Genomic DNA, 57146 nt, shown 5'->3' with positions numbered 1-57146 from the left:
GCTGGCGCCGACTGGTGAGGGATTACGAACAGCGTATCGACGTGGCAGAGGCCATGATCCACATCGCCATGGGAAGCCTAATGCTACGCCGAAACGCTCATCCGTGAATTTCCAAAAGGGCTCTTAACCATCTCTGGTTGCTTCTATGATTTACTGGCCTTTGCCCGGAGAAGTAGAGCATATGCTAGATATCCCGCGAATTTTATTACTTATTGTGTCGCACCTCAAGGTCGTGATAATGGTAATCGATATCAAAATTATAAAATTACCATAAATGTCAGGACAGATGATGCTGGGTCGTGAAGTCATAATAACGAAATGTCCGTACGATGATAAGCTAAAGGACAAATCGGATACATATCTTGCTTGAGTGAAGATGATTTCGGTAGCATGTCCTCATACGGAATATTTATATTTGATGAAGGGTGTGTCGCCATGTTCAAAAAGGAATAATTTTGCCTTACCGGTAACGTATATGATGTTGAGGAATTCCTCACGCATGATCACTTGAGAGTTTCGAAAGATGGAGAACTCCTGCGACGAGGGCGCGACGTTAAATGATCAGAAATATAAGAGCCCTGCCTGGTGCCCAGCTATTCGGGTCTTGATGCATCAAATGTCCTGAAGGCAGTTACGCTTTATAGACAACTTCGCCATTGGACTTGAGCTTGGCGACAACCTTAATGTTCGAATACAGACCGGAACTGTCACCATCAAAGACAATAGAGGGATACTGGAAACGCCACTCTGACAAAAGGAAGCAAGTGGCGTTTCCAGAAACGCCTTCTGGTCCCTGTGGTTCGTCAACACGCAGACGCGAAAAACGGGGTTGAGCTGCATGAACGGTCGAAGAAAGTGCACCTCGTCAGCGCGATGATTAGTCGCCGTGGCTAGCTGGAAATAAGGGTTTACTCTTCAAGCGATAAGCGGCGATGCCAGGCGTATGACACAGTTGTTCATGTAGCAGATTTATTTCATCGCTTGATGATGCGTTTCCGTTTCACGGGATATAGGCTGCTCAAACAGTGAAACGAGCTATCACTCGATACGAGCCGTTGGTGGGGCCAAGCTTTATGTATGGGCTCGCTTCAGCATTTCAAGCTTGGGTCAATAGGTCTAGAGTCTACGGCTTTTCTGGGTAAATTTCTGCAGAGCCGATTTGTATCGACATATTACTTGAAAATTACTTGATATCTACGTGTTAATTTTAGGTAAATTTTTTCTGCTAATGAAAATCCATCATCGGCGAATAATCTCTCGTCTCTGCTACTCTTGAATGCAGAGTTTGGTGGGTAATCCTGATCAAGAGTGGCATCATATACCGCAGCCCAGTTTTCAATCTCCTCGACAAGCTTATCGGATAGGCCGAGAAATCGAGGATCGATGTTGTCATAGTTGTTTGGCCCACTATGCCATAGCGGCCAGCATTCATACTCCGGCATCAACTTGATAACATCCATTCGAGCAAGCCCTCATGACAGCGTTAACGAGATGACCATGCCTAATTTGATTGCATCGTGCTCTAACATATCCAACAATCATTACCAGCTTCTCCACTCCCAGAACCCGTGTCTCTTCTCCAACACGGAGGAAGGAGGGCTTCCTCGATGCTGAGTGCCATTCAAAAAGAGGAAATGTAGGGCGTTATGTGACAGGCAGGATTGTTCCGGTAACGAAATTGCAGAAAATGAATAATGTAACCATCAGGGAGACACTATGGAGTATTGAAATCCTGATTGAATCGAAAACTGCGCAATGCGAATTTGGAGTGCTGGTAAGTGATAGGCTTTCTGCGTCAATATCCGCAGGGTTTGATATTTTCAAAATATCAAATGAAGCATTCAAAATTTTCAGGATCCGGATTTGTGCCACCAAAGTGATTTGGATCACGTATTGCTGACACTGATCGCGATGATAGAGGGGCCAGAGTTTGAGATGACGGAGGAAGAGTTCCATACGATTTTATTGACCATTCGTGAGATGAACGAGGGGTAACGCGCCGAAGGATGCGCCCTCATAGTCGTGCCGTCGAGAAAGGCACTTCCCGCCGTTGGAATCCTGGTCTTTCACCTGCATGACGGGTTTTCAAAATGCGGGGGCTTTGCCTCTCGGATGGCCGGTTGAGCAGTGCTCCACCAGGGCACGGGTTCCGCTGCAATTGCCAGCTGCGTCGGGCCATTCTTGCAGCAAAGGAAACCGGCAGCGTAGCCCCCCAACGGCGCACGAGGCGGTGTGCCGCCCAGGAAGTCCATCGACGCAATCGACGGTGCCGAACCCATCGCGCGTGAACGGATATCACACTTTGAATCATGCTCATCGCAACGAGCTATGCTATTCCCCGGCAGCATCAAGGACTAACGGGCCTTGTCAGCAACTGTCGGCGCCAGAGTATCGGGCGATGACGGCGATTAGAGACTATCGAGCAGGACGATAAGAAGAAATATGTCGCAATCAAGAACTCCCAATGCTCAGGACCTCTCAAGTTTCGGCAAGCTCCCCCTCGCTGTTGCCCGAAACAAGGGAATCTGGCCGCCAGCGCGTTATCAGCATGTTCTGGTCGCATGCGCGCGCTGGGAGAACGATAGCGTCGTCGAGTGGCTGAGTTATCATCGCTCGATCGGTTTTGATCACGTCTATCTCTATTGCAACGATGATGACCCCTCGGGGCTTTATGAGGCTGTGCTTCCCTTCCTGCAGGGAGAGACGCCTTTCGTGACTTTTCATCATTATCGTTATCAGGGCGAGCAACTGCAGATGTACCGCCATTTTCTCAGGCATTATGCCCAAGAGACAAAATGGCTGATGTTCCTCGATCTGGACGAATTCGTGTGTCTGCCCGGCAGTGATGATATCGCCGGTGTCAGCGCCCGCTTCGGGGCGGACCACGATGCCATTTATCTGAACTGGTGCGGCTACGGCCATTCTGGCCATAGCCAGCGGCCCGCAGATGGTATCCTGCGCAACTACACGAAGCGCGAAGTCGGTGCGTCGCCTCTCACAAAGATCCTCGCAAAGACGGGGGCCGTTTCCTACCGGCTGTCTTATGATAACCCGCTTGTGGGCATCCATCACGATCTGTTTGCTCTGGGCGCACCTCTGCGTGCCTGCAACATGCTCGGTGAATCGATGGAGGGATATTATGATAATTTTCCCGAGAATGCCTGGGCGTTTCTGAATGCCGATAACCGACGTGTGCGGCTGGTCGAGGTCGGCTATATCGCCCACTTTAACATTCGCTCCGAGGAGGATTTTGCGCGCAGGATAGAGCGTGGATGCAAGGGGGATTTCAGCGCCCAGACCCATTGGCGTGACCGGAATGCCGATGAGCGCCTGGCCTATCATGCCGACACAAATGCGGTGACCGATCTCTATCTGAGCAATTACTGGAAGTCGCTCATCGATAAGGGTTTGAAAACAACCCTCATCCCGGGTTCGGTATGGCCACTGCTTTCGGTCGGCAAGCGCGCGACGCAGAGTTCCACGCTTCATGACGGCTCACGCGACGAAGACGCCTGTCGCGCTGTCTCGGGACGCCTGACAGGTCACCCGCAGCACCATACGGCGCTGCAGGATAATCCCTGGTGGATGGTCGATCTGGGCGAACTCAGCCATATTCATGAGATCATGATCTTCAACCGCCTTGATGGCGCGATGGAGCGGTTGGGAAGCTTCAAGGTCGAAGTCTCTCATGACCGTTTCTTCTGGAACACGATCATCGATCGCCAGAACGGGCCGCTCTTCGGTGGTCTCGATGGCACCCCGTTCGACTGGCGCAATGACGCTGGTGTTCTCGGGCGCTTTGTGAGGGTCACGGTGCCGGGAACGCAGGTCTATCTGCAAACCGATCAGATCGAGATCTACGGACGACCGTTCTCGCTTGCGGAGTTCGAACAAAATCGCAACGCGGCCTCGGCCTGATATTCCAGAAGCCATGGCGTATTCCCTTCCCGAAGGGGGTACGCCATGACCGCCTGCCAATAGCCAGGTCGGTTTCTGCTCATTATTTCGTATGCCCGCCCTTGGCATTTGAAATAATGCTCCCATGTTCAAATCATGACAGAACGAGAACTGCCATAATGGGGTTCGCGTCGTCGCAACTGGCCGCCTTCATGGGGCATGGGAGCATTGAGAAATTATGAATATTGAGAAATTTACCGAACGTAGCCGCGGATTTCTTCAGGCTGCGTCGACGATCGCCCTTCGCGACTATCATCAGCAGCTGACGCCTGAGCATCTGCTTAAGGCCCTGCTTGACGACCCTGAAGGCGCTGCCTCGGGTCTCATACGTGCTGCGGGCGGCGACCCCGAGATCGTTCGCAAAGCCAATGACGCCGCGCTTGCCCGCCTGCCAAAAGTTCAGGGCGGCGGCGCAGGCCAGCCTCAGGCTACCCCGGACCTCGTGCGCGCGCTTGACACTGCCGAGCAGGACGCCCAGCGCGCAGGCGACAGCTTTGTCGCGCAAGACAGGGTTCTCGTAGCTCTTGCTGGCACGAAATCGGCAGCAGGCCAGGCACTTGCAGAAGGCAAGGCCGATGCCAAGGCGCTGGAGCGTGCCGTCGCCCAGCTGCGCAAGGGCCGCGTGGTTGATAGCGCCAATGCAGAGGCCGGTTTTGACGCGCTCAAGAAATATGCCCGTGACGTCACGGCGGTGGCGCAGTCGGGGAAGCTCGATCCGGTGATCGGGCGTGATGAGGAAATTCGGCGCGCTATTCAGGTCCTTGCTCGCCGCACGAAGAACAATCCCGTGCTCATTGGTGAGCCTGGCGTCGGCAAAACGGCTATCGTCGAGGGGCTGGCCCTGCGCATCGTCAATGGCGACGTGCCGGAAGCTCTGCGCAACAAGAAGCTGCTCTCGCTTGACATGGGCGCACTCGTTGCTGGTGCAAAATACCGGGGTGAATTCGAAGAGCGCCTGAAGGCCGTTCTCAAGGAGATCGAGAGCGCTGAAGGTCAGGTCATCCTGTTCATCGACGAGATGCATACGCTGGTCGGTGCGGGGCGCTCTGATGGCGCCATGGATGCCTCCAACCTGATCAAGCCGGAACTCGCCCGTGGCGTGCTGCACTGCATCGGTGCGACAACCCTGGACGAATATCGCAAATATATCGAGAAGGACGCAGCTCTTGCCCGTCGCTTCCAGCCGGTCTTCGTAGGTGAACCTTCGGTTGCCGATACGATCTCGATCCTGCGTGGGATCAAGGAGAAATACGAGCTGCATCACGGTGTGCGTATCACCGATGGCGCGCTCGTAGCGGCAGCAACCCTGTCCAATCGCTACATCACAGACCGGTTCCTGCCCGACAAGGCAATCGATCTCGTCGATGAGGCGGCAAGTCGTCTGCGTATGCAGATCGACAGCAAGCCTGAAGCACTGGATGAACTCGACAGGCGTATCATCCAGCTCAAGATCGAGCGTGAGGCAATCCGCAAGGAAGAAGACAGTGCAAGCCGCGAGCGTCTGGTGAAGCTCGAGGTCGAACTGGCCGATCTGCAGGAGCAGTCCGATACACTGGGCGCGGCCTGGCATGCCGAGAAGGATCGCGTCAACGCAATCCAGAAGCTCAAGGAACAGCTCGACCAGGCGCGTTCGGAAGTCGATGTGGCCCAGCGCAAGGGTGATCTCGGCAAGGCATCGGAACTGATGTACGCGACCATTCCTGGTCTTGAGCGTCAGATCGAGGAATCCCAGCAGCGCGAGCAGAAGGATGCCGATCAGGCCGGTCTGTTCAGCGAAGCCGTGACTGATCAGGGCATCGCCGCCGTTGTGTCGCGCTGGACGGGCGTCCCGGTCGATCGCATGCTCGAAGGCGAGCGCGCCAAGCTGGTCCGAATGGAGGACTCCCTGCGCGAGCGTGTGGTGGGTCAGGAAGCCGCTCTCAAGGCTGTGTCGAATGCTGTGCGCCGCGCGCGCGCCGGGCTGCAGGATCCCAACCGTCCGATCGGGTCCTTCCTGTTTCTCGGGCCGACCGGTGTAGGCAAGACCGAGCTTGCGAAGGCGCTGGCCCAGTTCCTCTTTGACGATGATCGCGCCATGCTTCGCGTCGATATGAGCGAATTCATGGAGAAACACGCCGTGTCCCGTCTCGTCGGCGCGCCCCCGGGCTATGTCGGCTATGAGGAAGGGGGTGTGCTGACTGAAGCCGTGCGTCGCAGACCCTATCAGGTCATCTTGTTCGACGAAGTTGAGAAAGCACATGAGGATGTCTTCAACATCCTGCTTCAGGTGCTTGATGACGGGCGGTTGACCGATGGGCAGGGTCGTGTGGTGGATTTCCGCAACACGATCATCATTCTGACGTCAAATCTGGGTTCGGATATTCTTGCCAATCAGCCGGATGGTGAAAGCGCCGATCTGGTCCAGGCGCAGGTCATGGCCGTGGTGCGCAATCACTTCCGTCCGGAGTTCCTGAACCGACTGGATGAGATCGTTCTCTTCTCGCGTCTGCAGCGCGCAGATATGAGCCGCATCGTCGCCATCCAGCTCAAGAGGCTCCGTGGCCTTCTTGAAGAGCGCAAGATCACGCTCGATCTGGATCAGGCCGCAAATGACTGGCTGGCAGAGTCCGGTTACGACCCGGTCTACGGGGCTCGTCCGCTCAAGAGGGTCATTCAGCGCAGTCTGCAGAACACGCTGGCCGGGCTTATCCTTGATGGCTCGATCTTCGATGGCCAGACTGTGCATGTTTCGGCCAATGACAAGGGGCTGGTCACCAATGGCCAGCAGGCCGAGTTCGACTGATAACCGCTATTGCCCTGTGATGCCTGCCTAGGGTGTCAGCATCAGCAGAAAGGCGTGAGATCTTCGGGTCTCACGCTTTTTTTTGGTTGGCACCTAACCGCGTATGAACCCCAGTTTCTAAAGGGCCGTGCGCTCTCCAAGCACTCGGCAAGACAGGCGTCCGGCAAAATATGCCTCTTATGATCCGCATCGTCACTCCCCGTGGCAAGTCCGCGGATGCGAGGCGCCCAATGCGCAGTGGCACGAGGAATGTGCCAATGATTGATGCAATGCCATCGGTGTGGAGTGGCGCGTCAGGTCTCGCTGAGAAATTGTTCAGTGACAGGGCGCGCTTTCAGGAAAGTGGTCTTCCTTGGCACGCTCCCGGCATCAGCAGCTGTCCTACCCAAGATGGTTTGCCGCCTCACAACTCTCTATCCACGCTCTGAATGCCAACCATATCCGGGTCGCGAAAGCTCGCAGGCTTGGGAGACTGTTCACTAAAACGCTTGCGTCGTAACGCCCTAGCGGGAGAGGGGCAGACGGGTTATATTGGGCGCTTGTTGCGAGTAGGAGCGTCACGCCAGCATGTCCGAACAGATCCGTCCGACCGAGTTGCCAGAGAACCTCGATGACGAAGCCGATTATGGCGCCTCATCCATCTCGGTTCTCAAGGGGCTCGATGCGGTACGCAAACGCCCCGGCATGTATATCGGCGACACGGATGACGGGTCTGGCCTGCATCACATGGTCTTCGAGATCATCGACAATGCAGTGGACGAAGCGCAGGCTGGTCATGCCACACGCTGCGTGCTCACCATGAATGGCGATGGCTCGATCAGTGTGCGCGATAACGGTCGTGGCATTCCGACTGATCTGCACGAGGAAGAAGGCGTCAGCGCCGCAGAGGTCGTTCTGACCAAGCTTCACGCGGGCGGCAAGTTTAACCAGAATTCCTATAAGGTATCGGGCGGTCTGCACGGCGTGGGTGCCGCTGTGGTCAACGCACTTTCCGAATGGATGGAAGTGCGCATTTGGCGCAACGGGCTCGAACATTTCATTCGCTTCCAGCATGGCGAGCGCGACGACGCCCTTACCGTGGTCGGTGCCAGTGACGAACCGCGCGGCACGCTCGTGACGTTCAAGCCGAGCAAGCAGACCTTCACCAAGGTCGATTTCGAGTTCGGCATCCTCGAGCGTCGTATGCGCGAGCTGGCCTTCCTGAATTCCGGCCTCGAGATCGTGCTGCGTGACGAGCGCCATGCCGAAAACAAGGAGGTTGTCTTCTGCTATGAAGGCGGCCTGAGCGCCTTCGTCGAGTATCTCGATGCAAGCAAGACATCGATTGTCACGCCACCGATCGTGGGGGCCATCGATCACGCCGAAAGCGGTATCAAGGTCGAGTTCGCGCTCACCTGGAATGACAGCTTCCATGAAACGATGCTGTGCTTCACCAACAATATCCCGCAGCGCGATGGCGGCACGCATCTGGCTGGTTTCCGCCAGGCTCTGACCCGCATCGTAGGTAAATATGCCGAGACAGGATCGTCGAAGAACTCCGCTGCCCTGACCGGTGAGGACATGCGCGAAGGCATGACGGCCGTTCTCTCGGTCAAGGTGCCGGACCCGAAATTCTCGTCGCAGACAAAGGATAAGCTGGTTTCGTCTGAAGTGCAGCCTGTGGTGCATGTGACGGCAGCTGACTCGATTGGCCACTGGTTCGAAACCCACCCGCGTGAGGCCAAGGCCATCATCGCGAAGGTCAACGAAGCCGCAGCCGCCCGTGACGCCGCCCGTCGTGCGCGCGAACTGACGCGACGCAAGGGCGTGCTCGATGTTTCCTCGCTGCCGGGCAAGCTGGCAGATTGTCAGGAGCGCGATGCGAGCAAGGCTGAAATCTTCATCGTCGAGGGTGACTCCGCAGGCGGAACGGCCAAGCAGGGGCGCGATCGCCGCTTCCAGGCCATTCTCCCGCTCAAAGGCAAGATCCTGAACGTCGAGCGCGCGCGTTTCGACCGTATGCTTGGCTCGGCCGAAGTCGGTACGCTGATCACCGCTCTCGGCACGGGTATCGGGCGCGGCGATGTGGAGCAGGGCGGTTTTTCGGTCGAGAAACTGCGCTACCACAAGATCGTCATCATGACAGACGCCGACGTGGACGGCTCTCATATCCGAACGCTGCTACTGACCTTCTTCTTCCGTCAGATGCCCGAACTGATCGAGAAGGGCTATCTCTACATCGCCCAGCCGCCACTCTATCGTGCGAAGCGTGGTAACGAAGAACGCTACCTGAAAGACGATGCTGCTCTTGAGCAATACCTGCTCGACAAGGCGCTGGCCAATGCGTCGCTGACGCTGGCCGATGGTCAGATTCTGGCTGGAGACGCGCTGATGGAGCGCGTCAAGGCAATGGGGCAGGTGGCCAAGACGCTCACGGCGCTTGCATCCAAGATCCCTGTCTGGGTGCTCGAACAGGCCTATGTCGCCAAGGCCATGTCACTCGGTCATGATAACGCGCAGGAGCGGGCCCCTGTTCTGCAGGCTCGCCTTGATGCGGCTTCGCCGGTCAATGAGCGTGGCTGGATAGTCGGACCTACAGAAGAAGGCGGGCTGCGCCTTGCCCGCACCGTTCGTGGTGTCGGTGAGGTCTACACGCTTGATGCCGCGTTGCTGCGCTCGGCAGAGGCACGCTGGCTGGCAGGCGAAGGCAGCCGCGTTGCCGATGATTTCGCTGGGGCTGTAACGCTCGCTCTCGATAGCCAGTCGACGGAACTTGCAGGCCCGGCAATGGTTTTTGATCGGGTGGTGCAGCAGGGTCGCAAGGGCCTTGCCATCAACCGGTTCAAAGGTCTGGGCGAAATGAACAATGAGCAGCTTTGGGACACGACGCTCGACCCGGCCACGCGCATTCTGCTTCAGGTCAAGGTGGGAGATGTTGAAGATGCCGGACAGGTCTTCTCGACGCTCATGGGCGATGTGGTCGAGCCCCGTCGCGACTTCATTGTTGGCAATGCCCAGAAGGTCGCCAATCTTGACGTTTAAGGCAATCGGCACCGCCCTGTTTCTTGCAGGAACGGTGCTGACAGCTGCGTCAGTCCACGCTGCTGATATTGGTGAAGGTAGTGCGGCGGCAACGGCAGAGAGCGCTCGCCAGACGACCGCTGTCTATCGTGTCTATAATCATGGGCTGCATGTCGTTGATGCGACTGCCGATTACAGGCTGACCGATGGTGGCTATGGCATCCGCACGACCATCCATGCGGGCGGCCTGCTCAGTATGTTTCTGCGCATGGATATCCAGAGCACTGCGCAGGGGCATTTTGATCATGACCATGTGCAGCCCACCGGGTATGAAAGCGCAGGCTACTCCCGTGGCAAGCATCGCAACGTGGTGCTGAATTACGCCAATGACACACCGCAGATCGTCGCGCTTGATCCGAAGGAAAGCGATCGCCAGGCCGTGCCGGAGAGCGATCTTTCCCACGCCATGGATACGCTGAGCGCCATGGCCTATCTGCTCGAAAATGTGCGTCACACCGGAAAATGTGATGGTAGCGCGCAGGTTTTCGATGGGCTCAGGCTGAGCGCCATGACATCGCACGGCCCCTTCAAGGCGACTGTCCCTTCGTCATTCGGTCAGAAATTCACCGGCGAGGCCCTACGGTGCGACTTTGTGGGACAGCAGGAGGCGGGATTTATCAAGGATTCCTCCCATCTGGATGTCATGAAAGCCCCGCATCCCGGCGCTGCCTGGTTTCAGAACCTGCCTGGCGTGGGCCTTACGGCGGTAAGGATCGAGTTCGAGCATCCCAAGCTTGGTCCGATGATCGCCGTTCTCGACCGGCAACCCACGACGCAGCAATAAGCCGTCATTGCGGGCACTCATCCCTGCTATCGCGTTGGATAGCAGGGGGAAACGCTCAGTTAGGGCGTGAAAGATCGTAGATCAGACGCGGCAGTTCGGCGACGCACCCGGCTATGGCGGTCGCATGGGCTGACATGCTGCGGTCGCCATAGCCCCAGCTTGCGAAAAGCGACGGCATCGGGACACCCATGGCCGCTCTGATATCGTTCTGATGATCTCCGATCATGATTGCGCGAGTCGGTTCTGCATTGATCATGCGCACTGTCTTGCGAATATGATCGGGGTCCGGTTTACGCATAGGGAAGCTGTCGCCTCCACCGATGGCATTGATCAGTGAGGCGATCCCGAGCTGTTCGATAATAGCCTGTGCCGCCTTGACGGGCTTGTTGGTGCAGATCACGCAGCAAATACCTCGCTCTTGCAGTGTGGCGAGTGTCTTCTCCGTATCAGGGAAGAGCTGTGTCTTCTGCGTGGCGCGAGGTTCGTAGATATCAAGAAAACGCCTGGTCGCCTCATCACGGTCGATCCGATTTTCATCGCCGCCATAAGTCAGCAAACGATCCACGAGCGCCCGCGCTCCATCGCCTATCATCGCTCTGACGGCTTCCTCACTGGGAAGATGCAGATCATAGGATTTCATCAACTCCATGCCGCTCCCTGCAAGGTCGGGCAGGCTGTCGACAAGCGTCCCATCCAGATCGAAAACAGCGGTTTTGATTTCGGTGCTCAACGGAGTTTTCCTTTGATCGGAGACGGATGCAATAATCGGCAACCCGAAGTGACAGAACGCGGGTTTGACAGGGCTCGGCTGGGTTGGCTACGCCACTGAACAATATGACATCACTTTCTTTTTCCGACGGCCAGACCGTCCGCCATCACAAACCCACGACTGCCGTGATCCTGGCTGCCGGCCTCGGAACGCGCATGCGCTCATCGCTTCCCAAGGCGCTTCATCCGCTTGGCGGAAGGCCGATGATTGCCCATCTGATCGAAACAGCCGGATCGGTCTTTGATCGACTCGTTGTGGTGGTCGGCCCCGATATGCAGGCGCTTGAGAAAGCGGTCGCTCCCTGGCCTTGCGTCGTGCAGTCCGAGCGCCTCGGCACGGGCCACGCGGCACGTATGGCGGAAGATCTCTTCGGCGAGGGCGATGTCGCAATCCTCTATGCCGATAACCCGCTGATAACTGCAGGAACGATGCGTGCCCTGCTGGCCGCACGACGCCAAGAGGGCACGTCTCTGACGCTTCTGGCCATGCGCCCGGCCGATCCGGGCCGCTATGGACGGGTGATCGAGCGTAATGGCTGCGTGCAGGAAATCGTGGAATGGAAGGATGCCACCGAAGCACAGCGTGCAGTGACCCTGTGTAATGCGGGTGTGCTGTGCGCAGATGCTGCCGACCTGCGACGCTGGCTTGGCGCCCTGCGCAACGAAAATGCCCAGGGCGAATATTACCTGACCGACGTCGTGGCACAGGCTGCCGCCGAAGCAGATGTGCATCATGTCGAGGCCCCTGCGGAAGAACTGGCAGGCATCAATTCGCGTGCCGAACTCGCCGTGGCGGAGGCAAGCCTGCAAAAGCGCCTGCGTCTGGCAGCGATGGAAGCCGGCGTGACGCTGGTGGCGCCGGAGACCGTGTTCTTCAGCGTTGATACGGTCCTTGCGCCCGACGTCGTGGTTGAACCCAATGTGGTTTTCGGTCCCGGAGTAACAGTGCACAGCGGCGCGCGGATACGGGCTTTCAGCCATCTGGAAGGCTGTGTTGTCGGCGGCGAGGCCCTGATCGGTCCCTATGCCCGCCTGCGCCCCGGGACAATCTGTGGCAAGGGCACGCATGTCGGTAATTTCGTCGAGCTCAAGGCGACGCAGCTTGGTGATGGGGCCAAGGCCAATCACCTGTCCTATCTGGGCGATAGCAGCATCGGGGCCCGCACCAATGTCGGCGCAGGAACCATCACCTGCAATTATGACGGGTTCTTCAAGCACCGCACCACGATTGGTGAAAATGTCTTCGTGGGTTCCGACGCCATTCTGGTGGCACCCGTGACCATTGGCGACAATGCCCTTATCGCGGCGGGCAGCGTGATTACCGAGGATGTGGAACCCGGCGCCCTTGCCTTGGGTCGATCCAGACAGACGAACAAGCAGGAGCGCGGCCGCATGATCAGTGAGTCGCTGCGCGCAAAGAAGGAACAGGGCTGATGTGCGGAATTTGCGGCGTCGTCGGGCATCGGAATGCCACTCCGCTTATCGTCGAGGCGCTGCGTCGTCTCGAATATCGTGGTTATGACTCAGCTGGTATCGCCAGCCTCGTCGATGGGCAGATTTCCCGTCGTCGTGCGGCTGGCAAGCTGGATCATCTTCAGGCCGTCCTGGATGTGCAGCCCCTTGCCGGCGTGACCGCAATCGGTCACACGCGCTGGGCAACGCATGGCCTGCCGAATGAAACCAATGCCCATCCCCACGCAACCGATCGTGTCGCGATTGTTCATAACGGCATCATCGAGAATTATGAGGAACTCAAGGCCGAGATGCAGGCCGTGGGTCGGCAATTCACCTCTGACACCGATACCGAGTGCGTCGCACAACTCGTCGATTTCTATCTCGATCAGGGCCTGTCGCCACGAGACGCTGCCAGCAAGACGCTTGGACGGCTGCAAGGGGCTTATGCCATCGCAATGATTTTCGCCGGCCATGAAGGGCTGATGATAGGCGCACGGCACGGTGCGCCCCTTGCTGTTGGCTTCGGGGAGGGCGAGATGTTCCTCGGTTCTGACAGCCTGGCTCTGGCACCGCTTGCCCGGAAGATCGCCTATCTCGACGACGGTGACTGGTGCGTCCTCCAGCCTGATGCTGTCGAATTTTTCGATTCAGCCAATCTGAGAGTTCAGCGTCCTGTCCAGACGATCGCCCTGATGGCAGGAACGGTCGGCAAGGATGGCTATCGCCATTACATGGAGAAGGAGCTTCACGAGCACCCTGTGGTGATCGGACAGACATTGCAGCGCATCATTGACCCGGTGACACGCGCGATCAACCTGCCGGAGTTCCCGTTTGACCTCGCCGAACTGCCGCGTGCCGTCATCACCGCTTGTGGATCGGCCTTCTATGCCGGTCTGGTCGCGCGGTACTGGCTCGAGGCTGAAGCGCGCCTCCCGGTGGATATCGATGTCGCGTCAGAACTGCGCTACCGCAATCCGCCGCTGACACCCAAAGGCATGGCGCTGATGATCTCGCAATCGGGCGAGACAGCAGACACGCTGGCCGCCATGCGTAGCCTGCGCGAACGCGAGCAGCATATCGTGTCGATCCTCAATGTAGAGGGCAGCACCATGGGGCGCGAAAGCGACGTGGTGCTTGGCATGGTCGCCGGGCCGGAGATCTCAGTTGCCAGCACGAAGGCATTCACGGCACAGCTTTCGGTTCTTGCCGTTCTGACCATTGCCATGGCGCGTGCCCGCAACACGATGTCGGCCAGACGCGAGGGTGAGTTGCTGGCCAATCTGCTCGACCTGCCGTCACGCGCTGCCGAAGTCTTTTCACGGGCGGGCGCGATCCAGGCCATGGCGGCCTCCGTCGCCGAGGCGCGGGACGTGCTTTATCTCGGGCGGGGCATCTGTTTTCCCGTGGCTCTTGAAGGGGCGCTCAAGCTCAAGGAAATCTCCTACATCCATGCCGAAGCCTATGCGGCCGGCGAGATGAAGCACGGTCCGATTTCGCTCATCGACAAGGATGTGCCGATCGTCGTGATTGCCCCGTCAACCATCCTGTTCGACAAGACGCTGTCGAACATCCAGGAGGCCAAGGCCCGTGGTGGGAGAATCATGGCTTTCACTGACGAGAAGGGCGCCCAGCGCCTGAGCGGTATCGCCGAACACATGGTCATTCTGCCGGATGTCGATCCTTTCGTGGCGCCCATCCTCTACACGATTCCTGTGCAGATGCTCGCTTATGAAGTGGCCCTGCGTCGGGGGACGGATGTTGACCAGCCGCGCAACCTCGCCAAATCGGTGACTGTGGAGTAACCTGAGGGCGAAACAGCGCGAGGACGACTGACATGGCGGGATCGGGACCGACGATACTCATCCAAGGTGCTGGAGTGGCCGGGCTCGTGACTGCCGTGACCCTTGCCGAACGCGGGGCGCGGGTGACGCTCCATGAATCTGGGCCGCGCATCGGCAGCGGCGCGTCATGGTTTGCCGGTGGCATGCTCGCACCATGGTGCGAGGCCGAAGCGGCCCCGGAAGAGGTGACCCGTGACTCGCTCAACTCGCTCGCATGGTGGGCCAGCCACGTGCCGGATGTCATCCGTAACGGCAGCCTCGTGGTTGCCCCCCCGCGCGATCAGGTCGAGCTCAACCGTTTTGGAAGGCGTACAAGCCATTTCGAAACGCTGGGTTCAGAGGCGATCGCCGAACTTGAACCTGATCTGGCAGGTCGCTTCGACCGTGCGCTGTTCTTTGCTGAAGAGGGTCATGTCGACCCGCGCATTGCCCTGGGCCGTCTCAAGGAGCGCCTGCTGATCCTGGGGGGGCATATCAGGCTCGATACCTCTGTTGTCGACGGCCAGTTCGACTGGGTAGTCGATTGCACTGGCATACAGGCGCGGGAGAGCGAGCCCGATCTGCGTGGCGTGCGCGGCGAGATGATCCTCGTTCGATGCCCTGACGTTGTGCTCCATCGCCCCGTTCGAATGCTGCATCCACGCATCCCGATCTATATCGTGCCGCGCGAGCATGGCGTATTCATGGTGGGTGCCACCATGGTCGAGAGCGATGACGGACGTGAAATTACGGTCCGGGCCATGAGCGAGTTGCTGAACGCGCTCTATACCTTGCATCCAGCCTTTGCCGAGGCCGAGATCATAGAAGCCAATGCAGGGATCAGGCCGTCCTACCCCGACAACGTGCCTCGGGTGCATCGCGACGGACATCGCCTTTCGGTCAATGGCATGTATCGCCATGGTTTTCTGCTGTCCCCCGCAAGAGCGGCAGAAGTGGCCGATATCATCTTTACGCAAGCCGCCTGATCTACAGGGCCATGGTGGCGTTTCATAGCGGGCGTGAAAACCCGGTCTGTCAGAGCCGGGCGTTTCGCGCAGTCAGGAATGGGAGAGAACTGCCATGCAGATCATGGTGAATGACGAGACGAAGCTCATCGCGAGCCGCTTCCTCTCCGAAGCGCTGATCGAGCTCGGCTATGGCGAGACGAAAGTGGCAACAGCCGTAGACGGTGTGTTCGTGCCCCGCTCGGCACGCGGAGCGAAGGCATTAGAGGAAGGCGCGAGGCTCGAAATTCTCGCGCCGATGCAGGGGGGCTGACCCATGCGCGCCTATGGTATCGATCTTTCTTCGCCTCTGATGCTGGGCACTGCCCTTTATGACAGCCCGGCCATTCTGGCGGATTCAGTGCGGCGTGGTCGCCCCGGTGCGGTGACAGTCTCGCTGAGGCGGGAATCTGCGGGTCTTCAGGCGGGTCAGGCCTTCTGGGAGCTCGTGCGCGGTTTTGATGTGCCGGTACTGCCCAATACCGCTGGCTGTCATACGGTGCGGGAGGCCGTTACAACCGCGCAGATGGCACGCGAAGTGTTCGAAACCGACTGGATCAAACTGGAAGTCATCGGGCAGGGCGATCTGCTGCAACCGGACGTCTTTGCTCTCGTCGAGGCCGCACGCATCCTGAACGAAGAGGGCTTCAAGGTCTTTCCCTATATGACGGAGGACCTCGTGGTGGCGGAGCGTCTGCTGCGCGCCGGATGCGAGGTGCTCATGCCGTGGGGAGCCCCGATAGGGTCGGGCAGGGGGCTGAACAACCTGTTTGGACTGCGCGCCCTGCGTGCCCATTTTCCGGAAGTGCCTATGGTGATCGATGCCGGTATCGGGCGCCCCTCGCATGCCGTCACCGCCTTTGAGCTGGGCTTTGACGCCATCCTGATCAACACGGCCGTGGCAAAAGCAGGTGACCCAGCAGCCATGGCAGAGGCTTTTCGTCTCGCCTGTGATGTTGGGCAACTGGCGAAGACCGCAGACCCGATGGACGAGCGCGACATGGCTGTTCCCTCGACGCCCACTCTAGGCAAGGCAAGTTTCGCATCATGAATTCACGGCTTCCATCCCCGATCTATCCCGTCGTCGATCACCCACGCTGGATAGAACGTCTGGGTTCTGCAGGAGCCCGATTCATCCAGCTTCGCCTCAAGGACCTGTCCCCTGAAGTCCTGCGGGCGCAGGTGATCGAAGGACAGGAGGCGGCAGCGCGCCATAATGTGCGCCTCGTTCTCAACGATTACTGGCAGCTCGCCCTCGAGCTGGGCATCGATTACATCCACATCGGTCAGGAAGACCTCGATACGGCTGACCTCGAACAGATCCGGGCGGCACGCATCGCGTTCGGCATTTCGACCCATTCCCATGAAGAGCTCGAGCGGGCCCTGTCTGTACAGCCGGATTACGTGGCACTCGGCCCGATCTGGGAGACGAAGCTCAAGAAAATGATCTGGGAGCCTCAGGGTGTCGAAAAACTGACGGAATGGCGCCGCATCATCGGGCCGGAAATGCCGCTGGTTGCGATCGGCGGCATTACGAAGGAGCGTGCTCCATCCTGCCTTGCGGCAGGGGCTGACAGCGTCGCCGCGGTCTCCGATTTTATCGCATCCCCCGACCCGGAGCAGCAGGTTGAGGCCTGGCTGAAAGCATGTTCGGGCTGAAAATCAGTAATATTTCCATCAAATCGGGGAGTCGCCCTCGCGGAGTCGTGACGATTCGCGTATAGAATTTCCATCTTGCAAAAAAGAGGGGAGAACACGCGCGCATGATGGTGACGGGACTGGCTGCCATTATTCTGGCGCTGGCGCTTTTGATGGTACTCATCAGCGCGGTGCAGCCTTTGGCCCGTCGGCTTGAGGTATCGGAGACCGTTCTCCTCGCTCTTGCTGGCATCGGCATCGGTGCGGCGGCCGACCTACTGCTGCGCTCTTCCCTGACCGAGATTTTTGACGGCGCTGCCGAGACGCTGCTCTATTTCCCGATCAACAGCGAAGCCTTTCTGCTGATCTTCCTTCCCATTCTGGTTTTTCAGGGCGCGCTGGCAATCGATGTGCGACGTCTGGCGCATGAGACGGCAACCGTGCTTCTGCTGGCCGTTGTGGCCGTGCTCGTCTCGACCCTTACCATTGGCGGGGCGCTTTATCCGTTCGCCGGTCAGTCCATGGTGGTCTGTCTGCTCCTCGGTTCAATTGTCGCTACGACCGACCCGTCAGCAGTTGCCGGGATCTTTCGCGAGATTGGTGCGGCGTCACGTCTGACACGGCTCGTCGAAGGCGAGGCCTTGCTCAACGATGCTGCGGCTATCGCCATTTTCTCCATCCTTCTGGCTTCCGTCACCTCGCACCGCCATATCGAGTTGGGCGAGACGATCATTGACTTTCTGGCCTCCTTCGGTGGGGCGATCGTCGTCGGCGTGGCAATTGGACGGCTGACCCTGCTCATGATTGCAGGGCTGGGGGGGGCGGTGGCAGCCGAAATCACCCTGACGCTCGCCTTGCCCTACATCGTCTATATCATCTGCGACGAGTTCCTCGGCTTCTCAGGTGTGGTCGCTACTGCCGCCTCGGGCCTGACTCTTTCGGTCTATGGTCCCTCGACCTTTAGGCCGCAGGTCTGGCGCTTTCTCAACGAACTCTGGGTGCAGCTCGTCTTCTGGGCGGGGTCGCTCGTGTTCGTTCTGGCTTCGATGCTTGTGCCGCGCCTCCTGATCGGTATGACGCGTTGGGATTGTGTGCTGATTCTGATCGCTACAGTTGCAGGTCTTTTTGCCCGCGGTGCAGTAGTATTCGGTCTGCTGCCGATCCTGGCGGCGGCCAAATTGTCCCCCCCTGTGCCGGCGCCGTTCAAGACGACCATGGTCTGGGGCGGGCTTCGTGGCGCCATTACCCTTGCGCTCGCACTTGCCGTGACAGAGAACCAACGCGTATCGACCTCAACGGCTCATTTTATCGGTATTATCGCGACCGGCTTCGTGCTGATCACATTGCTCGTCAATGGCACGACGCTGCGCTACCTCGTGGTGTTTCTCAAGCTTGACCAGCTTCCCACCATCGACCAGGCCATGCGCCATCAGGTGCTGAGCAGTGGCCTGGCCCAAGTGGCGGAACGCACGCATACGCTCGCAGATGAGCTCGGCTTCGGCTCTGGAACGCAGCAGACCATTATCGGGCAGATCGAAAGACGGGCGCAGGAAGAGAGCGAGGCCAACACCTTTGACACCGCGCTCGGCGACAGGCAGCGCGTGACGCTTGCCCTGATTACCATCGCCAACCGCGAGCGATCGCTCCTGCTCGATCTGTTCCGTATTCGCGGTCTGTCACGCCGCGTCATGGAAACGCTGCTGCGATCCTCTGAAGCTATGGTCGACGGAGCAAGGCTAGAAGGGCGTTACGGCTATGTGCGCGCGCTGCGTCGGCGGCTGCGCCCGACACTGCGTTTCCGCGTAGCCCAGATGCTGCATCGTCGGTTCCATATCGACAAGCCGCTCATGTATTGCATGTCGGAACGCTTCGAGATGCTCGTTATCGCCCATCTCGTCTCGCTATCGCTCATGCGCTTCATGCATGAGCGTCTCGAGCCGACACTGGGCAACCGTATCGGTGAGATCGTCTCTGAAGTTCTGGGGCGTCAACGTCGCATGCTCGATGACGCCCTCGAGATGCTACGCCTGCATTATCAGGGTTATTCAGAGGCGCTCGAGAGCCGCATTCTGCATCAGATCGCCTTGCGGCTTGAGGAAGAGGAATACGACGAGCTTCTCTCCGATAACCTTGTCAGTGAAGAGCTGCATCGCGAATTGCTCAAAGATGTCGAGAAGCGTCAGGAGCGCCTCGAAAAGCCACTGCGTTTCAACATCAAGAGCGGTATCGAGCAGCGCCTGCGTTCTTTTCCCGCCTTTCGTGGCGTGCCCGATGGGGTCCTGCACGATCTGGCGATGAATATATCCCTGCGCTTTGCCTCGCCGGGTGAGATACTTCTCCGGCGCAACGGCAAGATCAGGATGGTCTATGCCGTGGTGGCCGGTCTGGCTGAGGTGCATATCGCCGAGCAGGACGTACAATTCGGGGCAGGGGATCTGATAGGGGCCGCGCCACTGATCAATCAGACCTATTCACGGGGCACGGTGCGGACGATGCAGTTCTGTCATCTTCTCGCCATACCGTCGAATCTGTTCATGCGTCTGGTCGAGGAATATCCGATCGTGCGCCGCACCATCGACGAACGGGCAGAAGCGCGTCTGGTGGAGGGGCACAAACTCTCTCTGGTGCTGGGAGGAAACAAGGAGCCCTTCATACCGGCACGCGAACTCATCAGGTCAGGCGAGAACGACATAAAGCCCGAGTAAGGGCCCCGTTATGATCAGGAATGCTGGGCCAATTGGGTTGGTCCAGTGGTCTTTCGTACGCTTAAAGACCTCCCGCGCATATCTGTGACGATCAGTCTGACGGTTTCATTTCCTTAGAACGGAGAAGGAAAGATCGCCGTCCAAAAGTGACGGTTCGGCCGGCTTAACTGGGACAGGGCCCATCCGACTGACGCAGCCTCAACGCGGGCACTAACAAAAGCGTCGGTTCCTGGCTCTGCATGGGAAACGCGCCCAATGGAGCGGCGAGATGCGCAGAGGGGACCAGCATCTAAGTCACGATACGCGTCAGTGATTTTATCTGACAGGCCGCAGCGGCGACAGTCGGGATTGTCCGGTTCATGGACGACAACGCATCCTTACGATCCTGGCTCGGAAGCTGCTCCGACCACCCCTTAAACGGCCATTCTAAAAGTTCGATAAGATATATTATGCCAACTGATATATTCGGATCAGGGATTGCGTAAAGGCAATCCCGTCACCGCGGCCCGGTTTTGGCCGTCGCGGTCAAGCCAGCGCGTAGCTGCCAAGCTCAGCGCCAGTCTGGCTGTCGACTTCCTTGAGGATCACGCCATAACCCCAAAGCGCACCGAGATGCTCAAGGGTCAGTCTTGCATCCGTAGGTTGTAAAAGCTTGCCTGGCCGCGTGCGATGCTCGAGGCGCAGTATACGATCACCGGTCAGATCGGCCCCGACAATCTCTATCTCTTCAGCGAGCAGACCCGGATCATAGGACGCCGCTACAGAGCGCCGGATTTCACGATAACCTGCATCATCGTGAATGGCGTCAACCAGCAGATACGGCTGAGACAGATCGTCTTCGAGACGGAACAGACGAAAATCGCGTATGACCTTGGGTGACAGAAATTGCTGCACGAAGCTCTCGTCGCGATATTCGGCCCATGCATGATGCAATGTGCCAATCGGGTCATGATTGCCTGCATGGTCGGGAAACCACAGACGGTCTTCTGCGGTAGGATCGGTGCAGACCCGCGCGATATCGGTCATCATGGCAAAGCCGAGCGCATAAGGATTGAAATTCGGCCCTCCCCCTTCATCAAAGCCGCGCTGCGTGATGACATTGCTCGTCGAGTGGATGACCTCAAGTATTGCTGAATCATCAATCAGCTTCTTGTCATGCAGGCGATGCATGATGAAGTTATGCACCCAAGTGGCGCAGCCCTCATTCATCAGCTTGGCCTGAGGCTGAGGATAGAAATACTGCGCGATCAGTCGAACGATACGAATAATCTCACGCTCCCAGTTTGCCAGTCGGGGTGCATTCTTTTCGAGAAAATAAAGGATGTTTTCTTCTGGAAGGCCGAGCGTCGCCAGTGGCTCACCTGACTCTGTCTTGCCGTTCGCCGGTTTCTGACCTTCCGGTAGTGTTCGCCACAGATCGTTGAACTGCTCATCTTCATAAGCCCGTCTTTCGCGCGCGCGCTCCTGCTCCTGACGCAGGTCGAGCCGTTTGCTGCCCGTATGGCGATCTACCCCCTGGTTCTGCAGGGCATGAGCGGCATCGAGAATGCGTTCAACGGCTTTGACACCATAGCGCTCTTCACAACGCGCCACATACCCACGAGCGAATTCGAGATAGTCCAGAATCTGCGTTGAGTCTGTCCATTCGCGAAACAGACGGTTGTTTTTGAAGAAATGATTATGTCCGAACGCCGCATGCGCAATGACGAGCGCCTGCATGGTGGCCGAATTTTCTTCCATCAGATAGCTGATGCAGGGGCTCGAGTTGATGACTACTTCATAGGCCAGCCCCATCAGGCCGCGCTTATAGGCGTTTTCATGCGAAACGAAGCGTTTTCCCGCCGACCAGTGTGGATAGCTGATTGGCATCCCGTGCGACGTATAGACATCGAGCATCTGTTCCGAGGTGATGATCTCTATGCGATTGGGATAGGTGTCGAGCTTGAGTTCCTCGCTCGCTATGCGATCGATCTCGCCATAGCAGTCACGCAGGATCGGGAAACTCCAGTCTGTGCCTGAATAAAGCATGGTCACTCCCCAGCCCGCTCGGTCGCGCGTCTGGCAAAAAGATCTCTGAAGACCGGGAAAATATCGCGTCGGTCCTGCACCTGACGCATGGCAAGCTGTGGCGCGCTGTCGGCGATTATCTTGTAGCCGCGCCACAGATCGGTTTCACTTCGCAGCAACGCGCCGCCCAGACTGACCTCGACATAGGCAAAATACTGTACGACAGGAAGTATAGCTTCCGTCATGAGATGCTTTACCTTGATCATATCCGACGAAATATTGTCGCCATCCGATATTTGGGCGGCGTAGATATTCCATTTGTCAGCAGGAAAGCGATCCCGCTGTACGTCATGCATGAGGTCGAGCGCAGTCGATACAACGGTGCCGCCCGTGCGTGGATCGGTAAAGAAGACATCCTCATCGACTTCTTCCGCCGTCTCGGCATGACGAATGAAGACGATTTCCAGCTTTTCATACCGCTTTTCGAGAAAGACATGCAGAAGCATGAAAAACTGCTTGCCCAGCTCCTTCATTTTCTCGGTCATGGAGCCTGAAACATCCATGATGCAGAAAATCACGGCTTGGGTGGTTGGCTTGGGCACCGGGGTAAAGCGGCGATATCGCAGATCGACCGGATCGACCCACGGGATCCGTGCCAGCCTCTGGCGCAGCAATGTTCTTTCGTCTCTCAGTTCCTGCAGGCGCAGAAACTGAGTGTCCGTAAGCGGACGTTGCTCTTCCAGCGCATCGATTTCGGCTTCTACCGCGATCAACTCCTGAGGTTTCGGGCGCTTGAGCCCGATGCGCCGCCCCATTGAGCGACGCATGGTACGCCCCAGATCGATCTGCGAAGGAGAGCCGTCACTCGTGAGCCCCGAGCGACTGGTCGCAAGCGACGTTATCGAAGCGACCTCGCGCTTGATCAGATCGGGCAGTTCGAGATCGTCAAAAAAGAGGTCAAGAAACTCCTCGCGTGAGAGAACAAAGCGATAGGAATCTTCGCCACCGCCCTGATCACCCGCGCCGCTTCCCTCACCCGCCCCTTCTCCCTCGCCACCCGGCGGGCGGCGCAGACGGTCACCCTTGACGAACTCCTTGTTGCCGGGCAGCACGAAATGGCGCGTTCCGGCATTGAAATGCCTGTGAAAACTGGGCTCGTGCAGCACGTCTGCCGGAATGGACACCGCGCTGTCCTGGCCGATTTCGCGAATACGCCCCTGCGCTGCGGCGTCACGCACCGCGGTCTGAATGGCTTGGCGCGCCCGTGTCAGGACGCGCTGCCGGTTTTCGGTGTTCTTGCCATGAGGGTTCGGGCGCCTGTCTATGATTTCCATGAAACGCTCCGTTATCGAGGTCAGGCGGACTGCTTGACGCGCATGTACCATTCGACCAGACGCCTCACCTGACGCTCGGTATAGCCACGCGCTGCCATACGGCTGACGAATTCGTCATGCTTGCGCTCGCTCGTGCTGTCTTTCTTGGAGCCGAAGCTTATGACGGGCAGCAGATCCTCGACCTGGCTGAACATGCGTTTCTCGATGACGTCGCGGATCTTCTCATAGCTCGTCCATGAAGGGTTGCGCCCGCCATTCGACGCGCGGGACCGCAGCGAGAACTTGACGACCTCGTTGCGGAAATCCTTCGGGTTGGCAATGCCCGCGGCTTTCTCGGTCTTGCTCAATTCGGCATTGAGCAGGTCGCGATTCATCAACTGACCTGTATCCGGATCCTTGAAATCCTGGTCTTCGATCCATGCATCGGCATAATCGAGATAACGATCAAAGAGGTTCTGACCGTAATCATTATAGCTTTCCAGATAGGCTTTCTGGATTTCGTTGCCCAGGAACTCGGCATAGCGCCGCGCCAGATCCGATTTGAGTGACGCCAGATAGGCGGCCTCGACCTCTGCGGGGAACTGCTCCCGACGCACAGCCTGTTCGAGCACGTACATCAGATGCACAGGGTCGGCTGAAATCTCGGATGGATCATGGTTGAACGTGGCAGAGAGCACCTTATAGGCAAAGCGCGTCGAGATGCCTTCCATCCCTTCATCGACGCCGGCGCTGTCCTTGTATTCCTGCATCGCCCGCGCCTTGGGGTCAGTCTCGCGAATGTTCTCGCCGTCATACACACGCATCTTGGCAAACTGCGTCGAGTTGGTGTGCGCCTTCAGGCGCGACAGAACAGCAAATTGCGCCAGCATTTCAAGCGTATGCGGTGCGCAGGGGGCGTCACCGAGCGCAGAAGACTGGATCAGCTTCTCATAGATCTTGGACTCTTCGGTCACGCGCAGGCAGTACGGCACCTTGATGACGCACACGCGGTCGAGGAACGCCTCATTGGTGCGATTATTGCGGAATGACTGCCATTCGGCTTCGTTCGAATGTGCCAGAATGACGCCAGTAAAGGGAATGGCCCCGATATTTTCTGTGCCGACATAATTTCCTTCCTGCGTGGCTGTCAGGAGAGGATGCAGCATCTTGATCGGCGCCTTGAACATCTCGACAAATTCGAGCAACCCCTGATTGGCCCGGTTCAGGCCGCCAGAGAAGCTATAGGCATCGGGATCGTTCTGGCTGAAATTCTCGAGCTGGCGGATATCGACCTTGCCAACCAGCGCTGACACGTCCTGATTATTGTCATCACCTGGCTCTGTCTTGGCAATCGCGACCTGCCGGAGCTTGGACGGGTTAAGCCGCACGACCGTGAATCGCGAGATATCGCCGTCAAAATCCTCAAGCCGTTTCAGGGCCCAGGGGCTCGCAATGCCGGTCAGAACACGACGGGGAATATTATATTGCTCCAGCAGCGACGCACCGAAGCGCTCTGGATCAAACAGGCCTAGCGGGCTTTCGAATACGGGGCTGATTTCTTTGCCCGCCTTGAGCACATAGATCGGTTCGCGTTCCATCAATGTCTTGAGACGTTCGCCGAGCGAGGACTTTCCTCCTCCGACGGGGCCGAGCAGATAGAGAATCTGTTTGCGCTCTTCCAGCCCCTGAGCCGCGTGGCGGAAGAAGCCGACGATCTGCTCGACAGCATCTTCCATGCCGTAGAAATCGGCAAAGGCCGGATAGGTACGCACAGTGCGATTCATGAAGATGCGGCTGAGGCGCGGATCGCGCGAGGAGTCCAGCATGACAGGCTCGCCAATGGCCTTGAGCATGCGCTCGGCAGCGCTCGCATAGCTGCCGGGGTCTTCGCGGCAGAGAGACAGATAGGAAGCCAGCGACATCTCTGTTTCCCGACGTTCCTCGCGGAAGGAAGAAGCCAGCGTAAAGACGTCCGAGAATGAACTCATGACTCGTATGCTCCGATGGAAGCCTGCCACTGGGCCGGGGGGCGAAACGGTCACACCCACCGAGAGACATGCAGGCGATAAGTCGGGAAGTCAGGCTATGGGAGACGACAATGGGTGCGGAGCCGCAGGATGCTCCGACATTCACTTGAATTGAACCGGTAATACCGGAATTTGAGGGATTTCATGCTTCTGAAAAAAGGACCGGACCGACCCGATAAGCTGACGCTATCGCGATGTAGAACCGCGCTTCAACAAAAAACTGGTTAATCGAAGAAATATTTAGAGGCTGATAACCATGCCATCATAGCCAGGCTCGATCCCCTCAGGCAGCCTGCTGCACAACGTCTGATAGTCCAGGCCAGGCCCCATATGGGTAAGGATCGTTCGTTCCGGCTTGAGACGAGCGCACCACTCGATCACCAGATCGACCCAGGCATGGGCAACATGCGGCTCGTATTGAAAGCAGCCGACAATCCATGTCTTGATGCCTGCAAGCGCATTCAGCGATTCCTCGCTCAGATATTCCACATCGGTAGAATAGGCGAAGTCGCCGCAGCGGATGCCTGCTGTCGGGATGCGATAATGCCTCTGCTCGAAAAGCTGGATGTCGAGATCGCAGATATCCAGCCGGTCTGCCAGAGAAATAAGATGCGGATCTGGCACTGGTCGAAAGAAGCCCGTTCCGCTCCAGGGTCGGAAAGCATAGCTGTAGCGTGCCTCGAGCTCCTGCATCACCGTCTCGGTGGCATAAAGCGGCAGTGGCGCATCAAGCATTCGGTTGATGGCGCGCAATTCATCAAGCCCGGCGACGTGATCGGCATGCTCATGGGTGTAAAGTACCGAATGAACGACACCGATCTTCGCGCGCAGCAACTGGGCGCGAAGGTCGGGCCCTGAATCGACCAGAAGCCGCTTGCCGCTGTCAGCCTCGATCACGATGGATGAGCGGGTGCGCTGGTTGCGCGGTTCGGCCGGGTCGCAGGCACCCCAGATCCCTGCCCCATCCGCGCCCCCTACCATAGGCACTCCACCAGACCCACCGCAGCCGAGGATCGTGACCTTCATGCGGCGCGCCTGAACAGCGTGTAGAAATTGGCTGTGGTAAGGTCGGTCAGCGCCTCAAGTTCCAGGCCCCGCTCCTGCGCCAGACGGGCTGCGGTGTAGGCAACATAGCCGGGTGTATTTGGCTTGCCGCGCTTCGGTACTGGCGCAAGAAACGGGCTGTCCGTCTCGACCAGAAAACGATCCTGAGGCATGGCGCGCGCGACTTCACGGATGGTCTCGCATTTGGGAAAGGTCAGCAGTCCCGAGAAGCTGATATACCCTCCCAGTTCGATGGCTGCCTGCGCCAGATCCATGCCAGAGGCGAAGCAATGCAGCAGGAAGGGAAACGCGCCCTTCCCATGCTCATCGCGCAGGATGGCCGCAACATCGTCATCAGCTTCCCGTGCATGGATGACGAGAGGCAGTCCGGTCTTGCGTGCCGCCGCGATATGCACGCGAAAGCTTTCTGCCTGCGCTGCACGTACCGGCAGCGCGCCATGCAGATAGTCGAGGCCAGATTCCCCGATGCCGATGACGCCTTCAGGCTCCGCCAACCGCTCGATTGTCGCGACCTCCGGCAGGGTCTCTTCATCGACATGATCGGGGTGCGTGCCAATAGCGCACCAGACACGCAGATCAGGCGTATCGAAGCGCGTCAGGTCGATCTGGGTCTGTGCCCGTGACAGCCGCGTGCCGATGGTGGTCATGCCCGATAGCCCGTGCTCTTTTGCCAGAGCAAGGGCCGCAGGCACGTCATCCAGACGGTCGAGATGGCAATGGGTGTCGATCAGACCCGTCATGCGGTGCTCCCTCACGCAGCGCTCTCAGGCTCGACATAACGCGGGAACAGGCCCTGAGGCGCCGGCAGGGTAATACCGGCTTCGAGGCTTTCGGTGAGGCTGGCGAAATCGCGCTTGTCCTGGGCTACGCCGAGCTGTGTCAGCAGCTTATCCATTGTGCCGGGCATGTAGGGCTGGAGCAGTATTGCGATGTGGCGCAGGGCCTCGTGCAGAACGCGCAGTACTGTTGCCATGCGCACCAGATCGGTCTTCTTCAACGCCCAAGGGGCCTGACGATCGATATAGGAGTTGCAGGCGCGAATGAGCTTCCACACCTCTTCCAAAGCATCCGTCAGGGCGAAACGGGCCAGCTGGCCGCGCATCAGGTCAGGCAGGAGCGAGGCACTGGCAAGCAGAGCCGTATCGTCTTCGCTGAGTTCGGCAAAGGCCGGAAGGCTGGCATCGCAATTGCGCGCAATAAGGCTGAGCGTACGCTGCGCCAGATTGCCAAGATCATTGGCAAGCTCGACATTCAGACGGTTGATCAGAGACCGTCGGCTCAGGTCGGAATCTCCGCCAAACGGGACTTCACGCAGCAGGAAGAAGCGCACCGGGTCCAGCCCGAAGCTCTGCACCAGATCACGGGGGTCGATCACATTGCCGACCGACTTGCTCATTTTCTCGCCTTCGATCGTCCACCATCCATTGGCATAGACCGATTGCGGCAGCTCGATTTCGGCTGCCATCAAAAAAGCGGGCCAGAAAACGGCGTGAAAGCGGATGATGTCCTTGCCGACGATATGGGCCGAGGCGGGCCAGTATTTCATACGCTCGGCGTTTTCATCGGGGTAACCCAGCGCCGAGAGATAATTGGTCAGCGCGTCGAACCACACATACATCACATGACCCGGATCATTCGGGACCGGGATACCCCATTTGAAGCTTGTGCGGCTGATGGAGAGATCCTTCAGCCCCTGCCTGACGAAGCTGACGATCTCGTTGCGACGACCGGACGGGCCAAGAAACTCGGGATGCTGCTCGTAAAGCGCCAGCAGACGATCTTCAAACGCTGACAGACGAAAGAAATAGGAAGGCTCACGCACCCATTCCACCGGTGCGCCGGTAGGCGCTGTCTTGCGGCCATCATCGTGGGTGGTCAGCTCGTCTTCGGAGTAGAAGCACTCGTCCCGAAGCGCATACCAGCCCTCATAGGCGTCGAGATAGATATGGCCATTGGCCGCGACTTTTTCCCACAGCGCCTGGGCTGCCTGCTGGTGGCGCGGCTCGGTCGTGCGGATGAAATCGTCGTAGGAGATATCCATGGCATCGGCCATGCTGCGAAAATCGGCTGCGATACCATCCGTAAAGCTCTGCGTGTCGACGCCCGCACTCTGTGCGGCCTGCTCGACTTTCTGGCCGTGTTCGTCCGTGCCTGTCAGGAAGAACACGTCCTTGCCATCCAGACGGTTGAAGCGCGCCAGAACATCGGCGGCGACAGAGGTGTAGGCATGGCCGATATGCGGTGCGCCATTCACGTAATAGATGGGTGTGGTGACATAATACCGTGAAGTCATGAGGCACTCGCTATGGCGGCTGCCTGTCTGACAGCCTGATTCTTGTCCAGATTGAACCGCTCGGTCTCGCGCTGAAGCGCCTGAAGAGACGAGAAAGCCTCCGCCGCCTTGCTGGCCTCGATCAGCTTTCCCTGCCCGGCCAGATCTCTGGCCCGGTTCGCAAGGCCTTCTCCTAGCAAAGAACAAAGCACGGCAAAACCATCATCGTGACGCAACAGGCTTGCCAGAGCGTCAGAGTCGGCATTCTCACCGGTTTCCAGCAACGCATCAGCCAGATGGCGTGCCGTTCTGTCCGTTCCCTGGTCGGTTGCCAACACACGCCCCGGTGCGCCCTGAGCCTGCCCGGCAAGCGTGTCGAGTTCGGCGCCATTCCTGCCATGATGCCTGAGCACCTGCCTCGTCTGCTCCAGTGAAAGCGTATCAAGCGCCAGAAGGCGGCAGCGGCTTCTGATTGTGGGCAGCAATGCCGAGGGGGTCGGGCAGGTCAGAAAAAAGACGGTCTGGTTGGGGGGCTCTTCCAGAAGTTTCAGCAGAGCATTTGCGGCGTTGCGATTGAGCGTTTCGGCAGCATCGACAATCACCACACGCCAGGCGCCATCTGCCGCCGTATGGTGGAGGAAATCCTGCACCGGGCGCACATCGTCTATGACGATCTCCTGACGCATGCGCTTGCGCTTTTCATCCATGCGCCGTGTGATCAGCAGCAGATTGGGATGGGTACCAGCGCTGATCTGGCGTCCTGCCCGACTTTGAAGATCGACACCGTTCAGAAGAAGCCGCGCACAGGCAAAGGCGAAACGCGTCTTGCCGATGCCTGCCTCTCCATGGATCATCCAGCCATGATGAAGCCTGCCTGATTCAAGAGCCTTTCTGAACAGGGCCAGCTCTTGATCATGACCAAAGAGCGGGAGGGCGGCGGGATGATCCGATGCCGTCATGACGGCAGATAGGGTGTAACGATCGAAAAAATATCGGCGGCAACGTCGTCAGCTGCGCGGCGCGCATCGATGCGTTTGACCCGCTGCGGCGCCTCGCGCGCCACCTTGTCGAAGCCCTCGGCGATACGCTCGTGAAAGGCCGTTTCTTCCTGCTCGTAGCGATCGAGCCTGCCTCCACGTGCCGCCACACGCGCGGCGCCGAGTGCGGGCGGTACGTCCAGCATCAGTGTCAGATCCGGCTCGCAATCCAGCAACCCGCGAAGCGATTGGATGAAATCGAGGCTCGCGGCATCGCCACGGGCCAGACCGTAGCCCTGATAGACGAGCGTCGAGTCATGGAACCGGTCGCAGATCACGATCTCGCCCCGAGCAAGCGCCGGCAGGATAAGGCTGTCGAGATGGTCAGCGCGCGCCGCCATATGCGCGAGAGCCTGTGCCCGTTGCGAGAGCGGCGCCTCGCTGAACAGGATCAGCTCGCGAAGCGCCTCGGCGCCAGGCGACCCGCCGGGCTCTCGGGTGAGATGCACCTTGTGGCCCATCCCGACGAGAGTCGCATGAAGCAGGCGGGTCTGGGTCGATTTCCCGGCCCCTTCACCGCCCTCGAAGGTAATGAATAACCCGCTCACGCCTTAGCTATGCGGCACGGGTTTGGGGCCATGACCAAGGCGGGCCAGAGCGCGTCCGACCAGACCAAGACGTGGCACGGCATTGGCGGCAACCAGGTCGAGACGGATATCGGGCATACCCTGATTCTGTAGCACGAGCGCGCCTATCGTCTGCCCCGCCATGACAGGCGCAATGGCAGGAGACGGATATTCGACGCTGATCCTGCTGCGTTGCTGCCAGCCATGCGGTAGGGTCAGCACGATGTCGCGCGTGCCGACCAGGGCAACCTCGGCGGCCTCACCCATATAGACCGGCATGTGATCGACCACCTGCCCGTGATGGAACAGGGTGACATTCTCGAAATTGGCGAAGGCCCAACCGAGCAGGCGCTCGCCTTCATGGGCGCGCTCATTCATCGAGCTTGTACCGTTTATGGTCATGATGATGCGTCGACCATCACGTTTGGAGCTGGCGCAGAGACCGAAACCACCGGCATCGGTATGACCGGTCTTGAGGCCATCAGCCAAGCCTTTGTCGACCAGAACGTTACGATTGCCCTGCTTGATATTGTTGTAGGTGAATTCGGTGGCCGAGAAGAGGTGATAGTATTCGGGGTAATCGCGGATAAGATGCATGGCAACGCGGCTGACATCACGTGCGCTCATATACTGCGATTCATCCGGCAGGCCGGTGCAGTTCATGAAATGCGTGTTCGTCATGCCGAGCTTGGCAGCGGTCTGGTTCATCAGATTGACGAACTGCTCTTCAGATCCGGCAATGCCTTCGGCAAGAACGATACAGGCATCGTTACCCGACTGGATGACCATACCCTCGATCAGGTCGGAGACGGTCACGCTCTGACCGAGCGGCACGAACATCTTCGAGCCCTGTGTCCGCCAGGCCTTTTCACTGACAGGCAGGGATTGTGTCAGGGTCAGATGCCCGGCGCGCAGCATGCCAAACGTCACATAGGCGGTCATCATCTTCGTCAGAGACGAAGGCGGCATATGCTCATCGGCTGCTTTTTCGAGCAGGGTCGCGCCGGTATCGAAATCGATGATGCAGGCCCAGCGGGCAACCGTGTCGAGCGGGCCAATCGGGGTCGTGGCAGGCGATGCGCTCGGCATGCTGGCCGTGTTCGCCGGTGCCGCCGCGGCAGCACTTGCCGCAGCCTTTCCGCGTCGCGGGCGCGCGAAAGCGAACTGAGTTGAAACGGCTAACCCAGCCGCACCTGAGAGCAGAAAACGTCTTGTCCGCACGTCAACACCTTATTTGGCCACGATATGCGCACCCGTGCCACCGCACTGGCGCGCCTGTGCTAATGCCCTATCCGCCTCAGCCACTGTTGTGAAGGGGCCGAGTGAAACGAGCCATGGCAATGTGCCCGCGCCGCCATCCTGCTGGGTGATCTCCGCCTCGCATTGCGCAGCAACGCGAGCAGCGGCGGCATGACCTGCAAAACTGCCGAGTTCGATGCGATAGAACTGTGCCTGAGCCACACCTTGCATGACGGTTTGGGGCATTTCGGGAAGTAGCAGCGTTCTCGCACTTGTCTGGGTATCGTCGGCTTTCATGCCGAGCGTATGCGTGCTGCCGTCATTGAGCGATTGCGCGACAATGGCCTCACGGGGGGCCGCTGCGATGTCAAGTTTTGGTGCATCGGGATTGGACTCGGCAATCTGCCGGCTGAGTGTTTCATCCTCAATGATCTCGACCGGGGTTGGCGCGTCACCCATGCCCAGAAGGGCGGCCACCCGCGGTGTGACCGCCAACATGCGCCCAGACGATACAGGGCCCCGGTCATTGAGCCGTATTTTCACGATGCGGCCATTGGCCAGATTGCGCACGCTCACGATCGATGGAAGTTGCAGTGTCTGATGCGCGCCCGTCATGGCCTGCGGCGACCATAGCTCGCCATCTGCCGTAACACCGCCCTTTGGTGCGGTCTGGACGACCGCCAGACCTGTTTCTGTCAGGCCGAAGCGTTCTGCAGGATAGAACCATGTTTCGCTGCCCTGCCAGGCCTGCCCGACCACATAGTGCGGGCTGGCTTGCTTTGCTGCTTCCTGATGATGACACCCGGCAAGCCCGACCCCTGATGCAATGAATGAAACGAACGCCTTAACCGATTTCATAACCGAGCAATCCCACACCGAGCGCATAAAAATCAGACGGATTATAGCGTCGAATCACATCGAAGTTACGATAAACCATAAAGGCTTCGGTGCCGGGTCCGTCAGGGCGCAACACAGCACCCGACACATCCTGACGCGAGAAGGTCGAGCCGTCTTCGCGTCGCACGCCGAGCGCCGACCATGCGGCGAGGCTTTGCTTGTTACCGCGCCCCAGTTGGGTCTGCGGCAGGTCCTGGGTCAGCTTGACCGGCTGCCCCCAAGGCTCATCGGCCTTCCAGCCGGAGCCATGCAGATAATTGGCGACCGAAGCGAAAACATCCTGCTCGCTCGACCAAATATTGCGCCTGCCGTCACCATCCGCATCAACCGCATAACGCAGATAGGCGCTGGGCATGAATTGCGGCTGTCCCATCGCCCCGGCATAGGACCCCAGCATTGCTTCAGGCGCGATATCGCCATGGTCCAGGATCTGCAGCGCCTTGAACAACTCTCCCCGAAAGAAACTGGCGCGCCGTCCATCATAAGCTAGGGTCGAGAGTGAATCGATTACTGAAAACGTGCCGATCTTGCGGCCGAAGCCAGACTCAAGTCCCCAGATACCCATGATTGTCCGCGGATCGACGCCATATTGTGCGCCAGCAGCATCAAGAAGTTTGCCATATTGCTGAAGGGCTGCCTGACCCTGGCTGATGCGCGTGCCACTGATGACACGCTCGCGATACTGCGCCCAGGTCAGGGTGAACTCCGGTTGATGCCTGTCGAGCTTGATGACTTTTGCATTAGGCTCTGTCGTGAGCGCAAAGGCGCGCGACAGCGTGCTGGCAGAAATGCCCTTGCTCAGGGCCTCTGCACGCAATGTACGCAGAAACGCGGCATAGCTGCCATGGGCCAACGGCTTCGCCGAACTACTGAGCGTGCGCGCAACACCGCTCCCACAAAGAGCAGGAGTGGCCGCAGCAGCAGCGGCCATTAACGAGCGTCGAGTCAGCACAATGTCATCCTTGCCTGTTCGGTCCTTATGCCGGACAAAGGCCCGGCTCAGCGACGAAGCGGGCGGCCTTCAGCGGCACCATGCATGATGAAGTGCAGGAATGGGTTGATCGTCAAGGGAATGTCCGGATTTGCCGCAATATATTCCGCGACGCTGAAAGAGCCGTTCGGGTTACGTCCCTCAAGATAACCATGGGTCATGAAATGCTCGACAGCATCGATCCCACAGGCACTGACGTCTGGATAGGTTTCCAGATACCACGCCGCGTCGAAATAGAGCGCCTCGGCGGGATAACCGCTCGCTGCGGACGGCGCGCTTTGCGGTGTGGCCTGCTCCTCAGGTGGCGGTACGTCGCTCGGCGTATGGACGTTTTCTTCGGGAGCGAGGGGGAGCACTTCGGCCTGCGAGCTGGGCTGCGTGGCAGTGGCCTGCTTCTTTCTCGCGGAGCTTGCTCGGGTTCGGACTGGTTTCGCCAAGAGTGAATTCCCTAGATACGATGAAAAGCCCTACGGCCCCCTGACCACTCAGGGGAGAAGTTCGCCGCAAAACCTATCGACGTTGACTAATTTGTGTAGCTCGATGCGCAATAGATGCCGCCAAGCCATGGTTACTACTTTAGGAACGCTATTCCTGGTCACTTCGCAACATGATTATGTAATGTTAAGAGCTATTCGGGACTGGTTCTCTGATAGGTTTCTACGTCTACCGAAGAAAATCGTCCAGTGACAAACTATACTCACGGTAGGAGATTAACGCATATTTCGTGATGCAATAACGGAAATCGGCGTCGGAAGTGCGTTATGTCACAAAATGGTTGCGTTTTCACATTTTCATGACTGCTCCTGTTCGAAGGATTTCTGTCCCATTGTGCATCTGTCTGTAATGTTACAGACACGTCTCTGCCCTGTGCTTTAATCGTTAATCCAACCAGAATACCGTGAGTCCATGAAAAAACCCGCCCCCCCTTCCACGGTCAGTCTACTCGCGGTGGCGCAAGAAGCAGGCGTCTCTCGCGCAACGGCTTCTCTCGTTCTGCGAAACAGCCCTCTTGTGGCCGAACCTACAAGGGAACGGGTCAAGGAGGCCATGGAGCGGCTCGGCTATATTTACAACCGTGGCGCAGCCAATCTGAGACAGAACCGCACAGGCACTATCGGCCTCGTGCTGTCGAACATTGCCAATCCGTTTTTCAGCGCACTGACAGCCGGGGTGGAGCAGGCCAACGATATGTCTGAATCGATCTGCCTGATTGCGAATACGGAGGAATCACCGGAGAAGCAGAGCCGGCAGATACGACGCCTGCGTGAGCACAATGTCGATGGGCTGATCATCTGCCCGGCCATAGGCAGCGATCACAGACTGCTGGATGAGCTTGCGCGGCTCGGCCTCCCTTACGTACAGGTGCTTCGTGAAATTGCCGATGGTCGTGGCGATGTCGTGACAGCCGATTATGCATCCGGCATTGAACAAGCCATGGCGCATCTAGTCGAAACCGGTCGCAGGCGTATCGTCTTTATCGGCTCGATGGAGATGCACTCGGCAGCTCTCGCGCGTCTCAATGGCTATGCGACGGCACTGGAGAGGCTTGGGCTGAAGCCCATGCCGGTAATCGCAGGGACGCGCGATAATCGCTATGACGAGGAAGCGCTCGATCGTCTCTTTTCTTCGGGCGACCCGCCTGATGCGGCGATCTGTTATAATGATATGATCGCCTTATCGCTTTTTCACTATCTCGGGCGTCGAGGCATGGTCGTCGGGAGCGATTTCGCCGTGATTGGCATGGACGACCTCCCTCAGGCCGCAGCCGCTTTCCCTTCCCTGACGACAATCGCCACCATGCCGCACAGGATCGGCACTGTCGCGGCGGGGCTATTGCAGTTGCGCCTGGCCCGTCCCGAGCGGGCATCGGAACGCCACGTCATCACACCCGAGCTGATATTGCGTGACAGCACGCGACGCTCTCCGGGCGCGGGAAGATAAGGGCATCACATAAGAGTGACATTCGTTTCACATAAAATGTGTGACTTTTGTTTCAAATGAGCGTTTTGTTGTCATTACAGTTTGTTTAGATCCTTTCGACAGCTCTCTTCGCTTCCTTGCTCCGTCAAGCCGCTTCCTTCATCGGCGTGTTCGTGCAGATAGCTTTTAGATCGATCTAATTACTCAAGCAGAACCTGAGTTCCTCGGGTTCAAGGCGGTTTGTGATGATGGTTGATACGGTTCTCACGGCGGTCCGGCGCTTGGCCCGTCGTTCACTCGACGTCCTGCAGCAACGCGTCCCTGCTCTTCCTGTATCGGAGATGCACTCATGATCTCACTCGTCATGAATGAGGAGCAGAACGCTCCGCGTAGCCCGAAATCCTCTGTTGCAAATGCCCCTTCCAGAGAAGCCGCCGACGCCGCATCACGCCCCGAAATGCCGGTCTCCGAGCTGCGTCGTGCCGCCTGGACCTGCTCCATTGGCAGCGCGATGGAGTATTACGATTTTGCGCTCTACAGCCTCGCCTCCGCGCTTGTTTTCGGCCCGCTCTTCTTTCCGAGCAATATACCGGGCCTTGGCCTTGTCGCGAGCTTTGCAACCTATTTCATAGGCTTTGCCGTGCGACCGGTCGGCGGCATCTTTTTCGGTCGCATGGGGGATCGCTACGGTCGAAAGAGAGTTCTTCTGCTGACAGTCACCCTGATGGGGCTTGCCAGCGCGCTGATCGGGCTCATTCCTTCCTATGCCAGCATCGGTATCGCCGCACCGCTGCTTCTGGTCTTCCTGCGTATGGCTCAGGGTTTTGGCGCTGGCGCCGAACAGGCTGGTGCTGCTGTGATGATGACCGAATCAGCACCCAGAAAGCGCCGCGGTTATTATGCCGCCCTGCCCTTTCTGGGCATCCAGATCGGTACGGTCGCCGCAGGGCTGATCTACTATTCGATGCTGACCGGTGTGCCTGACATCACCCAGACCATGCTGTGGCGCGTGCCTTTCATTGGAAGCGCCCTGCTGCTGGTCATTGCGCTTTACATGCGCCTCCGCCTGAAAGAGTCGCCGACATTTGCGAAGATCCAGGACGATGAGCGTCATGAAGAGGTGATGTCCATTCGTGAGACGCTGACAACTTCCTGGCGGCCGATCCTCGCTGGGCTTGGGCTGCGCATGGCAGAAAATGGGGGCTCGTCCATCTATCAGGTTCTGGCCATCAGCTATCTGGTTCACACCGTGGGCATGAGCAGCCAGTGGGGCACACTCGTGCTGATCGGGGCTGCTGTTGTGGGTGGGGTTACCATCCCGGTTGCCGGCTTGTTGAGCGATCGCTTCGGGCGTGTCCGCGTCTATCGCGGTTTCGCCATTCTGCAGGCTGTGAGCGCGCTGCCGGTCTGGTACGTGTTCAGCCAGGGAAATCCCCTGGCATCCTCCATCGCCCTTTCCTTCGCCCTGGGCGTTGCGACATGGGGAATGTTCGGCACCCAGGGCGCCCTCCTGCCGGAGATGTTCGGCTTGCGCCATCGTTACACGGCTGTGTCGTTCACCCGTGAATTCTCTTCTGTCATCGCAGGGGGCGTTTCTCCCATGGTCGGCCAGTTCCTGATCGCGATGTTTGCCCGTTTCCATATCGGTGGAGTGAGCAGCGGCAAATATGCCTGGATTCCGCTGGCAACCTACGTGGTGTTTCTCGCCTGCCTCGCCATCGCAGCGACCTTCGCCATTCCCGAAACGAAGGGACGCGATCTCATGGCCCAGGAAGATGCGCTTTGAGTCCTGCCTCCCTCGTCAGCCCTGACATGGCGTTGTCAGGGCATAGTTTTCTCCTTCGTGTAAAAGGCGTTGCCGTCATGAGCTATCTCGATTGCCCCAATTCGACAGGTGACGCCTCTGCTGGCTTCTCTTCCCTCGCCGACCGCCTTCTGGCCGTGCGTCGGGGCGCCGCGCCTCTCGCAGCGCTGGAGGCAGGGCTTGTTCCGCAACATGAGGATGCCGCATATGGCGTGCAGAACGAGATGGTTCATGCCCTGCGACCCATGCTTGGGGAAGTAACGGGCTGGAAAGTCGGGGCACCCTCCCATGAGGGGCTTCCCTTCGCCGCACCGCTGCATGACGCGACATTGTTCTGGGGTGATACCCGGCTGCCTGAGAACAGCCTGCGTCATTATGGCGTCGAAGCAGAAATTGCTTACCATTTCGCTCGTGACCTTCTGCCACGTGAGCGTGCCTGGTCGCTCGATGAGGTGCTCGACGCTGTGGGTTCGGTCCATACCGCCATCGAGATTATCGACACACGGTTCGAACGGCCCAATTCACAGCCGCGTCTGGCGCATCTTGCCGATCAGGGTAGCCATGGCGCGCTGGTTGTCGGCGAAGGGCAAACGGCCTGGCGTCGCCTGAGCCCCGTCTCGGAGACTGTTCATCTCGCCCTGAGTGACGGCCGCGTGATTGAGCATATCGGAGGTAATTCCGCAGGGGACCCGAGACGTCTGCTCGTCTGGCTGGCCAATCATGCGAGTGCGCGCGGCCTGCCGTTGAAGGCAGGCACCATCGTTACGACCGGGTCGATGACCGATACTATTTTTGTGCCGCCCGGCACCACGGCCACAGCGCAGATTGCCTCTCTCGCCCCTGTCACTGTCATTCTGCCCTGAAACCTGCCTGACCAGTAAAAGGACCATGTCATGAAGCCTCATCTTCTCCTGATCGAACCCATGATGCCCGAAATCGAGGCTGCGCTGGATGCGGCTTATACCGTGCACCGCTGGCAAAAAGACACGCTACCGAGTGATGTGCCGATACGCGCCATCGCGACTGGCGGCGGCACCGGCGTGCCACGCGCGATAATGGATGCCCTGCCTGCGCTGGAGGTGATTGCCATCAATGGTATCGGAACCGATGCCGTTGATCTTGTCGAAGCTGCAAGGCGCGGTATCGCCGTCACCGTGACGCGTGACGTGCTGACCGACGATGTAGCCGATCTTGCCATGGCGCTCATGCTCGCCTCCCTGCGTGACCTGCTGCCAGGAGACCGCCTGGTGCGTGACGGCTTGTGGGGCAAGCAAGGGCTTCCTCTTGCACGCAAGGTCTCGGGGTCAAGACTTGGTATCGTGGGCATGGGTCAGGTCGGTCAGGCAATTGCGCGTCGTGCTCAGGCATTTTCCATGCAGGTATCCTATTTCAGCCGACGCAATCTGGACCTGCCCTTCACCCCGTTCGTGAACAACCTCGTGGCACTGGCGGCACAGAGCGATGTCCTTGTGGTGGCAGCCTCGGGCGGCCCGCAATCGCGCAATCTGGTCAATCGCGAGGTGATCGAGGCGCTGGGGCCGAACGGTCTCCTGGTCAATGTGGCCCGTGGCACCGTGGTCGATGAGCAGGCGCTTGTCGCAGCGCTGCAGGAAGGGCGGCTTGGCCGCGCAGCACTCGATGTTTTCGTCGATGAGCCTAACGTGCCCGACGCGCTCAAGACGATGGGCAATGTCGTCTTACAGCCCCATCGCGCTTCGGCCACACTTGAGACGCGCCAGGCCATGGGCAGGCTCGTGGTTGATAACCTCGCGGCACATTTCGCAGGCCGTCCGCTGCTCACACCCGTAGCGCTCTAGCTTATTATGGGGAATTGACCCCGGTGTTCTGGCCATTCGGCCAGACGCCCTGACGCAAGAATTGCATTTCAGGGTTTTCAGACAATGCCAAACAGGCTTTCCACCCGGGCCCTGACCATTTTGGGCGCCCTATGCGCCTTCGCGCCTGCAGCACGGGCTCAGTATCGAGGTCCGATTTCAGAGACGGCGCCGCTTTTCGCGCTCGATACCCCAACTTCCTATGCCAATACGCCTTTCACGCCGCCGGTGGAGAGCATGATCCCCGCCTGGGATCGTCTGGTAAAGAAGCTCAATCGCAAGGGCGTCGGCATCGTTGTCGACTATACCAGCGAAAGCGCCATGGTGCTGAACGCCGGTCATGCGGGCGACGCGGGCTATGCCCATCAGATCGGCGTGGAACTCGATCTTGACTGGTCCAGACTAATTGGCTGGCGCGGCTTCATCACCCACGCCGTGATCGTCAATCGTGCCGGGCATAATCTCGCGGCCGATCTGGGTGAACGCTCCCTGAACGGATTTCAGGAGATCTACGGCGGTGGGGGCAATGTCGGCGTGCATCTGGTTTATGTCTACGGCACGCAGGATCTGTTCAGGAACCGTGTGCAGATCGCACTTGGCAAAATGCCGGTGAACATCGATTTCGCCAATTCGCCACTGTTCTGCACCTTCATGAACAAGTCGAATTGCGGCATTCCGAAATCGCTCACACGTACGGCGGCAGGCTATGGCACCTATCCCGGTTCCACCTGGGGGACGAGACTGCGCTACTGGCCGCTCCACGGCGTTTATGTCCAGACCGGGCTTTATGGCGTCAATCCCTATCTCAACACCAACCAATACGATCGCACCGGCTTTCGCATGGGTACGGAACTCTATACCGGCGTGTATATTCCGACAGAAATCGGGCTTATCCCCTCATTCGGCAGACATAATCTCGTCGGGCACTACAAATTCGGTGTCGCCTATGACTCGTCGAATTACCGTGACCTTTATCGGGACGTGAACGGTAACCCGGCAGCAGCGACAGGCCTGCCCTATGGCTGGACCAACGGCAAGACGCAGATCTGGCTTCAGGGTGACCAGATGCTCGTGCGCAATGGGTCAGGGCCGTTGCAAGGGCTCTATGCCCTGGCCGGGATGACGAAAAGCCAGGGTGAAAACAGCCCTTATGACTGGCAGGTCTATGCTGGCATCGTGGATCGTGGACTGATCAAGGCGCGACCGAAGGATACATTCGGCGTCGAATGGTCTGAGACCTTTGCCAGCCGTGACCTCGTCGCCTCGCAATGGATACGTTATCGAAAAAACCTTTCCCTGCCTGGCAGCGCCACCTATCCGCAAAGCCATCTCATGACTTTCGAAGTGACCTATAATTTTCACGCCTTTCGCGGCATCTCCATTCAGCCGGATTATCAGCATATCTGGCGTACCAATCTCCAGGCCAACAAGCCGCAGGTCGATGCCATCGGCCTCAAGATTCATGCGGTGCTTTGACAGACGTGAAGTGACAGAACCATCGATCAACGCCACCATCGGGGCATGACCGACAATCTGATATTTCGCCTCAAGTTCAGGCAGTTGCTGCTGCTGCGCCAGATCGACCTGGAACCCGCCCTCAACAGGGCGGCGCGGTCGCTCAATCTCTCGCAGCCGACTGCATCGAAACTGCTGCAGGATATGGAAACCGATCTTGATGTGCAGCTTTTCGAACGCCACGCCCATGGCCTGACCCCTACGCGTGCCGGGGCTGTCGCCATTCGCCACGCAAGACAGATACTGGCCGATCTCGGCCGCTTGCGACACGACCTCAAGGCTGTTCAGCATGGGTTGTCGGGAACGGTCTCGATCGGTGCGATCAGCGCCCCCCTGCATGAGATCATTTTGCCCATACTCGCCGACCTAGCAGAGGCTCAGCCAGATATAAGCGTAACGCTGCACGTCAATACCAGCCATGATCTGATGGAGATGATGCAGGCAGGGCGCATCGATCTGGCAGTCTGCAGACCAGTTGACAATCTTTCGGCGGGATTGCTGACGGTCGAGGAACTCGCCCCCGAGCGTCTTGTCGTCGTTGCTGGTGCAAGAAATCCGATCCTGCAGAATCCACCAACAAGTCTTGCGGAACTCGTTGATGCACGCTGGATCGTCCATACTGCGCCAAGTCCGATGCGTCAGGCGATCGAATCAGCATTCACGATGGCGCGATTGCCTCTGCCACTCTTTCCGGTCGAATTGACGTCGATCTATGCAACGATCGACCTTCTTCAGCAGTCGACGCTTCTGGCAGTATTGCCGAGAGCAGTCTTCAATCTGTTCGAACAGACAGAAATATTGCGGGAATTGCCGGTCGTCATGCCGGATCTTCTTTCGCCCTACTCTCTGGTTCGTCTCCGTGATCGGCCTTTTACGCCTGCAATGGCCTATCTCTACGACGAGATAAAATGTCGGGCTATCGGATTATCCGATAGCGTCATCAAGTAAGTCTCGTCGACTTTACTCCCAGGCTCGTCCTTCCTCGATGCATTGATGATGTAACGATAAGGGGGAAGAGAAATCATGCGTGTTCTCATCCTTGGCGCAGCAGGCATGCTGGGCCGAAAGCTTACAGAGAGTTTTGTAGATAAGCCGAACGGTTTATTCCCCGGACCTTCACAGCTTATTCTTGCCGATCTTGTGGCGCCCCCTATGCCGCAGGGTTTCCGGGGTGTCGTCGATTGCGTGGCTGCCGACCTTACCGTTCCAGGCACTGCTGAAACGCTGCTGGCCGAGCGGCCCGATGTCATTTTCCACCTTGCCGCTATCGTATCGGGTGCCGCCGAGGGGGACATGCAGCTCGGTTATCGGGTCAACCTCGATGCCACGCGCACGCTTTTTGAAGCGATACGCGTTCTTCATGAGAGCGAGGGCTACAAGCCGCGTCTGGTCTTTGCCTCATCCATTGGCGTGTTCGGACGTCCTTTGCCTGATCTGATCAGCGACAGCCAGATACCGACACCCGAGAGCAGCTATGGCGTGCAGAAGGCAATGGTCGAGCTGCTGCTCAGTGATTACGCGCGTCGCGGCATTTTCGATGGTGTGGCGCCGCGCATGCCCACGATCTGTGTGCGACCTGGCACGTCCAATGCCGCAGTCTCGGGCTTTTTCTCGAGCATCATCAGAGAACCGCTGATTGGCCAAGAAGCCGTGTTGCCCGTCCCAAGAGAGACGCGCCACTGGCTGGCCAGCCCGCGTGCGGCGGTAAAAGCCCTCAGGCATGCCTCAGAGATCGATTACGAGACCATCCGCCATCGTCCTGTCTTTACGCTTCCCGCCCTGAGCGTGACGATAGAAGAGCAGATCGACGCCCTGCGCCATGTGGCAGGCAACCAGGCTGTTTCTCTTATACGGGACGAGCCAGACCCCTTCATTCAGCATTTCGTCTCAAGCTGGCCCAAGGCGTTCGACACACATTGGGCATTGAGCCTCGGCTTCACCGCTGATGAGACGTTCGAGGACATCATAAGAGCCCATATCGACGACGATCTGGGCGGCAAGCTTCATGATGCGCCGCTGGCACCCACGACTTCCAGCCGGCTCTGGACGGCACCGGCAGCTCCAGAATGCCCCCCCTGTCATGACGATGTTTTCCCCCATGTGAGGCCCTGGACAGCCAGGAACTGGCCGATCGCAGCGGCCATGATCCAGTATCCGGCGATCCTGCCCGATGGCAGCTCCGTCCAGGATCAGAAGGCCGAAGGCTGGGCTGCCACGCTTGCCGAAGTACGGCGCGCCGGGTTCACCGAACTCGATCCGACCGATTGCTGGCTGCGTGTGGCCGATCTCTCTGCCTCAAGACGGCTCGAATTTCTGTCGGTCTGCGCCGAGCTGGGGCTGAGTATCCCGGCTATTTCGACGTCACGCCGCTCGGTGATCGACCCTGATCCGGAGAAGGCAGACGCATCACTCGCCTATATCCATCGCGTGATCGATACCGCAGCGGAAATCGGCGCTCGCGAAATTGCCGTCGGTTTTGCGGCAGCACTGAGTGAGGCGCAGAGAAAAGCCCTCTGGTTCTGGACGGCGCCCGGCCATTGCGACCCGGCAGACCCGCAGGTCTGGAAAAAGGCGGTCTCGCGCATACGCGAGCTTGCCGATCATGCCCAAAGCGTCGGGGTGGTGCTGTCACTCGAAATGTATGAAGACACTTATCTCGGCTCTGCCGACTCAGCAGTACGCTTCATACATGACGTCGATCACCCGGCCTGTGGCATCAATGCCGATATCGGCAATCTGGTGCGGCTGCACCGCCCGATGGAGCACTGGCGTGACATGATGGTCAAGCTCGCCCCCTATCTGCGCTACTGGCACGTAAAGAACTATCTGCGCACCGAGGATGCCACGACCGGCATGATCGTGACTGCACCAGCCCCCATGGAACAGGGGGTGATCAGTTACCGCGCAGCCATCGCGATGGCGCTCGAACATGGTTATGCGAGCCCGTTTCTGGTCGAGCACTACGGTGGCGATGGTCTGAGTGTTGCTGCGCTCAACCGGGACTATATCCGCAGGATCCTGCCGCTATGACTTATCAACCCTATCACGAACCGCCCGCCTTAATGCGTTTCGACCAGAAGCTGAACCGTATGAAAGCGGGTACGGACGGCCCGGCGGATTTCATCATCGCCGATGCCAAAGATGCCGATATGGCGGGCGGCCTTTCGGCGCTTGGCACCAATCCGGTTACCCAGTGCCCGGCAACACTGCCCGAATTCGACGCGGCGATTGGCGAAATCGTGCGGCAGGACCTGGTGGACATCGTGCTGGCGTCGGTGTCGACGCTGGGGCGCCTCAACAAACAGGGCGTATTCGAAAGGAGCACGATCCGGCAGGCCGTCAGGCTAAATGACACGACAGATCTGTGGCGCATTCGCGGTGGTGATTATGGCAGGCAGCCTTCCATTCCTTTCAGGACGGCTCGCCTCGATCTGCTTCCGGTGAAATTCGGTCTTTATTCCATGACATTCAGCGGCGATGCGCGCGAGGATGCCGACGCCCTTTTCCGCTATCGTGATTTCAGGGCCGAGGCCCAGGCGGCGGGCATTTCCCATTTCCTGGAAGTGTTCAACCCGACGCATCCGCTGCTCGACAAGATCGATTACGGCAGCTTTCTCAATGATATGGTCAGCCGTGCCCTGGCGGGTATGCATGAGAGCGAGCGCCCGGTTTTCCTCAAGCTGGCATTCAATGGGGCTTATGCGCTCGAGGCGTTCTGCCGCTACGACCCGTCACTTGTGGTCGGCATCATGGGCGGAGGCAGCGGTACGACCCGCGACTGTCTCGAACTTCTGCATCAGGCACAGCTATGCGGTGCCCGTGCAGCGCTTTTCGGGCGCAAGATCCTCGATGCGGAACATCCACCTGCGATGGTGGCCATGATGCGTGCGGTGGTCGAGCGACGCCTCACCCCGTCAGAAGCCGTTGGCGTCTATCACGAAGAGCTCCTGTCACGCGGCATGACGCCAAGGCGCCTGCTTGAAGCCGATCTTCAGATCACGGACTCCCTGCTGCAATAGGCTCATGCGGGCCAATAAACGGAACATGAAAATATGGTCGATATCTGCGGTAATGAAGACGATTTCGCCACGCATGGTCTTCGCGCCTATAATCACGTCTTTCAGGACATCGTGCGCCCCGTACGAAGTGGTGCCCTGCGCGCGCAGCCTGGCCCCGAAGGCAAGGTGACGGTTCTCGTCGGGGGCGGATCGGGCCATTATCCGACGTTCTGTGGCTTTGTCGGGCCGGGCTTTGCCGATGCGGTGGTGATGGGAGGCATCTTTGCCTCTCCCTCCATTCAGGCCGTAGCCAATATCGGGCGTCTGGCGCATCGTGGGGGCGGCATTGTCATGGGGTTTGGCAATTACGCAGGCGACAATCTCAACTTCGGCATCGCTGCCGAACGCCTGCGTGCCGAAGGCATCGACACGCGTATTGTAGTGACGACCGATGATGTAGCGAGCGCTCCTGCTGAAACGCCCGAACGCAGGCGCGGCGTGGCGGGTGATATCATCGTCTTCAAGATCATGGGCGCATCAGCGGATGCCGGATATGATATCGACGCCGTTGAGGCGGTCTCTCGCAAGGCCAATGCCCAGACGCGCTCCTTCGGCATTGCCTTTGATGGCTGTGCCCTGCCCGGTGTGCCCGAAAAAATCTTCACCATACCCGAGGGCCGGATGGCACTCGGTCTGGGCATCCATGGCGAACCCGGAATTGAAGAGCGCATCCTGGCTGCGCCAGAAGAAATCGCAGCGGAACTCTATGCGCGGGTCATGGCGGAAAAACCGCCAGAGGCCAGACGGCTTGCCGTGCTGCTCAATGGCGCAGGCGCGACGACAACCGAAGAGCTTTTCGTGTTGTGGAATGAGCTCGAAGCCTTGTTCGAGCGTGATGGCCTGACCCTCATCGCACCGCTGCTTGGTTCCTATGCGACGAGCCTCGATATGTATGGCTGTTCGCTGACCATCACCTGGCTTGATGACGAACTCGAGCGTTTCTGGCGTGCCCCTGTCACCTCACCTGCCCTGTGTCGTCATGAAGTGACGGGAGACTGGGTTGCAGCCTCCCGACAGGCCATTGCCGAATTGCCTGTGCACTATGAGGCCGCATCAAGCACAGCAGGGAAAAGCGCCGGTGCCTGCGTTGCCAGAGCCATGGCGTGCCTTGCGAAAACGATGCAGGATGAAGAGGCCATGCTCGGGCGCATCGACGCCATTGCGGGTGACGGTGATCATGGGCAGGGCATGGCGCGTGGTGCGCGGGCTGCCTCTCGGGCAGCTAAGGCGGCATCCGAAGCAGGTGCCGGTGCCCGAACGGTGATGGAAGCTGCCGCCGATGCCTGGGGAGACCGGGCGGGCGGCACGTCAGGTGCTCTTTGGGGAGAGGCCTTGTTCGCCTTTTCGACCGTTCTGGATGACAGCAGCGCTTTCGACAGGTCGCGGCTGGTCCAGGGAGTTATCAGAGGCGGCCAGCGAATCATGGCGATCGGCAAGGCCGAGATTGGCGACAAAACCATGGTCGATGCGCTCGCCCCCTTTATTGCAACACTTGAGGAGCAGAGTCTCGCCGGGCATGGACTGGCGCAAAGCTGGTCCCGTGCCGTGGACGAGGCCCATCGTGGCGCAGAAGCAACGAAGAATTTTGCGGCCAGAAAGGGACGCGCCAAGACGCATGGCGATCACAGCAAGGGATATCCCGATCCAGGGGCGCTGTCTTTCGCCCTGGCGATGCAGGTGCTCACTCCTCTGGTCCAGGAACTCAGCTGAGGCGCACCCAGCCGAACAGGCAGCCGTAAAGCGACCTCGCCACGAGTTCAGGTCTCGGGTTGGGCGATGACCGTTATCATCGCTCGGGAGTTGCGCCAGCAGGACGCCTGTCACCGTGCCCCTTCACGGCGGCCATGCCCGGTCGTCGAAGAGGATGGATGGCAGACGCGCCTGAATATGACAGGTCAGGAATTCCACATGCTTCTGAAAGACAAGGTTTTCGCGATCACTGGCGGTGCGGCGGGTATCGGCCGTGCCGCAGCGCTTGAAGCAGCCCGTCAGGGCGCCGATGTCGCCATCACCGATATTGTGCCGGAAGAAAGCGTCCAGCCCATTCTTGACGCCATACGGGCCGAAGGGCGGCGAGCCCTCTATCTTCAGGGCGATGTTTCCGCGCACGAGACCGCGACGCGTTTCATCACCGCGATAATCGAGGAGCTCGGTGGGCTCGATATCTTCGTGAGCAATGCGGGTATCTGCCCGTTTCATGCCTTTCTCGACCTACCACCCGAGACGCTCATAAAGACCGTCGGGGTCAATCTGCTCGGCGCGTATTTCATGGTGCAGGCTGCGGCCAACCAGATGGTCAGTCAGGGCCGCGGCGGCGCAATCATCGCCGTATCCTCGATTTCGGCTCTGGTCGGCGGCGCGTACCAGACGCATTACACCCCGACCAAGGCTGGCATTCACTCCCTCATGCAGTCCAGTGCCGTTGCTCTCGGAAAATTCGGCATAAGATGCAATTCGGTTCTGCCCGGCACGATACGCACCGCGATCAATAAAGAGGATCTGTCAGACAAGACGAAGGAAGAGGCCATGATCGGTCGCATTCCCCTCGGTCGATTGGGTGCGCCGGAAGATCTGGCAGGCCCAATCGTGTTTCTGGGCTCTTCCATGGCAAGCTATGTCACGGGGGCGTCGCTGCTGGTCGATGGCGGCTGCTTCGTCAACCTGCAATAGACGAGCCTTAGTACGCTGACCGCCCACCCTCAGAGGCACGGTCGGGAGATGAGAACCGGGTTGCGAGTCGGTTGCATCGGGTTGGCGTTTTTCCGTCGGGCGTGGCACATGAAGCGCCATGTCCCACGGTGCCCCCTTTCGCAGCAGTTCGCTCTATCATCTTCTATCGGTTGCGGGAGCGGCGTGGTGGTCGAAAGGGCTTGCGGTCATTTTGGGCACGTTCATTCTTGAAGATGCCACCACCATGATTGCGGCCATGGCGGTCGATGAGGGGCGCATCACCGTAACCCTCGCTTTGATTTCGCTTTATATCGGCGTCGCGGTGGGCGATCTCGGCCTCTACGGTCTCGGCGCGATAGGTGCGAAATGGCCGCCAGCACGGCGCTGGCTGACATTGCCTCGTCATGACAAGGGACGGAGCTGGTTTCACCGCAATGTAGTCCGTACGGTGGTGATCAGCCGCTTCATTCCCGGTGCGCGTCTGCCGCTCTATACGGCCTGCGGATTCTTTCGGGCGCCATTCGGCTCTTTTGCAGCGAGCGCGGTTGTCGCTACACTGATCTGGACGTCGCTCCTTTTCAGCGTTTCCCTGCATGTCGGGGGGTGGCTGTCAGCCCATATGGCCAGCTGGCGCTGGTTCGGCATAGCGGGCTTCATCCTGACCATTCTTTTTGTCGGACGCCTCATTGCACGTTTCCAGACCTTCAGTGACTGATCGATCAATGCTCCAGAATTTGCCTGATTTGTCCTCGCAGACCGGGACTCCCGACGAGGATGGCAAGGCACCTCATCCGCTTTCCCTGTTCGAGTTCTGGCCGGGGTCGATCTTCTACACGCCCATCGTGCTCTACTGGATCGCACTCGGGCTGCGCTATGGCGATTTCAGTGTCCCCAGTGCGGCCAATCCCAGCATCGAGACCGGCGGTCTCTGCGGCGAGAGCAAGAGCGGTATTCTCGATCTTGCCGGTCCCGTCGCCAATAGATGGATAGCGCCTTATGTGACGCAGATGTTGCGTAAGGGACTGCGAGAGGAAGACGCCAAGGCGATCACCGTCGCATTGAGCAAAAAGGGCATTGCCTTCCCCGTGGTGGTCAAGCCCGATATCGGCTGCAATGGCACGGGCGTAAAGCTGGTACAGCGTCCGTCGGACCTGCTGCCGGTGCTGAGGCAATTCCCGTCAGGTGTGCGCATTCTCGCCCAGGCGCTGGCCACGGGACCAGTCGAGGCGGGGCTGTTCTATATTCGTGAGCCGGGAGCGACTTCAGGGCGCATTACCTCGATCACCTACAAGGAATCTCCGGTGCTTGAGGGCGATGGTGTCGCCACCATCCGCGAATTGATCATGCGCGACACCCGCACCAGTCTTCTGTCAGACATCTATCTGCCACGCCTCGAAGGGCGGCTCGACGATGTTCCGGCATGTGGCGAGCCGGTGCAGCTCGTCTTTACTGGCAATCACTGCAAGGGCTCTATCTTCCGCAATGGGTGCAAGGATGCGACCCCTGCCCTGACCCGACGTCTTGACGAAATTATCGGCGACATCACCGAGTTTCATTTCGGTCGGATCGACGTCAAGGCTGCCTCCATCGACGCCCTGCGCCGGGGCGAGGATTTCGAGATCATCGAGCTGAATGGTGTCGGGTCGGAGGCAACCCATATCTGGGATTCCAGAACCACCCTCTGGGAGGCCTATCGCGCGCAGTTCTTTCATTATCGTGAGGCGTTCCGTATCGGGGCGATGAACCGTGCCCGTGGCCGCAAGACATGTGGCGCCTATACGATGCTGCGTTATTGGCGCAAGCAGCGCCGCCTGCTGGCGCTTTATCCGCTCAACGATTGAGCAGACTGCGCCAGGTGCAGGCAGGCCGAGGTCTTGGCCTCGGCCTTTTTCCTACTGAATCCCGGAGCCGAAGATATAATTGCTGACCTGCTGTTCCAGCGAACTCGGCGCCTGGGTGTTTGTAATGGTGCCGTCGCTCGGAAGGCGCTCACGCGACGTGCCTGGCGCAATGACCAGGGCGTTGTCGGACGTCATGCTCGGGGCCGCAATCGAGAGGATCGTATCCTGCGGCAGAGACAAATGGCGGTCGATCGAAAAATCGACCTGTGCCATCTGCGTCTGCGGATCGAGGCCGACATGAGAGACCGTGCCGACGCGGACACCTGCCAGAACCACGACAGCGCCCGGGTTCAGCCCGTTGGCTGAAACGAAGCGGGCGTGAAAGCGCTGTGTATCGCCAGAAGGCCCATGACGCTGAGCGACGGCATAGAGGGCAAAGCCTGACGCGAGGGCAAGCACCATAGCGCTCGCCAGAATCGCGCCGCCCCTGTTTTTTGCCGCCATCTTCGGTTCACCTGCCTGTTATAACAGCGGAACTCTTCGCCTGAGTTGCGATCATGGTCAAGCGCGGGCTTGCGATCCGGGCCGCGCTGAGGCAGGAGGTAGAAACATTTCTTTCATACTGAGCTGATATGACGCTGCTACAAGCACTGGTTCTGGCGATCGTCCAGGGACTGACCGAACTTTTTCCCGTGAGCAGTCTCGGTCACGCGGTGCTGCTCCCGGCTCTGCTTCACTGGAACCTGGACGAGCGCAGCGAATTATTCCTGCCGTTTCTGACCATGCTTCATTTCGGCACGCTGGTCGCGCTGTTCTGTTTTTTCTGGCGTGACTGGCTGGCCATCTTCACCGGGGCTATCGGACGCCACGGCCCGACGCGTCGCGAAGAGTCCATCCGTATTCTGGTTCTGCTCGTCGTTGCAACCATCCCGGTCGTGATCTTCGGTGCCGCTTTCGAACATCGACTCAAGGTGATCTTCGGCACGCCGGTCGCCGTGGCGCTGTTCCTGTTCCTCAACGGGCTTATCCTGCTCGTGACCGAGTGGATGCGTTCCTATAAAGGCCGTCGCCCACAGCGTGCCATTGCCGATATGTCGGCCAAGGACGCACTGGTGATCGGCTGCTGGCAGTGTCTTGCCCTGTTCCCCGGCATCTCGCGCTCTGGCTCGACCATCAATGCCGGCCTGGTTCGCGGACTCAATCATGAGACAGCGGCACGCTTCTCGCTTCTGATGGCTCAGCCTGCCGTGCTGGCAGCAACGGTGCACGAGGCCTGGCAGCTGCGCCACATGACCGTCAGCCACGAGATGGCGCAGATCTCGGTGATGGCGGCGATCGCCGCAGGCGTTACCGCGCTGATCAGCACTGCCGTATTGCTGAAATACTTCCGCAATCACGACCGCTGGGCGCTGTCGCCTTTTGCCTTCTACTGCATGGGGGCCGGCCTGTTCTCGCTGCTGGCACTCGTTCTCTTCTGATAACGAAATAATTTCCACTTTGACGGCCGATCCGTCATGATCGGCTTTTTCGAACATGGGCGATTTTCACCATTCCTGACCTGGCTACACCTCCACTCTCACCTTCTCCTGCCGGGAGCCGTCGCAAGACGCTCGAACAGGTCACGGCTGATTATGAGACGAACGGGCTGAAACGCTCTCTGACGGCAACCCAGCTGGTCATGCTGGGTGTCGGCTCGACCATTGGCGCCGGTATCTATGTCATGACCGGAACGGCGGCAGCGGAATATGCCGGGCCATCCATTCTCGTGTCATTCGTCATTGCCGCTCTCGCCTGTCTCTTCACGGCGTTTTCCTACGGCGAGCTGTCTTCCAGCCTGCCGGTATCGGGATCGGCCTATTCCTATGCCTATGTTTCCATGGGCGAGCGCGCTGCCTGGACAGTGGGCTGGCTGCTTCTGCTCGAATACGGCATCTCCTGCGCGGCAGTTGCTTCCGGCCTCTCTGGCTACGCCACGAGCCTGCTGTCGAGCTTTGGTGTCCATATACCGGCGGCCCTGAGTCAGGCCACGTTTCAGACCGTTCCTGGCAGTGGTGGCATGGCTATCACCTCAGGCTGGCGTTTCGATCTGGTTGCGACCATTGCCATTGCTGTCGTCACTGCCTGTCTGGTGCGCGGCGTGCAGGAATCTGCACGGGTCAACACGATTATCGTGTTCATCAAGGTCGGCGTCCTGTTCCTCTTTGTCGCCTGCGGCCTGTTCGCGCTGCATCCATCCTACTGGCACCCGTTCATTCCTGAATATCGCGGGGGATTCCAGTACGGCATACCCGGCATGTTCCGCGCGGCCTCGATCATCTTCTTTGCCTATGTCGGGTTCGAGGCAGTTTCTACGGCTTCGGCAGAAGCCCGTAACCCGCGTCGTGACGTGCCGATAGGCATTATCGGCAGTCTGGTAATCTGCACTTTTGTCTATGTATGCGTGGCGTCCATCCTGATTGGTATCGTGCCGTATCAGCAGCTCAACGTCGCAGACCCGCTCTCAATTGCGGTGCGCGCGATGCACCAGCCCTGGCTCGCGCTCTTCGTCAATCTCGGAGCGACCATCGGCCTTTGTTCGGTACTTCTTGGCCTGCTTTATGGTCAGACGCGCATTTTCTTCGCCATGAGCCGCGACGGCTTGCTACCCCCGATCTTTTCTTACGTCCACAAGCGCTATCATACCCCGTGGACGGGTACGATACTGCTGGGAATCATCGTGGCTCTTGCGACCGCAACCCTGCCGATCGACGTGATCAGCGATCTCGTCAGCATTGGTACAGCGGCCGCGTTCGGCATCGTCTGCTTTACGGTAATCTGGCAGCGCAACATGCATCCCGACATGCCGCGCAGCTTCAGCGTGCCACTGGGCGGTTTCAGGGTCAAAGGCTGGTGGATCGGCTTTACCCCGCTACTGGGCATACTCTTCTGTATTGTGATGATTGCCCCGCTTTTCGCAGACATGGCGCGGGCCCTCTTGCATGGTAACCCGGTGCCCGCCCTGCTTCTGCTCGCCTATGCTGGTCTCGGCTTTGTCACCTACTGGTACTATTCCCGTCATAACTCCAGCTTCGCGAAGAAGAGCGCTGACTGAGACAGAGTGTGAAGCGGTCTCCCCAAATTACCCACAGATTTCGTGGATGTGTTCGTGGGTAAGGCTGTGGATAAGGGTCGCACAAGAATCAGAAAGGGGGGGCGTTCGGCTCCCCCCTTTTTTGCAGACCCAGAAAGCAGGCTTACTTGACCGCCTGCTCCGAAAGCTCATGCGCGATCACACGGGCGCAAAGCGCCATGGAAATGGCGCCTGCATCGGGGTGGCCCTTGCTACGTTCCCCATGAGTGCGAGCCCGGCCCAGACGAGGAAGCAGATCCTTCGTGGCCTCAGCGGCCAACGTCGAGGCTTCAGCGGCCTCAGTCCAGGCTTTTGCAATGGAATAACCCTTTCTCAGACCGCCTTCGAACCCCTCGACCAGCGGCTCGAGCGCATCCATAAGGGTCTTGTCGCCCTTTTTGGCTTTCCCGAGGGCTGTGATTTTTTCCATGGCGCGACGGAGCCCTAGCGAAAGACTTTGTGCATCCGGCACGGCGGACTCATCGAAAGCCGTGCTGAAAGCAAATAGCCCTGCCCCCCATAGTGCACCTGATGTGCCTCCTGCCCGATCAGCCCAGGCATCGGCAGCAGCGGCAAGCACCGTCGACGGACCGGACCCGGCCTCGACTGCGGCGCGTGCAGCTTTCGCCGCTGCGGCTGCACCGCGTGCCATGCCCTGACCATGATCGCCGTCACCCGCATGGGCATCGATCTGGCCAAGCGCAGGTTCAGCCTCCGTAAGAGCTGCCGACAGCCTGATCATCATGGAGGCGACACAACGCCCGCCCTTTCTGCCCTCTTCAGTGAGCGACTTCATGTAAACCGCAGGCGCTTCGGTCAGAACCGGCAGGGAGTCGCGATAATCTCCTGCCATTTCATCACGCTTCAGGGCCGCGCTGTTGACGGGCGCGCGCCAGAATTTCTCCAGCTCCTCGTCCAGCCAGGTGAGCGTCAACGAACAACCAGCCATGTCGAGGCTGGTGATATATTCACCCGCCAGAGGCGCAATGACCGTATAACCCGCGTTTTCGAGATGGGGGATAATGGCCTCCCACAACACGAAAAGCTCTTCGTATTTCGTGCTGCCAAGCCCGTTCAACAGGGCCGTGATGCGCGAGCCTGCATTGGCGGGGGCTTCCTTCAGCAGGCGGTCGCACAGGATGGCGGCCAGCTCGGATGGTCGCATCAGATCGAGTTCATCGATGCCCTGTTCACCATGCACCCCAAGCCCGAGCGCCAGACGCCCCTTCGGCACCTGAAACAGCTTTTCGCGTTCTCCTGGCAGGGTGCAGCCATCGAAAGCCACGCCGAACGAGCGCGTCTGCGCATTGGCGCGGCGTCCTACCGCTTCGACCTCGTCAAGGCTCAACCCGGCTTCGGCGGCGGCCCCAATAATCTTGAAAACAGGCAGATCGCCTGCTGTGCCGCGCCGCCTGCTCTCCTCGCTGGCCGGGGCGCTCGCAATATCGTCTGTCGTCGCGATCATGCGTGTATCGATGCCCTCGGCACGCAGACGCTCGGCCGCAATGCTGAAATTGAGGACATCACCCGCGTAGTTGCCGTAACCGAGAACAACGCCGCCGCCAAGATTGGCCTCTCGGGCGATACGCAGGATGGCCTGGGTCGAGGGCGAGGCAAAGACGTCACCCGCAACGGCTGCATCGGCAAAGCCCTCGCCGACATAGCCGTTGAATGCCGGAAAATGACCAGAACCGCCGCCCACGACAAGAGCAACCTTGCCCTGTTTACCCGGCGTCGTTCTGACCACACCGCCCCGCACGGGCTGGACGATATCGCGATAGATGCTCGCAAAGCCGCGAAGGGCGGATGTCGCGAAATTCTCGGCGTCGCCACAGATTTTTGTCATGGGATAGTCGTCCTCAGTACAGATAAGCGGAGAAGTGGAAAACGAGCGTGGGTCAGGCTTCCCGGTTGAAATAGCGTCGGGCAAGAGAGTCGAAGGAGATTGCGGCGACTACGATCCCGCCACTAACGATCGACTGCCAGTAAGGCGAGATGCCGAACAGGACGATGACGTTCTCAATGATGCCGATGATGACAGCGCCGAGCACCGCTCCAAACGGGCTCCCCAGACCGCCGGTGGTCGCAACGCCACCGATGACGGCAGCTGCGATGGGGGCCAGCACCCAGGTATCACCGATGGAGGGCTGAGCAGTGCCCAGCCGAGCAACCATCAGGATGCCTGCCAGCGCCGAAAAAAAGCCAGCAGCAGAGAAGGCACAGATCCTGATGGCATCTACCCTAATACCAAGCATACGCGCTGCCGCGTTATTGCTGCCAATCGCATAGACGTAACGGCCTAGCGGTGTGCGGATCATGACGAAGGAGACGATCACGAGGCAAAGAAGCAGGATCACGAAAGGAACCGGGAGACCGAACAGCATCCCGCGCCCCAGAAACGAGATATTGCTCGGAATACCCGTGATAGCGACGCCCTTTGTAAGCACCAGATTGGCGCCGCCATAGACTCCTGCCATGCCGATGGTAAGCACGAGGGAGTGCAACTTCAGCTTCGTGATTAACAGACCGTTCAGCAGCCCGCATCCCGTGCCAAGCGCGAGGCAGAGCACAAGAGAGAGCCAGGGATCGAGCCCTGCCTGCACCATAAAAATGCCACCCGCAACGCCAGCGAGACCGCCTATGGCACCGACGGAGAGATCGAGTTCGCCGAGAATCATCAGAATGGCCTGGCCGATCGTGACCAAGCCGACGAAGGCGAGCGAGCGCGCGATGATCTTCATGTTGAACGCTGTCAAAAAATTCGACGAAAGCGTGCAGGAAAGAATGAAGATGACCGCGAGCGCAATCACCACCCCAAAGAGGGGATTGGATGCCACAGCCTTGAAGCGGGTCATGATATCGGGCTGGTGTGGTCTGGCAGCGCCATCATGCGGCGCAGGCGTCTCATGCGACATGGCTTGTCTCCGGTGAGCCGATGATCGAGGCGACCAATGTGCTGATTTCGGTTGTTTCGTGCTCGAATGAGCCGTTGATCCGGCCCGAATAGAGCGTGACAATACGGGTAGCGCAGCGCTGCAGCTCGCTCATCTCAGATGAGACAAGGATAATCCCCACGCCCTCTTCGGCTAGGCGCTGCATGATGCGGTAGATCTGGAACTTGGTGCCTATATCGATGCCCTTCGTAGGCTCGTCGAAAATTAGCAGACGTGGCCTGCGGGCCATCGCCCGACCGATAATGGCCTTCTGCTGGTTGCCGCCTGAAAGGAACATGATCTTCTTGGCAGATGACGAGGTGCGAACATCGAACTGCTCGATGATCTCTTTCACCAGTGCGTTTTCGCGGTAACGCGAAATCAGCCCGGCTTTAGTGATGTTTCCTGTTACAGCAAGCGAGATATTTTCGCGCAGGCTCAGCATCGGAAAAATACCGTGATGCTTGCGTTCTTCGGAGAGATACACCATTCCGGCCTGCACCGCCCTGTCCGGTCGGTTAGGCGCAATCGGCTTGCCGTCGAGAATGACGCGGCCGCTCTGGATTTTGCGAAATCCGAACATGGCCTGCATGATTTCGGAGCGCCCTGCCCCGACCAAGCCCGCAAAGCCGAGAATTTCTCCACGCTTCAGGTCGAACGAGATATCTTCAAACCCCGGACCGGTCAGATTTTCAACCGAGAGAATAGTTTCGCCGGTACGCGCAGAGGATGCCGGCTGAAACTGCTCGTCCAGCTTGACGGTACTGCCGGACATGAGACGGATCAGCTCGCCCTCGGTCATACCGTCCATCGGGAAAGTACCGACGCTGCGACCGTTACGCAGGACGGTCACCGTATCGCCTAGCGCGAAGATTTCTTCCATCTTGTGAGAGACGAAGACAATGGCAACGCCTTGTTCGCGCAGGTCATTGACAATACGAAAGAGACGCTCCGTCTCCTTGGCCGTGAGAGACGAGGTGGGCTCGTCGAGAATCATGACGCCAAAATTTTCCTGGGTTGCCGCGCGGGCAATCTGCAGAAGCTGTTGATCGGGGACACTGATTTCAGCGACTTTCTGATCCGGCCGTGCGTGAATACCAAAACGCGCAATGAATTTCGCGGCCTCCACCTCCATTGCCTTTTCCGATACGGTGAACCTGCCGAAGCCTGAGCGGGCAAATGGCATGAACATGTTTTCTGCGACGGTGAGGTAGGGAAAGAGATTGAGTTCCTGGGGCACATAAGACACGCGCACGAAAAGCTTTTGGTCACGCAGTGCATCGGCGTCGTCAATGACAAGTGTGCCAGTATCCGGTTTGACCAGACCGGACAGGGTCTTGATAAGCGTGGATTTCCCTGCGCCGTTCTCACCGGCAAGGATATGCACCTTGCCGGGTTCGAGAGTCAGATCAATGTGATCGAGGGCTACGACCCCTGGATAGGTCTTTCGTATGCCCGAAGCCTTGAGAAGGACCATAGCCCCCTCCCGATCGGTTATTTGGAGAGCGTTGATTTGGTGATGATATCGATGCCTGTATCGATGTTTTTAGGCGTCTGCTGCCCCAGCGCTTTCTGCCAGGCGGCGATAACGGCCCAGTAGCCCTGCATTTCAGGGCGGCTTGAGGCAGAGGAATCGACCACGCCATCCTTGATCAGCTGAAGCATGTCGTTCAGATTATCCAGACCGACCTCCTGAACCTTGCCGATCTTGTCGCTTTCGCGAATGGCCTGACCGATGCCCACAGGGCCTGCTGCATCACAGGCTACCCAGCCTTCAAGGTTGGGATGGGCCTGCATGATGGCAGAGGCCTGTTTTTGCGCGGTTTCGATGCTGTCGTTATCGATACCCGTCGCCACGACCTTGATATCGGGATATTTGGCAAACACCTTCAGCTCGCAGCGCGCGCGAAGGGCATGGTTGGGCGCAGTGGGCACGCCCATCATCACTGCAACCTCACCCTTGTGATTGATCAGCCTAGCGAGCCGCTCCGCCGCTAGCGTGCCCTGCTCGCAAAAATCCGCACCGACCGCCGTGATGTCCATGCCCTCAGGTGGGAGGGAGTCGAAAACAGTC

General features: G+C 58.7%; 43 protein-coding genes and 1 pseudogene (1 of these 44 only partly in view). 26 read left to right on the top strand and 18 right to left on the bottom strand.

Annotated features, from left to right (window positions below):
• The 5 genes and pseudogenes from IEV53_RS09550 to IEV53_RS09530 form a co-directional block, all read left to right on the top strand.
• Nucleotides 1-107, top strand: a pseudogene (locus IEV53_RS09550) (IS5/IS1182 family transposase); the annotation flags it as partial.
• Nucleotides 108-2442: 2335 nt separating this feature from the next.
• Nucleotides 2443-3918: a glycosyltransferase family 2 protein gene (locus tag IEV53_RS09545; RefSeq protein ID WP_188426539.1), complete on the top strand. Its 1476-nt coding sequence runs from the start codon at nt 2443-2445 to the stop codon at nt 3916-3918.
• Between the two features lie 217 nt (nt 3919-4135).
• Nucleotides 4136-6739 carry an ATP-dependent chaperone ClpB gene (gene clpB / locus IEV53_RS09540; RefSeq protein WP_188426538.1) on the top strand — a complete coding sequence of 868 codons (2604 nt, stop codon included), beginning with the start codon at nt 4136-4138 and terminating at the stop codon, nt 6737-6739.
• Between the two features lie 567 nt (nt 6740-7306).
• A complete protein-coding gene (gene gyrB / locus IEV53_RS09535) occupies nt 7307-9760 on the top strand; it encodes a DNA topoisomerase (ATP-hydrolyzing) subunit B (RefSeq protein ID WP_188426537.1) in 2454 nt (817 codons plus the stop codon).
• Nucleotides 9750-10583 (top strand): DUF3108 domain-containing protein, encoded by an 834-nt coding sequence (locus tag IEV53_RS09530; RefSeq protein WP_188426536.1) that lies wholly within the window; start codon nt 9750-9752, stop codon nt 10581-10583. Before gyrB ends, IEV53_RS09530 begins: the two co-directional genes overlap by 11 nt.
• A gap of 55 nt (nt 10584-10638) precedes the next feature.
• Here the strand turns inward: IEV53_RS09530 and IEV53_RS09525 are convergent, their stop codons facing one another.
• Nucleotides 10639-11313 (bottom strand): HAD family hydrolase, encoded by a 675-nt coding sequence (locus IEV53_RS09525; protein WP_188426535.1) that lies wholly within the window; start codon nt 11311-11313, stop codon nt 10639-10641.
• 104 nt (nt 11314-11417) lie between these two features.
• On the opposite strand from IEV53_RS09525, the gene glmU reads away from it, so the two are divergent.
• From glmU to IEV53_RS09490, 7 genes are all read left to right on the top strand, one after another.
• The gene (gene glmU, locus IEV53_RS09520) at nt 11418-12785 is read left to right on the top strand and encodes a bifunctional UDP-N-acetylglucosamine diphosphorylase/glucosamine-1-phosphate N-acetyltransferase GlmU (RefSeq protein ID WP_188426534.1); all 1368 of its coding nucleotides are present in this window, start codon (nt 11418-11420) and stop codon (nt 12783-12785) included.
• Nucleotides 12785-14608, top strand: a complete 1824-nt coding sequence (gene glmS / locus IEV53_RS09515; RefSeq protein ID WP_188426533.1) for a glutamine--fructose-6-phosphate transaminase (isomerizing) — start codon at nt 12785-12787, stop codon at nt 14606-14608. Before glmU ends, glmS begins: the two co-directional genes overlap by 1 nt.
• Nucleotides 14609-14640: 32 nt before the next feature.
• On the top strand, nt 14641-15612 hold the full coding sequence (thiO, locus tag IEV53_RS09510; RefSeq protein ID WP_188426532.1) for a glycine oxidase ThiO: 972 nt from the start codon (nt 14641-14643) through the stop codon (nt 15610-15612).
• Between the two features lie 94 nt (nt 15613-15706).
• A complete protein-coding gene (gene thiS / locus IEV53_RS09505; protein WP_188426531.1) occupies nt 15707-15904 on the top strand; it encodes a sulfur carrier protein ThiS in 198 nt (65 codons plus the stop codon).
• 3 nt (nt 15905-15907) lie between these two features.
• On the top strand, nt 15908-16681 hold the full coding sequence (locus tag IEV53_RS09500; RefSeq protein WP_188426530.1) for a thiazole synthase: 774 nt from the start codon (nt 15908-15910) through the stop codon (nt 16679-16681).
• Nucleotides 16678-17289, top strand: coding sequence for a thiamine phosphate synthase (gene thiE, locus IEV53_RS09495; protein WP_188426529.1), 612 nt, complete (start codon nt 16678-16680; stop codon nt 17287-17289). The genes IEV53_RS09500 and thiE overlap by 4 nt, the downstream gene beginning before the upstream one ends.
• Before the next feature lie 104 nt (nt 17290-17393).
• Nucleotides 17394-19973 (top strand): cation:proton antiporter, encoded by a 2580-nt coding sequence (locus IEV53_RS09490; RefSeq protein WP_188426528.1) that lies wholly within the window; start codon nt 17394-17396, stop codon nt 19971-19973.
• Nucleotides 19974-20498: 525 nt separating this feature from the next.
• Here IEV53_RS09490 and IEV53_RS09485 read toward each other — a convergent pair.
• The 12 genes from IEV53_RS09485 to IEV53_RS14790 all read right to left on the bottom strand — a co-directional run bounded on the left by IEV53_RS09485 (nt 20499) and on the right by IEV53_RS14790 (nt 33824).
• Nucleotides 20499-22001: a SpoVR family protein gene (locus tag IEV53_RS09485; RefSeq protein ID WP_188426527.1), complete on the bottom strand. Its 1503-nt coding sequence runs from the start codon at nt 21999-22001 to the stop codon at nt 20499-20501.
• A gap of 2 nt (nt 22002-22003) precedes the next feature.
• Nucleotides 22004-23314, bottom strand: a complete 1311-nt coding sequence (locus tag IEV53_RS09480; protein ID WP_188426526.1) for a YeaH/YhbH family protein — start codon at nt 23312-23314, stop codon at nt 22004-22006.
• 20 nt (nt 23315-23334) lie between these two features.
• On the bottom strand, nt 23335-25281 hold the full coding sequence (locus tag IEV53_RS09475; protein WP_188426525.1) for a PrkA family serine protein kinase: 1947 nt from the start codon (nt 25279-25281) through the stop codon (nt 23335-23337).
• A gap of 279 nt (nt 25282-25560) precedes the next feature.
• Entirely contained in the window at nt 25561-26346 is a 786-nt protein-coding gene (locus IEV53_RS09470) for an MBL fold metallo-hydrolase (RefSeq protein ID WP_188426524.1), read from the bottom strand.
• Entirely contained in the window at nt 26343-27125 is a 783-nt protein-coding gene (locus IEV53_RS09465) for a TatD family hydrolase (RefSeq protein WP_188426523.1), read from the bottom strand. Before IEV53_RS09465 ends, IEV53_RS09470 begins: the two co-directional genes overlap by 4 nt.
• An 11-nt stretch (nt 27126-27136) precedes the next feature.
• Nucleotides 27137-28678, bottom strand: a complete 1542-nt coding sequence (gene metG / locus IEV53_RS09460) for a methionine--tRNA ligase (protein WP_188426522.1) — start codon at nt 28676-28678, stop codon at nt 27137-27139.
• Nucleotides 28675-29616 carry an AAA family ATPase gene (locus IEV53_RS09455; protein WP_188426521.1) on the bottom strand — a complete coding sequence of 314 codons (942 nt, stop codon included), beginning with the start codon at nt 29614-29616 and terminating at the stop codon, nt 28675-28677. Before IEV53_RS09455 ends, metG begins: the two co-directional genes overlap by 4 nt.
• Nucleotides 29613-30242 (bottom strand): dTMP kinase, encoded by a 630-nt coding sequence (tmk, locus tag IEV53_RS09450; protein WP_188426520.1) that lies wholly within the window; start codon nt 30240-30242, stop codon nt 29613-29615. The genes IEV53_RS09455 and tmk overlap by 4 nt, the downstream gene beginning before the upstream one ends.
• Nucleotides 30243-30245: 3 nt before the next feature.
• A complete protein-coding gene (locus IEV53_RS09445; RefSeq protein ID WP_188426519.1) occupies nt 30246-31481 on the bottom strand; it encodes a D-alanyl-D-alanine carboxypeptidase family protein in 1236 nt (411 codons plus the stop codon).
• Nucleotides 31482-31490: 9 nt separating this feature from the next.
• Complete coding sequence (locus IEV53_RS09440; RefSeq protein ID WP_188426518.1) at nt 31491-32357, bottom strand: septal ring lytic transglycosylase RlpA family protein; 867 nt, start codon at nt 32355-32357, stop codon at nt 31491-31493.
• On the bottom strand, nt 32344-33348 hold the full coding sequence (locus tag IEV53_RS09435) for a lytic murein transglycosylase (protein WP_229719805.1): 1005 nt from the start codon (nt 33346-33348) through the stop codon (nt 32344-32346). The genes IEV53_RS09440 and IEV53_RS09435 overlap by 14 nt, the downstream gene beginning before the upstream one ends.
• A 47-nt stretch (nt 33349-33395) precedes the next feature.
• The gene (locus tag IEV53_RS14790; protein ID WP_229719804.1) at nt 33396-33824 is read right to left on the bottom strand and encodes a hypothetical protein; all 429 of its coding nucleotides are present in this window, start codon (nt 33822-33824) and stop codon (nt 33396-33398) included.
• A gap of 469 nt (nt 33825-34293) precedes the next feature.
• On the opposite strand from IEV53_RS14790, the gene IEV53_RS09425 reads away from it, so the two are divergent.
• From IEV53_RS09425 to IEV53_RS09365, 12 genes are all read left to right on the top strand, one after another.
• The gene (locus IEV53_RS09425; RefSeq protein ID WP_188426517.1) at nt 34294-35328 is read left to right on the top strand and encodes a LacI family DNA-binding transcriptional regulator; all 1035 of its coding nucleotides are present in this window, start codon (nt 34294-34296) and stop codon (nt 35326-35328) included.
• 328 nt (nt 35329-35656) lie between these two features.
• Nucleotides 35657-37093, top strand: a complete 1437-nt coding sequence (locus IEV53_RS09420) for an MFS transporter (RefSeq protein WP_229719803.1) — start codon at nt 35657-35659, stop codon at nt 37091-37093.
• A complete protein-coding gene (locus IEV53_RS09415; protein WP_229719802.1) occupies nt 37090-37974 on the top strand; it encodes a 2-keto-4-pentenoate hydratase in 885 nt (294 codons plus the stop codon). The genes IEV53_RS09420 and IEV53_RS09415 overlap by 4 nt, the downstream gene beginning before the upstream one ends.
• 30 nt (nt 37975-38004) lie before the next feature.
• A complete protein-coding gene (locus IEV53_RS09410) occupies nt 38005-38928 on the top strand; it encodes a 2-hydroxyacid dehydrogenase (protein WP_188426516.1) in 924 nt (307 codons plus the stop codon).
• Between the two features lie 84 nt (nt 38929-39012).
• Nucleotides 39013-40422: a carbohydrate porin gene (locus IEV53_RS09405; protein WP_229719801.1), complete on the top strand. Its 1410-nt coding sequence runs from the start codon at nt 39013-39015 to the stop codon at nt 40420-40422.
• A 45-nt stretch (nt 40423-40467) separates the two neighbouring features.
• Nucleotides 40468-41409 (top strand): LysR substrate-binding domain-containing protein, encoded by a 942-nt coding sequence (locus IEV53_RS09400; protein ID WP_188426515.1) that lies wholly within the window; start codon nt 40468-40470, stop codon nt 41407-41409.
• 75 nt (nt 41410-41484) lie between these two features.
• Nucleotides 41485-43491 carry a D-erythronate dehydrogenase gene (denD, locus tag IEV53_RS14785; protein ID WP_229719800.1) on the top strand — a complete coding sequence of 669 codons (2007 nt, stop codon included), beginning with the start codon at nt 41485-41487 and terminating at the stop codon, nt 43489-43491.
• Entirely contained in the window at nt 43488-44480 is a 993-nt protein-coding gene (locus IEV53_RS09385; RefSeq protein ID WP_188426514.1) for a beta/alpha barrel domain-containing protein, read from the top strand. Before denD ends, IEV53_RS09385 begins: the two co-directional genes overlap by 4 nt.
• Nucleotides 44481-44513: 33 nt before the next feature.
• Nucleotides 44514-46229, top strand: coding sequence for a dihydroxyacetone kinase family protein (locus IEV53_RS09380; RefSeq protein WP_188426513.1), 1716 nt, complete (start codon nt 44514-44516; stop codon nt 46227-46229).
• 66 nt (nt 46230-46295) lie between these two features.
• Entirely contained in the window at nt 46296-47189 is an 894-nt protein-coding gene (locus IEV53_RS09375; protein ID WP_304500709.1) for an SDR family NAD(P)-dependent oxidoreductase, read from the top strand.
• A 118-nt stretch (nt 47190-47307) separates the two neighbouring features.
• A complete protein-coding gene (locus tag IEV53_RS09370) occupies nt 47308-47904 on the top strand; it encodes a DedA family protein (protein ID WP_188426512.1) in 597 nt (198 codons plus the stop codon).
• A 7-nt stretch (nt 47905-47911) separates the two neighbouring features.
• Nucleotides 47912-49030: a D-alanine--D-alanine ligase gene (locus tag IEV53_RS09365; RefSeq protein ID WP_229719799.1), complete on the top strand. Its 1119-nt coding sequence runs from the start codon at nt 47912-47914 to the stop codon at nt 49028-49030.
• Nucleotides 49031-49081: 51 nt separating this feature from the next.
• Here the strand turns inward: IEV53_RS09365 and IEV53_RS09360 are convergent, their stop codons facing one another.
• Complete coding sequence (locus tag IEV53_RS09360; protein ID WP_188426511.1) at nt 49082-49534, bottom strand: MlaD family protein; 453 nt, start codon at nt 49532-49534, stop codon at nt 49082-49084.
• Nucleotides 49535-49662: 128 nt separating this feature from the next.
• Between IEV53_RS09360 and IEV53_RS09355 the strand changes: the two genes are divergently transcribed.
• The gene (locus tag IEV53_RS09355; RefSeq protein WP_188426510.1) at nt 49663-50508 is read left to right on the top strand and encodes an undecaprenyl-diphosphate phosphatase; all 846 of its coding nucleotides are present in this window, start codon (nt 49663-49665) and stop codon (nt 50506-50508) included.
• A 200-nt stretch (nt 50509-50708) separates the two neighbouring features.
• On the top strand, nt 50709-52121 hold the full coding sequence (locus IEV53_RS09350; protein ID WP_188426509.1) for an amino acid permease: 1413 nt from the start codon (nt 50709-50711) through the stop codon (nt 52119-52121).
• Between the two features lie 142 nt (nt 52122-52263).
• Here IEV53_RS09350 and IEV53_RS09345 read toward each other — a convergent pair whose 3' ends face one another.
• The 4 genes in view from IEV53_RS09345 to IEV53_RS09330 are tightly spaced (at most 52 nt apart) and all read right to left on the bottom strand, a layout consistent with a single transcriptional unit that may run on beyond the window.
• Nucleotides 52264-53985 (bottom strand): dihydroxyacetone kinase family protein, encoded by a 1722-nt coding sequence (locus IEV53_RS09345; RefSeq protein ID WP_188426508.1) that lies wholly within the window; start codon nt 53983-53985, stop codon nt 52264-52266.
• Between the two features lie 52 nt (nt 53986-54037).
• Nucleotides 54038-55054: an ABC transporter permease gene (locus IEV53_RS09340; protein WP_188426507.1), complete on the bottom strand. Its 1017-nt coding sequence runs from the start codon at nt 55052-55054 to the stop codon at nt 54038-54040.
• The gene (locus IEV53_RS09335; protein ID WP_188426506.1) at nt 55044-56549 is read right to left on the bottom strand and encodes a sugar ABC transporter ATP-binding protein; all 1506 of its coding nucleotides are present in this window, start codon (nt 56547-56549) and stop codon (nt 55044-55046) included. Before IEV53_RS09335 ends, IEV53_RS09340 begins: the two co-directional genes overlap by 11 nt.
• Nucleotides 56550-56566: 17 nt before the next feature.
• Nucleotides 56567-57146 carry the 3' portion of a substrate-binding domain-containing protein gene (locus tag IEV53_RS09330; RefSeq protein ID WP_188426505.1) on the bottom strand. 347 nt of this gene lie beyond the right edge of the window, so 580 of the gene's 927 nt are visible here — the last part of the coding sequence; its start codon lies off the right edge, out of view; it ends in the stop codon at nt 56567-56569.

Origin of the sequence: Asaia siamensis (genome assembly GCF_014635085.1) — a bacterium.
In the GTDB taxonomy this organism is placed as follows: domain Bacteria; phylum Pseudomonadota; class Alphaproteobacteria; order Acetobacterales; family Acetobacteraceae; genus Asaia; species Asaia siamensis.
The sequence above is the reverse complement of the archived record's forward strand: the minus strand, read 5'-3'. Positions and strand labels throughout refer to the sequence as shown.

Coding starts and splice junctions, on each gene's coding strand:
- IEV53_RS09490 (WP_188426528.1), top strand. CDS start 17,394: ATGATGGTGACGGGACTGGCTGCCATTATTCTGGCGCTGGCGCTTTTG.
- IEV53_RS09500 (WP_188426530.1), top strand. CDS start 15,908: ATGCGCGCCTATGGTATCGATCTTTCTTCGCCTCTGATGCTGGGCACT.
- gyrB (WP_188426537.1), top strand. CDS start 7,307: ATGTCCGAACAGATCCGTCCGACCGAGTTGCCAGAGAACCTCGATGAC.
- IEV53_RS09455 (WP_188426521.1), bottom strand. CDS start 29,616: ATGACGGCATCGGATCATCCCGCCGCCCTCCCGCTCTTTGGTCATGAT.
- denD (WP_229719800.1), top strand. CDS start 41,485: ATGCGTGTTCTCATCCTTGGCGCAGCAGGCATGCTGGGCCGAAAGCTT.
- IEV53_RS09405 (WP_229719801.1), top strand. CDS start 39,013: ATGCCAAACAGGCTTTCCACCCGGGCCCTGACCATTTTGGGCGCCCTA.
- IEV53_RS09545 (WP_188426539.1), top strand. CDS start 2,443: ATGTCGCAATCAAGAACTCCCAATGCTCAGGACCTCTCAAGTTTCGGC.
- IEV53_RS09365 (WP_229719799.1), top strand. CDS start 47,912: ATGCTCCAGAATTTGCCTGATTTGTCCTCGCAGACCGGGACTCCCGAC.
- thiO (WP_188426532.1), top strand. CDS start 14,641: ATGGCGGGATCGGGACCGACGATACTCATCCAAGGTGCTGGAGTGGCC.
- clpB (WP_188426538.1), top strand. CDS start 4,136: ATGAATATTGAGAAATTTACCGAACGTAGCCGCGGATTTCTTCAGGCT.
- IEV53_RS09410 (WP_188426516.1), top strand. CDS start 38,005: ATGAAGCCTCATCTTCTCCTGATCGAACCCATGATGCCCGAAATCGAG.
- IEV53_RS09380 (WP_188426513.1), top strand. CDS start 44,514: ATGGTCGATATCTGCGGTAATGAAGACGATTTCGCCACGCATGGTCTT.
- IEV53_RS09440 (WP_188426518.1), bottom strand. CDS start 32,357: ATGAAATCGGTTAAGGCGTTCGTTTCATTCATTGCATCAGGGGTCGGG.
- thiS (WP_188426531.1), top strand. CDS start 15,707: ATGCAGATCATGGTGAATGACGAGACGAAGCTCATCGCGAGCCGCTTC.
- IEV53_RS09375 (WP_304500709.1), top strand. CDS start 46,296: ATGACCGTTATCATCGCTCGGGAGTTGCGCCAGCAGGACGCCTGTCAC.
- IEV53_RS09480 (WP_188426526.1), bottom strand. CDS start 23,314: ATGGAAATCATAGACAGGCGCCCGAACCCTCATGGCAAGAACACCGAA.
- glmU (WP_188426534.1), top strand. CDS start 11,418: ATGACATCACTTTCTTTTTCCGACGGCCAGACCGTCCGCCATCACAAA.
- IEV53_RS09425 (WP_188426517.1), top strand. CDS start 34,294: ATGAAAAAACCCGCCCCCCCTTCCACGGTCAGTCTACTCGCGGTGGCG.
- IEV53_RS09360 (WP_188426511.1), bottom strand. CDS start 49,534: ATGGCGGCAAAAAACAGGGGCGGCGCGATTCTGGCGAGCGCTATGGTG.
- glmS (WP_188426533.1), top strand. CDS start 12,785: ATGTGCGGAATTTGCGGCGTCGTCGGGCATCGGAATGCCACTCCGCTT.
- IEV53_RS09465 (WP_188426523.1), bottom strand. CDS start 27,125: ATGACGGGTCTGATCGACACCCATTGCCATCTCGACCGTCTGGATGAC.
- IEV53_RS09475 (WP_188426525.1), bottom strand. CDS start 25,281: ATGAGTTCATTCTCGGACGTCTTTACGCTGGCTTCTTCCTTCCGCGAG.
- IEV53_RS09470 (WP_188426524.1), bottom strand. CDS start 26,346: ATGAAGGTCACGATCCTCGGCTGCGGTGGGTCTGGTGGAGTGCCTATG.
- IEV53_RS09420 (WP_229719803.1), top strand. CDS start 35,657: ATGATCTCACTCGTCATGAATGAGGAGCAGAACGCTCCGCGTAGCCCG.
- thiE (WP_188426529.1), top strand. CDS start 16,678: ATGAATTCACGGCTTCCATCCCCGATCTATCCCGTCGTCGATCACCCA.
- IEV53_RS09335 (WP_188426506.1), bottom strand. CDS start 56,549: ATGGTCCTTCTCAAGGCTTCGGGCATACGAAAGACCTATCCAGGGGTC.
- IEV53_RS09340 (WP_188426507.1), bottom strand. CDS start 55,054: ATGTCGCATGAGACGCCTGCGCCGCATGATGGCGCTGCCAGACCACAC.
- IEV53_RS09400 (WP_188426515.1), top strand. CDS start 40,468: ATGACCGACAATCTGATATTTCGCCTCAAGTTCAGGCAGTTGCTGCTG.
- IEV53_RS09345 (WP_188426508.1), bottom strand. CDS start 53,985: ATGACAAAAATCTGTGGCGACGCCGAGAATTTCGCGACATCCGCCCTT.
- IEV53_RS09355 (WP_188426510.1), top strand. CDS start 49,663: ATGACGCTGCTACAAGCACTGGTTCTGGCGATCGTCCAGGGACTGACC.
- IEV53_RS09370 (WP_188426512.1), top strand. CDS start 47,308: ATGTCCCACGGTGCCCCCTTTCGCAGCAGTTCGCTCTATCATCTTCTA.
- IEV53_RS09350 (WP_188426509.1), top strand. CDS start 50,709: ATGCTGGGTGTCGGCTCGACCATTGGCGCCGGTATCTATGTCATGACC.
- IEV53_RS09485 (WP_188426527.1), bottom strand. CDS start 22,001: ATGCTTTATTCAGGCACAGACTGGAGTTTCCCGATCCTGCGTGACTGC.
- IEV53_RS09385 (WP_188426514.1), top strand. CDS start 43,488: ATGACTTATCAACCCTATCACGAACCGCCCGCCTTAATGCGTTTCGAC.
- metG (WP_188426522.1), bottom strand. CDS start 28,678: ATGACTTCACGGTATTATGTCACCACACCCATCTATTACGTGAATGGC.